Source organism: Bacillus sp. PK3-037 (assembly GCF_054161355.1).
The window spans coordinates 3,391,902-3,449,572 of sequence record NZ_CP096408.1; the positions used below are offsets into that span (position 1 = coordinate 3,391,902).

Sequence of the window (57,671 nt, forward strand, 5' to 3'; positions counted from 1 at the left end):
TCAGCTCGTCTTCAATCCGTTCAGAAGACATCCGCAGCACCTCCGAGGATTTGCGGTAAATCTGCTCATCATAGACATGAAAAGCGTACTGCACCCCGCTGTATACAAACAGAAAGGACACGGCCATGATCAATGACAGAAACACAAACAGCTTATCCTTAATCTTCATCCGCCTGTACCAGCCCGCGACTCTTCCTTTCATGCCGCCTTTTCTTTCTCCTGACGCTGATCTATTGACATAAATGCTGTAAAGGACAGCTTCGTTAACAGCAAGCTCAGCGCGCTGCCGCTGAAAAACAGCAAAAACGTCATATGAAACAGCACAAGAAACAACATTCCGACCGCACCCGCTGCCATCATCAGCGTCACCAATGGCCGGCTGAAGGCAATCAAAAAGCTGATGCTCAGCACCTGTCTGAGCTTTACATCAAAATGAGAAAAGACCGGAAACACATATAACAGCACAAACACGAAAATCAATCCGATGCTCATAAACACATTCACCAGCACAGGCTGATTCATCTGAGCGGCAATCCGTATATCCGCAAACAAAAACAAGCCGGCCGTCACAAGAATGAGCCCCAACAGCTGAGCTGCACCCCACTCCTTCTTAAACGTCCGGATAAACACAGAAAACACCGGGACATCCGTGTTCCCCTTCGCCCACTCTCTCGCCACTGAAAACATCGCGGCCGTAGCAGGCATCAACCCAAACACGACCAGCCCGGCAAGAGAAAACAAGATCCACAGCACATTTACATAAGCCAGTCTCATCACCCATGTACAAAAACGATTCAGCCCATTTGTCAGGCTATGTATCATCGACAACACCTTCCCACTAAAGAAAACGCTTTCATTATAAAGTAATATGTATTTCTCCACTCGAAAGAAAATTCCTGCCGCCCCGTAAAAAATTCGACATCATTTGAGACGGCACATGTCTTACCTTCTCCTGATTTGCCTTTTCAACAGCCGGAACACCGTCTCGATCAAGTACCCGGCAAACGCTCCGACTATCACATGAATCCCAAGCATGCCCAGCGCCATGCCATCCCAGCCGCCGATAAAAAAGATGCTGCACCAAATTGTGATCATACCGAGAGCAAGCAGCCCACCCAGTATCCATTCCGGCCATTTATTTTGCGGCATCCTCAACCGCAGAAAAATGGAGACACAAGCGGAAATACAAGCCGTCGCAATGGCCATCACATAAAAAAAGATCATCCGCCCTGTCCTCCCTTTTCAAAAAGGCAAAAAAGCCCCCTAAAAAGGACGCTTATTCTGACTTGTTCAGTTCTTTCTCAAACAAATGAAACCCCGAGGCATCTGAACCCTTGAATTCATATCCCATTCTCCGGTAGAAGGAATGCAAGGCGTCGTTATCAGCAACACAGTCAAGACGGATCCGCTTCTTCCCCGGATACTCAACACCTGTCTCCGTCCATGTGAGAATCTCGGCCCCAAGCCCATTCCCCGCAAACCGGCGGCTGACCGCCAGACGGTGCAAATAAATGGACTCTTCGTGCCCCTCGCCTCCCCAAAGCGTTCTGTCCCACTCGCTCGGCTCAGGCAGAAGCATCACTACACCGGCCAGCTCTTGATCTTTCTGGAACACAAACACATGTCCGCTTTCAATCGAACCAACAATATCATGTGAGTCATGCCCCTCCAGCAGCCCGCTCCATTGGTCAGAGCCCCGGTCCCGCAGCCATTCAGCCGTACGGACGAGCAGTCCCGTTATTTGCTCTGCATCCTCACGATCTGCCGGGCCGGCGTGAAAATCATTTGCGACAGTTTCTTTCGTAATCTTAAAAGATGTCATAAAGGCCCCCCGATCAAAACTAAACTTACATGCATACCTTCATTATAATGCAAGCAAACGACAAAAAAACAGAATATTTTGTCTGTATGTAAAAGGACGCATAAAGGGAGCCCCCGCTGCCTGTTAAAAGAGTTTCTTCTTATCCCGTTCTTCTTTTAAAATCTCAACCGCTTCCCTGAAGCGCATAGAATGCACAATTTCACGTTCACGCAAAAACCGCAGAGAATCGTTCAAATCAGGATCATCCGAAATATCAATCAGCCACTGATACGTCGCACGCGCTTTTTCTTCTGCTGCGATATCTTCATATAAATCCGCAATCGGATCGCCCTTCGCCTGAATATAGCTTGCCGTAAAAGGCACCCCCGCCGCATTGTGATAAAAAAGCGCGCCGTCATGATTCGCGTAATGATCGCCAAGCCCGGCTTCACGCAGCTGCTCCGGCGTCGCATCTTTCGTCAGCTTATACACCATCGTCGCAATCATTTCCAGATGGGCAAACTCCTCCGTGCCGATATCTGTTAAAAGGCCGATGACCTTATCAGGAATGGTATAACGCTGGTTCAAATACCGGAGAGCCGCGGCCAGCTCGCCGTCCGCTCCGCCATATTGCTCAATCAAATACTTCGCCAGCGTCGGATTGCACGTGCTGACCTTGACAGGATATTGCAGCTTCTTTTCATACACCCACATTCAGGCATTCCTCCTTATACTTGCCACGGCCAAGGCCCTTTTCCCCAATCCCAATCCTCGCCCGCGGGGCTGTTTCCGAACTGCAAAAGCGGTCCGTAAGATGATTCGAACTGTCTTTTTAAGTGCCTCGAATAACCGGAATATTGATTAAATTGCTTCAGTGCGTCTTCATCATCAGGATGTGTATCTAAATACAGACTCAGCTCAACAAGCACAAAATCCGCTGCTTGAATCTGCTCAAGCTGGCGGTAATATTCCGCATCAACCTTTTTTGTCATGTGTGTCTCCCCCTCGATAAGGATTTTCATAAAAATCATAGAGATCCTTCCAAAGGGTGCCTTTCCTTAAAGCCTCCATCGGCGAAAACTGCTCCATATGCTCAGGCTGAAAGGTCATATAGAGGTTAGGCGGCGTTCTGTAATATTTCTTCCCTATGGGCGGACAGGGATCAAAACGGCTGTGAAAGGGCGTGTATGATTTAACAGGTGTAAACGGCTGCATATCCTTCATTTTGGCTCCTCCTTTCTCAAAAACAATGACCTTAATAGGTATGAGGCAGGGGGCGTCGTTATGACAAAAATCTTAATAAGGAAGCTTGATTTGTTTTTCTATACCCGCGATCCGGAGAGGTCCCAAAAGCGTTAAACGTGTTAATTGATTCGCCATACATAAAGGACTGTACTTCATGCCGCTTTCCAGCCAGGAACAAATCACCCCGATATGGGCGGAGGTGATATAGCTGACCAGTATCTCTTTCGGATCTGAAGCTGTTTCTCAGATTCTTCAATGGATGAAAGCAATTCTTCGTAAATTCGTTTCTGAACGAATTCCGCCATCAGACTTCTGAATTGAGGAAGCCCTCTGTCACTCAGCATCACTTGAAAGTACTCGGCGTGTTCATGGATGTACTCAAAGAGCTTCACAAATAAAACAGGCGGATGATCCTCATCCATACTGACCGGTTCTACCGGCGTATCAGGCTTAACCTGCTGGATTAAATCATCGAGAACCTCCGTCAGATTCAAAATCGGCACCGAAAACGCGGCAAGCCTTTTTAAACTCAATAGATAAAAAGAAGACCTTCGGCAAAGCCGAAGGTCTTTCTAGACTGTTCAGTCCAAAATGAGATCAGCGCGTCCAGTACGAAGCGTGATCAGCCGCAAACTCATCCAACGAGCGGGGCTCTTTTCCCGTCACACGCTTCACTGTATCCGTCACCCGATGTTCGGCACCATGGCGGATCGCTTCATCTAATTCCGCCATAAAGCGGGCGTAATCCGCAGGTAAACCTGCTGTTTCCATCCTGTTTTGCAGTTCGGAAGAAGACATGCTGACATGCGTCACCGGACGTCCCGCCGCGGCTCCGATGATCTCCGCCGCTTCAGCGTAGCTCAGCGCCTCAGGTCCCGTCAGAATATGATGAGTATTATGAGGCACACTGTCAATCAAAGCACGCACTCCTGTTTCCGCAATATCATCAGCATCAATAAAACCAAGTTTTCCCTCACCCGCCGCCGTGATGATCTGCCCCTCAGTTTGAATGGACATGCGATGCTGGACATTGATGAAGTTTTGCATGAAGTATGACGGCCGCAGCACCGCCCATTCCGGAAACCCGCGTACTGCACGATGCAATGCCCCAAACACAGGACCATCCTCAGGAACAGCGGACGCGCTGAGCATCACCACACGTTCAGCACCGAGCCGCTTTGCTTCCTTTAAAAATGGAAGCACATAAGGAGACGGATCAAACACACCAACCGGTGCAACGAGGTAAATCCGTTTCACCCGCTCCAATGCAGGCGTAAAGCTGGACTCATCCTTCCAATCAAAATATACATACTCCGCATTGCTAATCTCGCCCTTTTTCCTGCTCGCGATGCGAACGCTGTAACCCTGCTCAATTAACCGTTTAGCAATCCGGCTCCCTGTTGTGCCGGTTCCTCCCGTTATCAGAATCTGATCGTGACTCATCATTTTTCATCCTCCTCTGTTTGTACAAATGTTTCTCCAAATGTCTCATTGACGATAAGCGGATTCCAATAATCCTTATAATGCAAAATGCTGCCGTCCTTCGTTTCAATCACACTGATATAGGTTTGCCGGTAAGGCAGCCCAGTCGCGATCGCATAGCCTTCACATTGAAACTCCGCAATGATCGTGTTTGTATCAGCCGAGCGATACACTGTCGGAGCAGTAAACGCAGAAATATGAATGTTATCAGGAAAATCCTTAATATAATCGTAAATGGCCGCCTTCCCTTCAATTCTTTCCGGAAATCCCTCTGGCGCATAGGGAAACTCCAACACAGCATGTTCATCCCACAGCTCTGTCCAGCGCTCCATATCCTTTTCAAGCATATATTGCATAAATTGATTCAGTGTGTCACATGCTTTTTCGTATTCCGTCATCATCATGGATCATCACCTCGTTTTATTTTAGACCATTCAGTCCGAAAATTGCATCAAAGGGCAAAGCACCCTTTATCAAAAAAAGTTAATCAAGTACAGATAAACTCACTTCAACATAATTCTGAAGCTGGTCAAAATCAGCAGAAACCTTAGCGATAAACGTCAGAGACAGCCGGCTCTGGTTAAAATAACGGGCGAGGGCCGATATATCAAGATGCTCCTTCAATTCTCCTTCAGCCTGTGCCCTTCTCAGCGCCTGATAAAAGGCCGTCTCAAGCTGTTTCGTCTGTCCTTCAAAGTACCGGGCAAGGTCCGAATCATGCGGGATTTGTTCAATAGCGCTGTTGATGATAAAGCACGCCTTTGAACGTTCAGGATCTTTCAGGACATTCACACCCTCCTGAAAAATATCACGAATGGCTTCCTTGACAGAGCCCGGTGCCTCAAGCCTTTTCACAACAGCCGCGTTTTTTCCCTCAAGATACGTTTTCACAGCGGACAAAAACAGATCCCGCTTCGTTCCATACGTATCGTACAAACTCTGGCGCGCAATGCCTAAATGAGAAAGCAGCTCTTGCAGCGACGTGCCTTCGTAGCCATACTCTCCAAAAACCTCTATCGCTCTGCGCAAAACAAGCGCGGTATCGAATTCTTTATTCCTACCCAAACGAATATCACCTCCTGCAAGAAGATATTACCTTTTCCAGACTGAACAGTCAAGAAAAACAAAAAAACACCCTTGATCAGCAAGAGTGTCCGTTCTCCACGCTTTTTATTTATGACCGTCTTTTCCCCAGTGCCCCATTTGGTGGTGATGGTGCCCGTAGTTACCATCATGATGATGCCCATAATTACTGTCCTGATGATGCCCATAATTACTGTCCTGATGATGTCCGTAATTTCCATCCTGATGGTGTCCGTAATTTCCATCAGGGTAGTGGTGGTGGTGTCCATCATTATCATGGTGCATTCCGTAGCTCGGATAGCCTCCGCTTGGGTAGCCGCCGAATCCTCCAGACATGCCATAACCCGGGTAGCCTGCGCCTCCATAACCTGGATGGCCCATCCCTGTATACATGCCATGGCCCGGATAGCCCGCGCCTCCATAACCTGGATGGCCCATCCCTGTATACATGCCATGGCCCGGATAGCCCGCGCCTCCGTACATGCCGAATCCCGGACCGCCTGCACCATAGCCTGAGTAAGCGCCAAAACCGGGTCCGCAGCAGAAGTGTCTTGTATCAGTCATATCCAATCTCTCCTTCACATAGGTTACAGTCCAGCGTATGAGAAGGTCTTACAGATCGTATAGACACCTGCCTATAAACGGATAAAACAATTTCCCGGACAATAAAAAAAGCAGACCATGACAGTCTGCTCCTTTTTTATTCACCAAGATCTACGTTATGATACACCTGCTGAACGTCTTCCAAGTCCTCTAACGCGTCAATCAGCTTTTCGAACTGTTCTTTCGCGTCCTCAGGAAGTGTCACTTCACTTTGCGCAAGCATGGTCAGCTCCGCTACCGTAAATTCCTCAACGCCCGCGTTTTTAAATGCCTCCTGCACTGCATGGAATTGATCCGGCTCCGCATAGACGATCACGCTGTCATCCTCTTCTAAAATATCGCGGACATCGACATCCGCTTCCATGAGAATTTCAAGCGCTTCATCAGCCGTTTTGCCTTCCACACCAATAACAGCCGTCGCGTCAAACATGTAAGCAACAGATCCGCTCACACCCATGTTTCCGCCATTTTTTCCGAACGCCGCACGCACTTCCGGCGCCGTACGGTTCACATTATTCGTCAGCGCATCAACGATAATCATTGATCCGTTCGGCCCGAAGCCCTCATAACGAAGCTCATCATAATTTTCTTCCGCTCCGCCCTTCGCCTTCTCGATCGCACGTTCAATGATATTTTTTGGCACGCTGTAAGTCTTCGCGCGCTCAAGCACAACCTTCAGCGCCTGATTAGATTCCGGATCAGGCTCGCCCTGCTTCGCCGCCACATAAATCTCTCGGCCAAACTTTGCGTAAACCCGACTCGTATTTGCGTCCTTAGACGCCTTCTTCTCTTTAATATTGTTCCACTTACGGCCCATGATGTTCCACTCTCTTTCATATATATCAATCTAAATACTGTTATTCACTTTAACCATTATACCTCAAATGCTTTGGTTGTTTCGAGTGTCTTGCGTTAGAAATAGAAGGAATGCGGTAGTTTAAAAGTACGAGACGACACGAACTTCCAATAAAGCAAGAAAAAAGCCCTAGCTAAGGGCTTTCTTATCCTGATCAGTCATGTCATTGTGAGGAGAATGATCGATATACGTCGTGTTTCGATCCGTTGATTCCTTAACACCGCCGGAGTTTGTCAAGAAAGGAAAAGACAGGCTGCCGCCAAAAATAAGTGTTACACCAAGACATACCATTACTTTGTTCTTAATATTCATATAGACACTCCCCTTTTTGAATATCTTCTTGTGCTTGCAGCACTTTTCGGTAAAGCACAGCAGCATCTTCAAAATGACAGCGGCTTTCAAATACAGATGCCGCACTTTGGGCACATGCTTCCACATAGGCGTGCAGCTTCTTTTCTTCAAAGCAGCTCAATACATCATGAATCCTGTCTTCATCCATAACATCTTTGTACACCGCCTGTAAGAACGTATACAATTCTTTATAGTATTTATGGTGAAGCATACTAGGATATTTTTTGATATGTTCTAAGCCTTCATCTATAAACTGAAACGCCTGCTGTTTTTGTCCAGCTTTACATAATGTCCAGCTTAACCCAAATAAGACTTTCGGCAGCAAGTCAGGGACCGTTTCTCTGCTTACTTTCGCCGCTTTTTGGAAGTGCTCAATTGCCAAATCATATCTTCGTGACCTGTCATAACTGTTGGCGATGTTCAATAAAGAGATGCCAATGAACCGGGCGTTTTGAATGTCCATTGCCAGTTCCAGCGCCTTTCTTAAATGCGGGAGCGCTTTATCATAGCATCTGAAGTCATCATAATTTCCCGCTACGATAAACAAGCTTTGTATTCTTCTCATGCTATATAACGGATGATCTTGATAAATGTCTAAGGCTTGCAGGATATGATGCATCGACACATGGGTTTGTTTCATATTGTAGTATGCTTCTGCCACTTTAAAATGAAATTCCGCTTTCTCGATTTCATCTGTTACAAACGGAAGCTCCTTCTCCGCCTCACGGTAATATCCAATCGCTTCAACATATTCTTTCTGATCAAATTCATACATGCCGCGGAAAAACAAAGAGTAGTATTTCAAAAGACCTGTGAGTTTTTTCTGAGGGGCTTCAATCGTTTCTAAAAGCTCTGTCACTGTAGGACGATTCCCGTAAGTTTGTCTCGGCTCCAAATAATCCAGCATCAGCTGGTGCCGAAAACACATCAGAGAATAATAGATCAGCAAATCCTGATCCTCTTCCATCTGCTGAATGTCCTGCTCCACCTCCGCTTTCAGAACCTCAGCATCCGGAACACTGAACTGGCGAATCATCTTGTACCATTCATTAATCTTAACACCAACACGCGAAGATGGTATGGCTTGCTTCACTCGCTTCCCTCCCTCTCTGTAAGATATGTCATATTCTATCAATCCCAAATTTTGAAAACAAGACAACAGGAAGAAATTGTTTTTTCATCCTGTCAATTTGTTTTCTTCAGCAAAAAAAGACCCCATGCAAGGGTCCCGTGTCATTCTTTTTTCATATACGTTTTCACTGATCATACACCACAACAAAATCCTGAACTTTCACTTGTTCCTCAGGCAAATCAAACTGATAAAGCATCTTCTTAGAATGGATATCAAACACACCCACGTACCCGCCAATGCCCTTTTTATGCTCTTCCTGGGCAACAACATACAGTTGATTCCCCTTAAACTTCCCCTCCGTATAAGGGAATTTCAAGTCGTATGTATGAAAAGAAAAATCCTTCCCATATTCCAGCAAGTGAGCTTTCCCCTCTTTGTCTTGATACGTAACGTAAAAACTGCCGCTCTCTTTGTCATAGTACACGGTATCAGCATATTCAAGATCATCAGGATACGGTTTATATGTTGTCTTCCATGTTCCTTTTTCAATCACAGTCAGTTCATGCTCCGAGCTCGCGACAATAAAATCGGCTGAATCTGCGAATGTATCCCCATACGAGGCTAAACTTAGAGTCTCAATGATTTCCTCTGTGTTTCTGTCAATCACGTAAATTGCCATGCCTTGAATGACATAAATATAATTCCCGTCACTCGACCCCATCGTGACAAGCGAAGGCAAGGTGAGGCTATATTCCTTTTTCGTTTTTCTGTCGTTTATGCAGATATCATTCCCCGTTATATCAACGTTATAGGCCTTAACAGAGACATCCTTCCCCTCATACCAGAAAGAAAATGGATTTGATAGCGGATGCTTTTTTATGACATCCTTCTCCAGCGTGTAATAAAAAGACTCGTGCTCCGCTAGTAATACAATGTCTGTGGATGCGACAGATTTTGTTTGAATGTAAGGCACATCCGCTACCTTGAACGTGCGCCTATTAAATCTTTCGCCTGTTGAGGTTGAGAGCAGCGTGCTTTCTTTTATGAGAGGATTGGAGTAAATAAAAAAGATACGGTCTTCTTCGGGATGAATGGCGGAAGCTTTGACAGGAATATTGCTTTTATTATGTAACTGAATATATAGAGCAAACAGGATGATGCATATCATTAACCCTAATAAACAAAATGTAATGCGTTTTTTCTTCATCAAAACGCTCCTTTAATAACTGTCTATCAATAATCATTTCGACTATGTTTACACAATCCCTCCATGAATAAAGACACATGCCAAATGACTCGTTTTTCCACTGAAACACGTTCTCACCCCCACCCTGATCCCGCACCGTGGTAAAATTTTGATATTGAGCGAACAAAAGAAGGGAAATGGTCATGAAAGTATTTGAAGCGAAAACACTGCTTTCGGAAGCGACAGACCGTGCAAAAGAGTACAAAGAACTAAGAACGCAAATGGTCAATTTGAGAAAAGCCTTAAAAAGCGTCGCTGATCTCAGTGACAGCGAATTTTCAGGAAAAGGCGCCAGCAACATCAAAGCCTTCTATCACGACCATGTCGGTGTCACCGACCAATGGATCGACTACATCGACATGAAAATCGCATTTTTCAACAGCATCGCCGGAGCCGTCGAAGACAAAGGCCTCTCAGACGCATACATCGAAGAATCCTTCCTGGAGCACGAGCTGGAAAATGCCCACCAAAAATCGAAATCCATCATGTCCGAACAGAAAAAAGCAATGAAAGACATCCTGAACGATATCGACAACATCCTCCCGCTCGACCTTTTTTCAACAGAAACCTTCAAAGACGAGCTGGCCGATGCCAACGACAAACGCAAAAAAACACTGGAAAAATTGGACACCTTGGACGAAGACCTGAAGACAGAATACGCCCTGTCAGAACCAAACGAACAATTCATCAAGTCCGACTTCCAAAAGCTCCAAGAAGCAACGGGCAAAGGCAAAAACGCCACACCTATCCACTACAACGCCAAGGCGTATCGTGAGAGTGACATACATAAGAAAAAAGGCGATATTGAAAAGCGGACGAATGCTTACTTGAAGATTAAGAAAGAGGAAGCGAAGGAACGCGAGATTGAAAAACTGAAAGAAAGACTGAAAAACTACGATTATGCGGATGCCGATGAATTTTACACAATGGCAAAAACGATCGGCTATGAAAATCTGACAGCAGAACAGCAAAGATACTTTACCCAAATTGAAAACACGCGTGAACTTGAAGCAGGCTTCAAAGGGGTTGCCGTCGGTCTTTACGATTCAGGAAAAGACGCGGTCACAGGCCTGTGGGATATGGTCACAGATCCAGGCGGAACCGTTGAAGCCATTACAGGAGCAGTGGCTCACCCGATCAAAACGTATGAAGCCATTTCAGCAGCAATCGAAGAATCATACCAAAAAGACATGGTGAATGGTGACACCTACTCACGAGCCAGATGGGTCTCATATGCGGTGGGCACTGTTGTCACATCAATTGTCGGCACAAAAGGTGTTGGCGCCGTCTCTAAAACAGGCACAGCTGCCAAAGTGACGACCAAAGTCAAAACAGCAGCAGGCAAATCAGCAACAGCCCAAAAAGCCATAACGGTCTCAAAACAAACCGTTGATCAGATTAAACAAAAGGTAAACACAGGCATTGAAGTATCAAAAAAACACGTCAAAACCAAGTTAAATCAAATCGGAGATTTCACACTTGCGGATATTCTCCCGTATCATCCCCGTCATGACTTACGCCGGCGGGAGTACCTTACAACGCAGTCAACGGGGTTACACTAAAAGAAGGACTGCAGAAATTCGCCAAAGTCATCCTGCCGAAACCATACGGAACCTCAGCAAGCGGAAGACGAACTCCAGCGCCACATGTACCGCCAGTAACCGTCAAATACGGCGAGCATTACGCAAAATGGAGCAGAAAGAAAGTGCTGAAGCCGAATGTTGTCTATAAAACAAAAGAAGGCTACACGTACACCACTGACAACTATGGTAGAATTACAAGTGTCAAAGCAGACTTGCAGCTGGGAGAAGCAAAACGTAACCAATATGCACAGTCTAAAGCAGGTAAACCAGACCGGCTGACAGATGACGACGGAGGCCATTTAATCGCCACCCAATTCAAAGGCTCAGGCCAGTTTGACAATATCGTGCCGATGAATTCTCAGATTAATAGGAGCGGCGGGAAATGGTATGAGATGGAGCAGGAGTGGGCAAAAGCCCTAAGCAAAAAACCACCTAAAAAAGTAGCAGTTCAAATAGAACCAGTCTATTCTGGGGATTCACTTAGACCATCATATTTCGATGTAACCTACAAAATTGGGAGCAGAAAAGAAATAAGCGTCTCTATTAAAAATCAGCCTGGGGGTTAGAAGAATGGAAACTAGGAAGATGCAAGATTTGTATCAACTTATTGGAGAAAAACTCAATGACATCATACCTGGTGAATGGACAAAGATATATCTTTATGCAGAAGTATTAGATGATTCCACAATGGTTCTTTTTCATTTCAGAACACCAGAAAATAATCAAATTATTTATTCACAAGATATACCTAGCCATTACAACGTAAGCAAGGATATTTTCAAGACGTTGTTAAGAGAACTAAGAGAACTTTTTGAAGAATTAAGAACTGAACACAGAAATAATAACGATGATGTTTGGACTAACCTTACACTAACATTGGATCGTAGCGGAGAATTCCAATTAGATTATAATTATGATGATATTTTAGCCTCAGAATTAGATGGATATGAAAGAATCGCAATATGGGAATATAAAAACCTTGGTATTTTGCCTGAAGATGAGGATGATAAAGAATTTGTAATTAGTTACCTCGGTCTATAATTAAAAAATGGCTCAGCCCTACTCTGCTGAGCTATTTTTTATAAACCAATCTAAAATAAAGATATTTTAGAGGTTTTCCATATGAATATATTGTTATAAATACAATTAATAAACTCTATAATGAGACTAACTTTTCTCAAGACAATTATCTATCATTATGCAAACAACCTATAACATTATCAGAAGAAATAAAGTCATTTGTAAAATCAATGGAGATACAATCTATTGGAGGGTAAACAATGGATAAACTGACAAAAGAAGAGTTGATCTTTCTTGTAAAGGAATTAATGAACCCAACATTAGATGATGAGAAAGTCAGTGAATATCTCGATTTATTAGAGAAAAATGTTCCTTATCCGGCACCAAGTGATTTAATTTTCTGGAGCAATGAAGATTACACAGCGGAACAAGTTGTAAAAATTGCTCTAAATTATAAAGATGAGTAGTCTATCAAACCATTAAACAGATATAGCAACTCTCAAATAGAATAGAGATTTAAAAGGAGCATCACCTTGACAGTAAGAAAAGAATTAATAAAACAAATAAATTTAACAATCACTGTAATAAAAACAATAAATCAAAAGAATCCACCTCCAATGGTGAAAAACATATTAAAAAGATATGAAGAGGCAAAAGAATTTATCCTTCAATCATCGGATGGAAAATTCGAAGAAGACCTCTCTAAAGTTAGAAATAAACTAGACACTCTGACGAGAGCATATCTAGAATCAGCTAACGACTACATGAATCCGATGCTCAAAGAAATGCATAAGACAGAAAAACTGCTAAAAGAGTATGACGAAACTACTCAGTCGTAATAACCGCAATCCTAACTTCACGAATTGAGTTTCCGCTAACCTTCACACAACCAAATATAACGCAAAACACCCAAACTCCCTTTTGCGGACAGCACCGAAAATTTTTTTTTGCGGTCGCTCAACCCCTTCCTATTAATACTCGCAACACATAATTCTACAATTGTGACAAACTCCAAAGCGGAACAAGTTATTGTTATGGCATCAAATTTTTTCATAGTCTACTATAAAATTATTATTAATACTAAAATCCTAATATACTAATTTAGTCATAAAGATGAACCATCATCACAATCTCATCTATTACAGCTTGTAAATCTTCAAGTGTGACAACGAACCACTCTTTAGGAACTAACATCTTTCCATTTGCCCCCAAAATAGAAACATCCAAATTATTATTTGCTAGCGCATGATGGATTGCCGTCTCAAATTTGCTAGCATTCATATTGAACACTTGATATGTGGTTACAATTTCTACTGGAGCATAAAGATAAGTTGATTGATTTTCTGCATTCCTGATTCTATTTTCTACTGAACCAGTTGTAAAACCGATCTTATATAAATTCTTAATGGAACTAATTTGCGGATCTGTACTCAAAGATTTTAGTACGTAAATAAAGCCAGTCGAAACATCATCTTCTCTAACATTATCCAACAATGTATCTTCATTGTCGGTCACACGTCTACCATGTTTATATAACTCCGCTGATAAGGAACGTAGTAACATATCTGATTCCGTTCCATTTTCAAATATACATCGAAGTCTAGCATTGGTTTTTCCCTTTGCTTTTTTACGTTCTCCCACATCTTCAACATAAAGAAGAACTCCTTTTAATATATAAAAACTATTTGACTGTATGTCTTGTTCATTTTTGAAAGTTAAAATTTTTCGTTTACCCTCTGTAATTTCCTTGTGGCACTTCTTGAATAGCTCTTCAAACTTTCCAAAATCTTTTATTTTTTTACGCTTTGCAACGTATTCAGGCATTGTCGTAACCTTTTGAAGTGAACTTGTATCAAAAATTGACCTAGTTATATCATTATTTAAATTATCACCTAATAATGCAGATGAGCCACTTTTTAGAATATCATCAATTGAAGAAATTTTAGGAATTGTTAGTTCCTTCGATCTTACTTCAAGTAATCCAATTTCATCATACTCTTTCAAATATTCCATACGATCAGGATCTTTCCGAATCCCAATTAATCGACTTGCTAAACTTCTTTCAGTTAAATCAGTAGGGACTTTTTGGGGTTCTCGCCCATTTTCTTTGACGAATTCAATAATCTCCAAAAACTTTTCAACTTCAGGATCATACTGGGCTTTTTGTGTTTTCTTAGGTGGTGTTGTGATTTGGTAAAACAGCTGACTTTCCATGATTTCATTAATAGAATGGTATCTATTACTTGCCATTTTCACGTTTCCTCCTAAGCTCTTGCATGTATAATACAGCTTCACCCATACGCCTTTCAAGTGGGTCTTCAGATTTTGAATCAGGTCTTCTACCAGTTGAACGATAAAATTCCTCAACCTTTGGCCATATGAATACTAGTTCATCTTCATCAAAATTAATACGTTTTGCATCAATAGTTTCCTGAATCAGTTTTAGCACTGGTGAGTTCAATTCTTTCGATAGAACCTCAAATGCTTTTTGGAACGGATTGATGGAATCAATCAGATTGATATCTAAATCCTCAATGTTTATAAACTTATCTGCCATTCTTATAAATTCTTTACTTCCTACAACTTCAGACTTAGCACCTTTCATAACTGTATCTAGAACAACGTGCTGTCTAACTTCCTCAATTTCCTCATCTGATAAATTTGGATATACTTTTTGAATAACTTTCGGAATCAACACTTTGTTCAATACTTTGGGATCTACTTCTCCACTAAATGTTTTTTGGACTTGTGAATCTTGCATGATTTTTGCTTTTAAATCATTAATATCATTTTCAATAATCTTTTTGACATTTTCTGTTGATGGTTCTTTCAATCCCTTAACGAATAATTCTCCTGTAGTAGAAGATTTTTCACTTTCATTTCTTCTACGTTTAAATTTAAAGTCAGGTGTAAGGACCTGCTCCATCAAAAGTGAGGCAGAAATAGCTTTAAGCATTGTATTCACTGTATAAGTCACTACTTCATCCTTTGCATCAGGCATTGCGATTAGGTTGGTAAATTGAGCATAGGTTTTATTGTAACTATCACGTGTACAGCGCCCAATTATTTGTACTATTTCTGTAAGTGAGCCACGATAACCAACTGTCAAAGTATGTTCACAAAACGGCCAGTCAAAGCCCTCTTTCGCCATACCAAGAGCAATAATTATATCTAAATCGTCTAGGGCTTCAATATTACGCAAATACGCAACGACATTTTCTCTTCCAACTTGGTCATCTACTAAATCTGCAATTTTCAATGTTTTACCGTCAGAATGTCGCTTAACATAAATAATTCCAGTATCATCATCTTGATATTCAACTTCACCAATCATATCAAGTATCTTACCAACTTCATCGTACTTATCCTTTGTCGATTCCCCTGAGTTTACATTTGGAATATGAACGATTGTTTTCTTATTTGTATCCAATACTTCATTAATAGCTGATGTGTACTGGCCTTGATAGAAGTGATATCCTATACCAAATCCCTTTAGATATTCATATCCATCAAGTTGTTCATAATAGGAATAAGTTACCTTGTCAAATAATTCCTCATCTTCTGGTAATAAAATTGGTACAGAATCTCCACGGAAATACGACCCAGTCATCGCTACAATATGTGCTGATGAATTATGAATAATACTTCTTAACAATTCACCTAATCGAGAATTGACATCTGCCGATACATGGTGAAATTCATCTATTGCAAGTAAACAATTATCAAATGCTTTATCATCAATTTTTTCAAACGCAAATCGCAAAGTAGAGTGCGTACATATTAACACCTGATCGTCCGATTCCATAAAACGAACAAAAGATTTAACCTTAGAGTTATCTCCGCCAACAGTTAAATTATTTCTAGGATCAACTTTCCAATTTTCAAAGAAACCATAACTTTTTAAATCCGTATTTTTAAATGAAGAACCTATAGAGCGTTCAGGTACAGCAACAATCACTTTCCTCAAACCTTGATTTATGAGCTTATCCAAACCAATAAACATTAAAGCTCTAGATTTCCCAGAAGCTGGCGGTGCTTTAACTAAGAGATATTGTGAGTTACGTTTTTCAAAAGCTCTTGCCTGCATTTCACGCATACCGTATTCATTTGTTTTCTTACTTTTACCAGTTTGGTTATAATTAATTTCAATTATATTTTCCATACACCTTACACCTACCGTTCTGTCATTTCTTGATACAATTTAAGCAATACTTCTAAGCGTTCTTCATCAGATTCAAATTGTTTTTGACGATACGCTCTTTCTACAATTCCATCCAACTTTTCATGTGCTACTTTTAATTCAATTGGCATTGTTGAAGGGTTATAAAGCTCTGCTAATGTACCACCCTGCTCTTCACGAAGATCAAGAATTTCAAGAATTGCTTCTTCAATTTCATTCTTCCTTCTTGTTGATAATTCAGGAATAGGGAAAGTGTTATAACATAAACCTGCAGAGTACCTATAGTCAGTTTTTAATCTTCCGGCTACAGCTTTTACCCAAGTCATATGCATCCGTGACATCAAAATGCCTAGAAGGTAAATTTCTGCATCGTAAATTACATAAATTAGATTTGACAAAATTGTATCTGCACCTGCTAATCCCATTGGAATATAAAATCTATTTTCAGAAGACACAGATGGAACAACAATGGAATAATTAGTTGTTTCATGAGTATCTCTAAACTTCCACGGAGTTAATGCAAGTTTATTCGTTCCTTTATCTGTTGATTTTTCCCTGTGATTTTTTGAAATTGAGATTCTTTCTTGTATTAGAGGATTAGACTTTATTTTTTCATATTTTGCTTCATTAAGCCATAAACAATACCGTAAACCACCATTAATAAACTCTACTGAACCTATAAACTTTTTAAAATAGGGAACTAATTCAGGATACTTATTGATTGCGTCTGTATATTCCGTAATGGTAAAGAGTAATCCTCCGCCATCATTAGGCATGTTCCCAAAATGCAGTTTGGGTAAGTCTGAAATTGGCTTCGTCCTAGAAGAAACAAGAATATTTTCACCATCAGTTAAATAGGGACTAATGTTAGAAACTAGCTTTTTCGTTTCATCAACAAATAAATACTTGTTTACTTTGGTATCTAACGGGCCAAAACCTACAATCACAACAATTACCGCAGCATTATTTTTAGCATTATTCGCCCATTTAAAAGATTTATAGGCAAAATTGATTTGAATTCCAAACTTAAATAACTCATTCCATAAGATAGAAACCTGTTCCCCTTGAGTAACTGAATTTGTTGATACAAAGGCAACTTTTGCATTTGTAGTTGAAGCGTATTTAGCACCAAAGTAAAACCAAGCAGAAATATAATCAAGCATTTTACCATTCTTGACTTTTCCAAAAATTGATAACATATCAGATTTATGTTCTTTGTTTTGTTTTTTTGAACCAAGATACGGTGGATTACCAAAAACATATACTTCTTCAGATCCTTGTGCGGGACAAACCTCAGTCCACTCAACCCTAATAGCATTTGCACAACGAATATCCCCTGCTGTATGAAGTGGTAACGTTGGGCGTACTGCATTATGAACTTCATTTTTTAATTCTTCATTCATTTGATGTTCAGCAATCCAAAGTGATAATTTTGCAACGTCATGTGCAAAATCTTCAATCTCTATTCCGTAAAATTGAGATAAAGTTACTGAAGGTACATAAAGATACTCTCCCAAGAGTTCTTGAAGTCGTTTTATAATATTGATTTCCATACGCCGTAATTCTTTGTAGGTAATAATCAAAAAGTTCCCTGAACCACATGCAGGATCAAAGAATTTAATTTTGCCGATTCGTGTTAGAAGATTTTCAAGTTTTGTATAATCATCGTATGCATCTAAAAAAGACTGATTAAGTTTATCTAGGAAAAGCGGTTTAATAACCTTCATTATATTGGGGACACTTGTGTAGTGCATACCTAAATAACTACGGCTTTCTTCAGAAGCAACAGCTTGAATCATTGAACCAAAGATATCAGGATTGATTTTAGCCCAGTTTAATAATTCACCGCACTCAATAATTAACTTTCTGGATTTGGCAGAAAATTCAAACTCTGTATGTGGTTCAGTAAACAACTGGCCATTTACATACGGAAACTCTTTTAAATAAGATGGAACATCGTCTCGTTCATTTTTATCTAACACGATAAATAAATCAGCAAATAATTTATTTAGATTTGAACCATCTTCTTCAGTCAAAGTCTTAATTAAATTCGTAAAACTATTTCGTTTGAAGATGTCAGTATCTTCTGCGAAAAAACAAAACAGTAAACGAATAAGAAATAAATCTAACCCTCTATTAGTCTCAATAATATTGTTTTCTTTACGAAGTACATCATATATCCGTGCAAAACGTTCGGCTGCTTTAATATCAGCGGGGTTTTCCTTTTCAAACTCTACTTTCTCAATACCTTTCCAAGCAAGGAAGAAATCGAAATACTGAGGAAGTTCTTCAAATTTAACATCAAGAGCCTCTAATGTTTTTGTATCTTTCGCTAATACTCCATCATAGTCAGTAACTAATAAATATCGTGGCTTAGCTGAAAGATATTCAACTTGTTGTTCTATATCAATAAGGGCGTCAAAGAGCTTTCCTTTCTTAGCCTCCTTAAACCACACCTTATTCTTTAAGTGTACTTCACCAACCCGTTTTGTAAGGTTTTGATTTCCTTTTTTCAAGCGCGTAATTGTAGCTCGTGGAACATCATATACACCGAGTAATTCATACAAGAAATCTGAATGATCTTCTCGATTCACTATTTCAGCAATTTTATCTTCTAAATCAATGAGCGCCATTTCGTTTCCCCCATTAAACTTTTGATTACTTTTATAAAAATTTCTCAAGATATTGAATAATTAATTCACAATATTTATCCATTTATAGCTTCAGCAGCTTTCTTCTTTTTAGCTCTTACAAGTGTAGAAACTGATATCCCAGTCATATCTTCAACTTGTTTATACGAATGATTTTCTAGTAATGTTAATGCATGATTGATTTGCTGCTTTGTGAACTTTTTGGGTCTTCCTTCTCGGAAATCCGGATTCTGCTTGGCCAACATTTTACCTTCTTGAGTTCGTTCTACAATCATATCTCTCTCAAATTCAGCAAACGCAGAGAAAATAGTAAATATTAGAATCTTTTCAGAATATATTGCTGGAAAAGGCTTTGATGCAATAGCAAGGGGATTGTATAACGAAGGGGTCACTAGTCCCTCGCAGCTTGCCCGCAAAAAGAACGCTACTGACAAATGGCACGGATCTTCAATAAGAAAAATTCTCGAAAATCCTCACTATACTGGGACACTACAACAATGTAGAGAATATAGACCGAGTGTTACCAGTAAAAGAAGAAGGTCAGTTAACCTAGAAAACCAAATAATTATTGAAAAAAGCCACGAACCAATCATACCTTTAGAAGACTTTCTTATTGTACAAGAGATTTTAATAACTAGAAAAAGAAGGAGACCTCAAGCTGAAGTACATCTCTTTACAAATACTGCGGTTTGCAAAGATTGCAGGAGGTCAATGCATTTTAAAAAGAATCGAAAAGGTTATGTTTGTGGAAGTTATAATAAACATGGTTTAAAAGCATGTAGTGATCATTACGTAAGTGAAATAGATTTAACTGATAAAGTAATAACCAACCTAAATAAGATATATTTGAAATTCAGTAAGGAAAATTATTTTAAAGAATTAAGTGAAAAAGCGTTAAAGTACAAAGAAAAAATCGAATCTAAGATAATCGAAATTAATGAAAAATTAAACGATAAAAAGAGAGATAAATCCAATTTAGTTATCTCTCTTGCTAATGGTGTTATATCTAAAGAAGATTACCAATTAGCCATAAATATCACCAATGAAGATATTTCAAATTTTGAAACTACCCTTCACCAACTATCTAAGGACCTAGAATTTCAAAAGATTGAAAAAGAAATAATTGATTTTAAAAAGAGCTTAGATAAATTCATGAAGGAAGGTACACTTACCCCCGAAATGCTTCATTTGTTAGTAGATGAAATAGAAGTACATGCAAATGGAACCATTGAAATCAATTATCGTTTTAGAGAACCAACAGTTCCATCAGCATAGATTTTTGACTATTTATTCTTTTAATTTTATCAACGCACAGCACTCCACATGATTCGTATGCGGAAACATATCCACAGGCTGCACTTCTCGCGTCACATACCCGCCATCCTCAAGCACCCGCAGGTCTCTCGCAAGCGTGCCAGGATTACACGACACATACACCACCCGCTTCGGTTTCATCTCCACAATCGTCCGCAGGAGTGCTTCGTCGCAGCCTTTTCTCGGCGGATCGACGACTAGCGTATCGGCCGTGATGCCCTCCTCATACCATTTCGGAATCACGGTCTCCGCTTCTCCAACCGCGAACTCTGCGTTTGTGATGCCGTTTAATTCAGCATTCCGTTTGGCGTCTTCAATTGCTTCTGGCACAATCTCTACGCCGTACACTTTTTTCGCCTGCTTCGCCAAAAACAATGAAATCGTGCCAATGCCACAGTAGGCGTCGATGACGGTTTCTTCGCCTTTCAGCTCCGCGTACTCAAGCGCTTTGTCGTAGAGCACTTTTGTCTGCTCCGGGTTGACCTGGTAGAACGATCTGGCGGAGATGGCGAATTTGACGTCTCCGATGAGGTCGTAGATGTATTCTTCGCCCCAGATGACGTTTGTTTCATTTCCGAAGATGACGTTTGTTTTGTTTGGGTTGATGTTTTGCACGATGGATTTGACGTGCGGGAATTGCGCTGCGATGTCTTCGATGATCTTCGCTTTGTGCGGGAAATCGTTTGTTCTTGTGATGAAGACGATCATCATTTCGCCCGTAACAACACCGTATCTGACCATGATGTGGCGGAGCCAGCCTTTGTGGCGTTCTTCGTTATAGGCTTTGACACCGTATTTGGCGCAAATGTCTTTGACGGCTTGAACGGCTTCGTCGTTTTTGGATTGCTGGATCAGGCAGGCGCTCATGTCGATGATGTCATGGCTTCTTTGCTGATAGAATCCGGCGACGAGTCCGCCTTCCCGTTCTCCTACCGGCACCTGCGCTTTGTTTCTGTAGTTCCACGGGTCTTCCATGCCGAGCGTCGGGTGCACGGTGACTCTTGAGAGGTCCAGCTTGCCGATCCGTTCTAAGACGTCTTTGACTTGTTTCTGTTTAAACATGAGCTGGCCTTCATAGGTCATGTGCTGAAGCTGGCAGCCGCCGCATTGTTTGTAGATCGGGCACGGGGCATCCGTTCTGTGCGGGCTTTCTTCCTTCAACTCAATCAAGCGGCCGAAAGCGAAGCCTTTTTTGACACGTGTCACTTTGATTTGCGCTTTTTCCTCAGGCAGGGCGTTTGGCACGAAGATCGGGAAGCCCTGCACCTTTGCGACGCCCGCTCCTTCGTGCGTTAAATCTTCAAATGTCACGTCGTAGTATTCGTTTTTTTCTACTGGGGGTTTCATTTTCATATATGTTCACCTCTTGTTTTAAGCGAAAGAAAAACTTGGCCTATTAAAGCCAAGTTTTTAGTCATCCAGCTGTTCCGCTTTCTCTTTCGGCATGACGACGTGAATGTGTCGGTACAGATTCACGAATTCGCCCGGCAGCATGCCGCCGTATTCGCCGTCTAGGTTCAGCTGCATCTTTTCTGATACATTGACTTTCACGCGGTTCGCTTTTGTATAAATAATGTGCTGATCGTTGATGTGTTCGCCGCGGAGCGCCATTGATGCGACTCTGATAAATTCAGCAAGGTTTGCTTTCTTTAATATCATCAAATCAAACATGCCGTCATTCAGGCTGGAATCCGGCGCGAGTTTTTCGAACCCGCCGACGGAATTTGTCAGCGTGACCAAAAACAGCATGATTTCACCTTGAAACAGTTTGCCGTCATATTCAATCTCGACTTCTGTCGGACGAAGTGAAGGCAGCATTTCCATTCCCTTTAAATAATAAGCAAGCTGGCCGAGCATCGTTTTGAGTTTGCTTGGGACGTCGTACGTCAGCTCCGTCAGGCGGCCTCCGCCGGCGATATTGATAAAATACTGGCCGTTGACCTGTCCGATGTCAATCGGGCGGGCAACACCGTTAATCACTGTATCAGCCGCTTTTAAAATATCCTCTCGCGGAATGCCAAGCGCTCTGGCGAAGTCATTTGTTGTGCCGACAGGAATGACGCCGAGTGTCGGACGATTGTCTAATGGGGCAAGCCCGTTGACGACCTCGTTGATCGTTCCGTCTCCGCCTGCCGCAATGATCAGGTCAAACTCACGCAATGCCGCTTCCTTGGCAGCGTGCGTTGCGTCTCCCGCACATGTTGTGGCATGGGTGGAGGTTTCATAGCCGGCTTGTTCAAATTTTTGCAGGACCTGGGCAAGATGCTTTTTAAAGACCTCCCGTCCCGAAGTCGGATTGTATATTATGCGTGCACGTTTCATTATCTCATCATCCTACTTAAGAGTATCCGATCCATTTTTACACTAACAACCTTTAATTATACTATGAGTTAAAAAAATCGCAACAAAATGTACATAATCTTACAGAAGGAAACACAGAAAAGCCCCAGCAGAGCTGAGGCTTTTTGTTTTTTTACTCTTCTTCCGTTCCCGGTTTTTTCTTGCGGAACTTCGCCAATACTTCGTATACGATTGGCACGATCAAGAGCGTCAGTAGCGTCGAACTGATTAAACCGCCGATAACCGTTACGCCGAGTCCTTTTGAAATGACCTGGCTTCCGCCTTCGAAGCCGAGTGCTAATGGAATCAAGGCGCCGATTGTCGCGATGGCTGTCATCAGGATCGGACGGAGTCGTGTGGAGCCGGCTTCTAAGAGCGCTTCTCTCGTAGACAGTCCTTCCGCTTCCTTATGAATCACGCGGTCAATTAAGACAATGGCGTTTGTAACAACGATACCGATCAGCATCAGCATACCGATCATCGCGTTCAGACTGATTGTCTCACCTGATACGTAAAGTCCGACCAGGGCACCGATGATTGTAAACGGCAGTGAGAATAGAATCGCAAATGGCGCTAATGCTCCGCCGAATGTAATCACAAGCACAAGGTAGACGATCGCAATCGCTGCAAGCATCGCTAATCCAAGCTTCGTAAAGGAATCCGCGATATCTGCGGAAACACCGCCTGTATCGATTGTTACGTTGTCAGGCAAGTCAAGCTTATCAATTTTCTTCTGTACATCAACTGATACAGCTGTCACGTTATCTGATGCAACCTCACCAGTGACATTAGCATACACTTTTCCGTCACGTTTAGATACCGTATCAGATGTTGTGCCTTCTTTTACCTTTGCCACATCACCAATTTTGACTTCTTTGCCAGTTGCTGATGTGATCTTTTTGTTCTCTAAATCTTTGACACTCTTATACTCGTCTTTTTCGGTTTTAATGTTCACATCAAGCTCTTTGCCGTCTTTTTTCACGGTTGTGAGCGGGTCCTGTGCTGTCTCTGACATTAAGGCCTTAGAAATTTGAGAAGCTGTTAAACCGAGTTTGCCCAGCTTTTCTTGGTCAGCGACAAATGTGTACTCATCATATGTGCTGGAAAGGCCTGAGTTTACGTTCTTCAGATCCTTTTCATCCTTCATGACCTTCTCAATGTCTTTGACAGTGTCTTTAATGTCATTTTCTGAATCGCCATACACATAGTATGTCAATTCATTGTTATTGCCTGAAGAGCTGAAGTCCTGTGACTTCCATTCTCCGCGGTCAGACTGCTTTTTGATTTCTTTCAGCACGTTGTCTTTTTCTTTATCAAAATTCGGCGTGTCGCTGTCATATTTGATGTAGAACAATGCGCCGTTTGAATCGCCTCCGGCAAGCGGGCTGCCAGAGCCTAATGAATACTGAACCGTATCGACATGCTTGCGGTCAAGCAGGATTTTTTCTGCTTTTTCAGCTTCATCTTCTGCTTCTTTTTTCGTTTCACCCGGTTCAGGGCTGTATGTGATCTGCATCGTTTTTTCTTCTTCTGACGGAAGGTAGCTGGCACCGATTAACGGTACAAGGAACAAGCTTCCGAGCAGCATCAGAACGGCGATGATAGACGTGATCCATTTGTGGCTCAGCGCCCAGTTCAATACTTTTTTATAGATATTTGCGAGTCTGCCAGGTTTGTGTTCTTTCGCTTTTACCGGCGCTCCCGTTAATGATTTTTTGAACAGGCTGTGCGCGAGCATTGGCACGAGCGTGATCGAAATCAGCAGGGACGCGGCAAGCGCAAATACAATCGTTAAGGCGAAAGGAATAAACAATTCGCCAATTTGTCCGCCTACCAATGCGAGCGGCAGGAATACCGCGATTGTCACAATAGTGGATGACAAGATCGGTTTAAACATTTCCTTCGTTGCTTCACGGACCAAGGCTTTTCCGCGCAGCGGTTCATCTTTCAGTCTCATGCGGCGGTAAATGTTTTCGATAACAACAATGGAGTCATCGACAACCCGTCCGATGGCAACGGTCATTGCACCGAGCGTCATGATATTTAATGTAATATCAAGCTGCTGCAGCACAAGCAGTGCGATCAGCAATGATAACGGAATGGAAACGATCGAAATTAATGTTGATTTAATATCTCTTAAGAATAAGAGAATAATCACAATCGCAAAGATAGCGCCGAAAATGGCTTTGCTTAACATTGTGTCAACTGATTCTGTAATCGGTTCTGCCATGTCAAGGGTTGCGCTGTATTCGAAGCCTTTATGGTCTTCTTTGTATTGCTTCAGCTCATCTTTGACACTGTCGGCAACCTCTACCGTGTTGGCATCGTTTGCTTTGATGATGTTGATGCCGATGCTGTCTTTTCCATTTGTGCGGGAAATTGATTCAGCCTTTTTGACATCTTTAATTGTTGCAATGTCAGATAGCTTGACCGTCGGCACGTCTGTGCTAACACCTTGCTGCGCCTGTGCTGCCGCCTGCGCGCTTTGAGCCGCTTGTGCGCTTTGTGCTGCTGCGGCGCTGCTGCCTGCACTAGAAGCAGATGCCGTTGGAATTCTCATATTCTTCAAATCTTTAATGGTTTCAATATCGCCGCTGACGACGACTGATTTCTCTTCTTTGCCGAATGTGTACAATCCAAGCGGAGTTGTCACATCTGAACCTTGAATCACTTGTTTGACTGTATCTTCATCAAGGTTGTATTCCTTCATTTTGTCTTCTTTGAAAGAGAATTCAACCTCTTCAACCTGCTGGCCTGACACTTGGACGGAAGCTACTCCTTCTGTTCCTTCAAGCTTCGGTACGAGGCCATCTTCCACTTTTTTCGTCAGCTCTTGAAGATTATCTTTATCGCTGGATACGCTGAGCGTCAGAATCGGGAAGGAATTCATGCTGTAGCGGGAAATTTCAGGATCTTTCGCGTCATCAGGCAGGCTGACGTTTTCTAATGCTTCAGCCGCTTCTGTTTTCGCTTTGTCCATATCTTTCTCATAATCATATTCAATCATAACCGACGATGCGTTTTCATAGGACGTGGACGTAACTACGCTCACGCCGTCCAAATTCTGCACCGCTTGTTCAACCGGTTTTGTTACTTCATCAGCGACTTGGCTAGGCGTCGCTCCCGGATATGTCGTGCTGATTGTCAGGTAAGGCATGTTTACATCAGGAATGGATTCTTGCTTCATATTCATACCCGCGTACAAGCCGGCTGCCGTTACAATAATCGTCATCAGCCATACGGCGAATTTGTTTTTCAGAACGAAATTAATAACGTGATTCATCATATCCTCCATTGTGTTTTTATTGACTGACTGGTCATTCTATATAATACTAAACGGTATAACGCAACATCGTCAACTCATATACCAGAAAATTTTTCTAAATTTTTCAAGGATTAAGGGGAAGCACGTCATGAATGAGAAAAAAGAGAGAATCATAAAAACAAGCATTCGTTTATTTGCGAAAAAAGGATACGCTTCGACGACCATCCAGGAAATCGCCAGTGAATGCGGCATCTCAAAAGGCGCTTTTTATCTGCATTTCAAATCAAAAGAAGCGCTGCTATTGTCTGCCTGTGAATATTACATCGGCATGTCTATGAAAAAAATGAAGCAAATAGAAGAGGATCTCGCCGGACAGCCGCCTAAAGATGTGCTAAAAAAACAAATCGGCGCCCAGTTTGAGGATTTTCGCGATCATAAGGATTTTATTGTTCTGTTGCTAACTGAAAATATCATTCCGGAAAACCAAGAAGTGAAGCAATACTTTTACAAAGTCACAGCCGAGACAGATAAACTGTATCGGAACGCTTTGCTTGCGACTTATGGCAAGGAAACTGAGAACTACCTTTCAGACCTCTCCATCATGGCAAGAGGCATTGTGCACTCCTATATGAATGTGATGGTATTTAATGAAGAAATCAAAATTGATGCAGACAACATATCTGAATTTATCATGGAGAGACTGGATGGTCTTGTACAGGGGCTAAGCCGTTCCAGCCTGAATCCGCTCATGCCAAAAGACATTTACAGCCTGGTGCCGGCGGATAAAGGCCAGATCCTTCAGGACATTCAAAAAGTGAAAGAAAACAGCGCATTGCCTGAGGACATCATCGTTTCTCTCGATGTGATCGAGGAAGAGCTGTCACAGGAAAAGCCTCGCAAGCCGATTATTAAAGGCCTGCTGTCAAATTTGACCGGAAGTGATTTCGAAGAAGTTGAAAAGCTTCGCGCTTTGATCTCTATCTTTATTTCTATTTGATCATAAAAAAGCAGCTCCCTCTGCAATGAGGAGAGCTGCTTTTTTATTAGCGTTTTTTGATTTCTTCAAGCAGGATTTTGTTAACCATCGGCGGGTTGGCTTGTCCTTTGGACGCTTTCATAATTTGTCCGACAAGGAAGCCGATCGCGCGGTCTTTCCCGTTTTTAAAGTCTTCAATCGACTGAGGATTGTTGTCAAGCGCCTCTGTGACAAGCTTCAGAAGCACGCCTTCATCAGAAATCTGCACAAGGCCTTTTTCTTTCACAATCTTCTCAGCGTCGCCGCCTTTTTCAATTAATTCCTTGAACACTTTCTTCGCGATTTTAGAAGAAATTGTTCCTTTTTCAATCAATTGAATCATGCCGGCAAGGCCTTCCGGTGTCAGCGCAACATCAGAAAGCTCTTTTTGCTCAGCGTTCAGATAAGCTGACACTTCACCCATGAGCCAGTTTGATGCTTGTTTTGCTTCAGCGCCTTTTTGAACTGTTTCTTCGAAGAAGTCCGCCATTTCTTTTGTCAGTGTCAGAACCATCGCGTCATATGCAGGCAAGCCAAGCTCATCGATATAACGCTTGCGGCGTTCATCCGGAAGCTCAGGAATGCTTGCTTTTACGCGCTGCTTCCATTCATCGTCAATGTAAAGCTCGACAAGGTCAGGCTCAGGGAAATAACGATAATCGTCAGAACCCTCTTTGACACGCATAAGAATGGTTTTCTTCGTTGCTTCATCGTAACGGCGAGTTTCCTGCTGGATCACACCGCCGGAGAGAAGAACCTGCTCCTGGCGTTTTTCTTCATGCTCAAGGCCTTTTTGAACAAACGCAAAGGAGTTCAAGTTTTTCAATTCCGTTTTTGTGCCGAATTCCTCTTGGCCGATCGGACGAAGAGAGATATTGGCGTCACAGCGAAGTGAACCTTCTTCCATTTTACAGTCAGACACGCCTGTATATTGGATGATGGACTTCAGCTTTTCAAGATACGCATATGCTTCTTCCGGCGTGCGGATATCCGGCTCAGATACGATCTCGACAAGCGGCGTTCCCTGGCGGTTGAAGTCAACAAGAGAATAGCCGTCGCCTGTATGCGTCAGTTTTCCGGCGTCTTCTTCAAGGTGAAGACGTGTGATGCCGATACGCTTCGTTTTTCCGCCGACTTCAATTTCGATCCAGCCGTTTTCGCCAATCGGCTTATCAAATTGAGAAATCTGATACGCTTTCGGGTTGTCCGGATAGAAATAGTTTTTGCGGTCAAACTTTGTATCCGTCGCGATTTCACAGTTCAGCGCCATAGCCGCTTTCATTGCGAATTCCACGGCTTCTTTGTTTAGTACAGGCAGAACACCCGGATACCCGAGGTCGATGACGCTTGTCTGTGTATTCGCCTCCGCTCCGAATGGCGTCGGAGAGCTTGAGAAAATTTTTGAATTTGTTTTTAATTCAACGTGGACTTCAAGTCCGATTACCGTTTCAAAGTTCAATTCATTTCACCCCTTACAGTTCAGGTTTTGCTTTATGATGGTCTGTCGCTTGTTCGAATGCATGAGCGACGCGGTATACAGTACTCTCGTCAAAGTGTTTTCCGATGATTTGCAGGCCGAGCGGAAGTCCGTCTGCAAATCCGCATGGCACGCTGATTCCCGGAACGCCGGCAAGGTTGACCGGAATCGTTAAGATATCGTTTGCGTACATTGTGAGCGGGTCTTTCGTGTTTTCACCGATTTTAAACGCAGGTGTCGGTGTAGTTGGTCCAACAATGACATCATATTTCTCAAATACGTCTTCGAAGTCTTTCTTAATCAAAGTACGCACTTTTTGCGCCTTTTTGTAGTACGCATCATAGTAACCTGAGCTTAAAGCGAATGTTCCAAGCATGATACGGCGTTTCACTTCATTTCCGAAGCCTTCAGCGCGCGTTTGCTTGTAAAGGTCGATCAGGTTTTCCGCATTGTCCGTGCGGTATCCGTAGCGGATGCCGTCAAAGCGTGCAAGGTTGGCAGACGCTTCAGAAGAAGACAGCAGGTAATACGTCGCAAGCGCGTATTTACTGTGCGGAAGAGATACTTCTTCCCATGTAGCGCCAAGGCCTTCTAGAACTTTGAGCGCTGCAAGAACAGATTCTCTCGCTTCTTTGCCGACGCCTTCGCCAAGATATTCTTTCGGAACCGCGATTTTCAATCCTTTGATATCGCCAGTTAATGAAGAAAGGAAATCCGGAACGTCTACATTTGCGCTTGTAGAGTCCATTTTATCAACGCCTGAAATGGTCTGCAGCAAGAATGCGTTGTCCTCAACCGTACGTGTAATCGGCCCAATTTGGTCTAATGAAGACGCAAATGCGACCAATCCGTAACGGGATACGCGTCCGTATGTAGGCTTTAATCCGACAACGCCGCAGAAAGAGGCCGGCTGGCGGATGGAGCCGCCTGTATCAGAGCCAAGAGAAAACGGAACTTCTCCCGCGGCAACTGCAGCCGCAGATCCGCCGCTTGAACCGCCGGGAACCGTATCTAAGTTCCAAGGGTTTTTCGTCAGCTTGTAAGCTGAGTTTTCTGTTGATGACCCCATGGCGAATTCGTCCATGTTCAGTTTTCCGATTGTGACCGCTTCAGCGTCTTGAAGGCGCTGAACGACAGTTGCGTCGTAGATCGGGTCAAAGTTTTCGAGAATTTTGCTGGAGCAAGTTGTGCGCAGCCCTTTTGTTACGATATTATCTTTTACGCCGATCGGCATACCGAAAAGAAGACCATGCTCAGAACGGCCGTCAACCGCCTCATCGAGTTCTTTCGCATACGCGCGCGCTTTTTCTTCATCTAATGCCAAAAAGGCTTGTACCTTATCATCTACCGCTTGAATGCGTTTATAAGATTCATCGACCAGGTCAGAAATCTTAATCTCTTTTTTATGTATGAGCTGTTTTAGTTCTGTGATTTTGTGATCAAATAATGACATTCTTGTGTCCCTCCTTTAGTCCAGAATTGATGGCACACGAATATAGCCGTCTTTGTGGTCAGGCGCATTTTTCATGACATCCTCAACTGGAAGACCTTTACCCGCTTCATCTTCTCTCATGACATTTTTCATTTTCAGCACGTGAGTTGTAGGCTCCACATGGTCTGTGTTGACCTCATTCAGCTCCTCGGCAAAGGAAATGATGCTGTCAAGCTGTTCAGTGAACATCTTTGCTTCTTCTTCAGTAATCGCAAGTCTCGCAAGATGCGCAACGTGCTTTACTTCTTCTATTGAAATTCGTGACATATGATCCACCTCCACATATTTCTCCGTTAAGTCATATAATACTGATCATATCAAAAACAAGCCCTCTAAAGCAACAAAACGCCTTGGGACGGGCCTGTGTTTTCGAGACAATACCCTATATATTTTATACTAAAATGAGGCGAAGGAGAAACGAAATATTTTTCTGAATATTTTTACTTTAATTATTTTTTGAAAGCGTTTTATTCTTTATTCCCTTCTAGGTTTGCAGCGGTATTTCCCGCTGACCGTCTATGTTTCATCGCTTGAATGAGTGGGAATACTTTGTTAGGTTAAGTTACCAAGTGCACCTGCAAAAGAATGTCTTTTGTGTCGCACTTGCGCCAGGCTGCTTAACTGGCACCATCAATTTGAGAGGTGATGCAAAATTATTAGAATTGAAGAGAGGGTAAAACGTGAGTATTGAAATTATTATTTCTTTAGGAATTTACTTTATTGCCATGCTGTTAATCGGCTGGTATGCATTTAAGAAAACCACTGATATCAACGATTACATGCTTGGAGGAAGAGGTCTCGGGCCGTTTGTTACTGCTTTGTCTGCCGGAGCGGCGGATATGAGTGGATGGATGCTGATGGGTGTTCCCGGCGCGATGTTCGCGACAGGGCTGTCAACCTTATGGCTTGCTTTAGGTCTTACAATCGGGGCGTACTCAAACTACTTGCTGCTGGCTCCAAGGCTGCGTGCTTATACGGAAGCGGCGGATGACGCGATTACGATTCCTGATTTTTTTGACAAACGATTCCAGCATTCTTCATCACTGCTGAAAATCGTATCTGCTTTGGTTATCATGATCTTTTTCACATTGTATACCTCTTCCGGTATGGTATCTGGCGGACGGCTGTTTGAATCTGCTTTTGGCGCGGATTACAAATTAGGCTTGCTTCTGACTACCGCTGTTGTCGTATTATACACACTGTTTGGCGGTTTCCTTGCTGTCAGTCTGACTGACTTCGTGCAGGGTGCGATCATGTTTGCAGCACTAGTGCTTGTGCCGATCGTTGCTTTTACCCACGTGGGCGGCGTTGCTCCGACTTTCCATGAAATCGGCGCTGTTAACCCACATTTATTGGATATCTTTAAAGGCGCGAGCGTCATTAGCATTATTTCCTATTTAGCCTGGGGCTTGGGCTACTACGGCCAGCCTCATATTATCGTCCGATTTATGGCCATTAAAAACATTAAAGATTTAAAGCCTGCGCGCCGAATCGGCATGAGCTGGATGATCATTTCGGTTCTCGGTTCTGTCTTGACAGGTTTGGTCGGTGTTGCTTATGCCCATAAATTTGGAGTTGCTGTAAAAGATCCAGAGATGATATTCATTATCTTCTCTAAAATCTTGTTTCACCCTTTAATTACAGGATTCTTATTGTCAGCAATTTTAGCTGCAATCATGAGTTCTATCTCCTCGCAGCTCTTAGTAACAGCAAGTGCTGTGACAGAGGATTTATACCGGACGTTTTTCAGACGAAAAGCTTCCGATAAAGAATTGGTCATGATCGGGCGTCTGTCCGTGTTAGTGATCGCCGTTATTGCGGTTCTTTTATCATTGAATCCGAGCAGCACCATTCTTGATTTGGTCGGATACGCTTGGGCCGGCTTCGGTTCAGCTTTCGGGCCTGCGATTCTGCTCAGCCTGTATTGGAAGCGGATGAACGAATGGGGCGCGCTCGCTGCGATGGTTGTCGGGGCTGCGACCGTGTTGATCTGGATTACAACCGGCCTGGCAAAATCAACCGGCGTGTACGAAATCATCCCTGGGTTTATCCTCAGTATGATTGCCGGCATCATCGTCAGCATGATTACAAAGCGTCCAGCAAAAGCCTCTTACCGATTATTTGGTGTTATGGAAAAGCTGTTAAAACGCAAAAAGTAAACAATAAGCCATCAAGCACCGCTTGGTGGCTTTTGTGCTCTTGTTTTGCGATAAATACTGTGAGAAAATCATATTTATTTAAAAACACCTTAGAGAAGGGGGAATTTGCTGTTGAGCTGGTATATTGATCCTGATATTTTATTAAAACTGGGCATTGCCACGTTGATTGGTATGGTCATCGGGCTTGAGCGCGAATTAAAAAATAAGCCGCTCGGATTAAAAACCTGTATCGTTATCGCCGTCAGCTCATGCATGCTGACGATCGTCAGTATTAATGCGGCATATCATTTCCCTAAATACTACCGCATCATGATGGACCCGCTGCGTCTGCCGGCGCAAATCATCTCCGGCGTCGGGTTTATCGGCGCAGGTGTCATTTTGCGGAAAAGCAACGACGTCATTTCCGGCTTAACCACATCGGCTATGATTTGGGGTGCGGCAGGGCTCGGGCTTGCTACCGGAGCGGGATTTTACAAAGAAGCTTTTGCCAGCCTTCTGTTCATCCTGATCAGCGTTGAATTTCTTCCTTGGGCGGTCAGAAAAATCGGTCCTGACCGTCTGCAGGAAAAAGACATCCGCATCAGAATGTCACTTTCCGATAAAGACAAAATGACAGAGATCTTAAAAGAAATGAAAAGAAGAAACATTAAGACACACTCCGTCCGAATCGATGACCTTCATGAAAAAGAATTTCCGATCATGGAAGTCAAGGTCCGTGTTCATAAAAACAGATATACGACCGATGTCTACTATGATATAAAAGACATTGAAGGTGTCGTCGGCGTGAAGTGCGATACATTATAAAAAGCCAATGGGGCATTATATCCCATTGGCTTTTTTCGTTCTAGACGAGCTTAGAAAAATCAAATTCTGTGATCGGCGTGCGGTTTTCTATATCCCTTCTGAAACCGGCCAGCATTTCTTTTTCTTCTGCGCCTATTGAATTAAGATCAAACATTTGATGCAGCAGTCCGTATATCAGCATGTGACGCAGGCGGAGAAAATCAGGTATTCTTTTCAGCCACGAAGCATCAAGATCATTTTCCTCTCTGTATCCGTTCATAAAGTGCGTCATAAATTCCTCTGTAAACACAGCTTTATTTTCATATGGAACGACCGGATACCATAACACATTATAGAGGAGAATGCTGATATCATTGACAAACCAATTGTAGCCGATGTCATCAAAATCAAATGTTGTGATTTTCCCTTGGTCCCAGTTAAAATTGCCATGGTGGAGGTCTGCATGAACCAAGCCGTAGCTGTCCCTGCTTTTTGGTAATTGGCGCAGTTCATTCATTAGCTCATCCGCCTGCTGAAACACCTGAGTCTGGTCTTCCGGCACGTATTTTCTAAGCATCAGCTGCTCTTCTTCATCCCACTCCTGTCTTTTAAAAGCAGGATTGTTGAGCTTGTAGCTTTTTGTCAAGCTGTGCATTTTCCCTGTGTATCTGCCAAGCTCAAAAAATAGGGTTTCATTCCAGTCGGATTCGTCCACTTTGTGCCCCGGCGCTTTTTCATATACTCTGAGTAAAAACGCTCCGCCATTTCCATCTGGCACTTCCTCAACATCTTTTCCATTTAGGGACGGGATCGGTTTGGCTACTGAAAGTCCCCCTTCAGCAAGGTGATGGAGCCACTCCATTTCCCCCATAATGTAATTAGGCGACCTGCGAATCGTGTGTGTAATCTTTAAAATATAAGATTCGTTGTCTTTGGCAAACTCATACACATAGTTTTCCGCATCTGCTAAGAATTGCACCTGCTCTCTTGTAAATCCATATATAACGGCAGCTTCTGCCAGAACTTTTTCTTCATCGAATATGGCTTTAATATCTTTATGCATGCTGATTCTCCCTCTTCATATATTTAGATAACTCTCTTATCGTGTGTTTTTTTGTAAAATTCAAATCATTAACATACCATCCCTTCTTTTCCATCCTTACTTCCACTTTGACAGCGAGAAGTGAATTTCCTCCTCAATCAAAGAAATTGCTGTCAATTCCTACATGATCGAAGTGGAGAAATGCCCGCAAGTATTTTTTGCTGTTCTGTTTCCGGCCCGCTTTCTTCTGCTTCGGCTCCTATATGTTCCTTCACTAATAAAGCTCGCAAATGCTCCGGCCGGTTTGTATCTAAGGTCACTAAATATGGAGAATGCAGGGATTGCTCAGTATGCAGCACTTCCAAATGAGCATTTGTGTTTTCAATGAAAGCTTGCGGCAATACATCACTTGCAGCCGTAATTTTCCGTTACATCCGGCGCAGGCTGCCGAGAAGATACTCATTCGATATGCCCGCTTCGATCCTCTAGATCATACACAGAGATGTGATAAACCCGATCCACTTCTTCTTCAAAACGATGCGCAGCCAAAAACTCAGAAAAGGCCCGATTTCTGCCTGAATCCTTAAACTCCAAGGATAGCGTCGCAAGCTGCTTTTCCCGTGCATATGAAGCCAGCCCTGACAGTACTTTATGTTCAATACCTTTGCCTAATGCGCCGCAGCTGAGCAAAAATGTATCGATCTTAAATGAGTCTTCCATATTAAAAATTCTCTCTTGTGGAAGAAAGAGGAAACATTGAAAGTGACCGTCCAAAATCCCAAGAGTATTTGCTTAAAAACCATTTAAACACACAAAATATTTATAATATATTGTCTATATTTGTTCTTTTTTTAGTTTTAATGATAGAAGAGCTGAAACAGTAAAAATGATAAAATTCAAGAAAAAGACATATTGCACACCAAGCCAATCAGTTAGACTGCTCATAATCAAGATTGAAGCACCGTATACAAATGTGCTGATTGTATGCTGAGCAGACAGGATTTTCGGCAGCAGTATTTCGTTTATGTTCTCCTGCACATAAGTTCTGATCGCAATCCCCCTGAGTTGAAATGAGGGTCCCAGAATAAAGACAAGAAGCAGGGATGCCAGCGCAAACTTGTTTAGCGCAAGACATAATGTAGAAGCGCCGATAGCAAGTGATGTCCATAAAATCATTGAGAACAGCTTTCCGTTGATGCTTTTCGAAAATTTCCATACGATTAAACCGCCTGTAATGGTACCTGCGAAATAGCTGGCATTAATAAATCCCCACCATGTTTCGTTTTTATGAAGCACTTCATCGACATATACAAGAATGATAGCCCCCGTCCAAATGCTTCTGCCGAACATGGATAAAAGCTCAAGAACAGTCAGCATTCTGATAACAGGCATTTGATAAATCGCTTTCCAGCCAGCTGAAATTTTATCAATAAAAGATTCGTTTTTTTCCTGTTCGTCATCTCCTTTACCCGCATCCTTAACAAAAAATAAAGACACTGTTGAAGTGCCATAAAGCACAAAAGTCAGCATTAATAGCAATTGGGGCCCGAGCCATTTGATCAAAATACCGCCGAGCAGCCAACCGAGCAAGAGCACGATCTGATCAGAGGTCAGCACAAGACTGTTTGCTTTCAATAGCATGGGTTTTGGAACAAACCGGGGAATCATAGAATTTCTGACCGGGATGGTTCCTCCATCTAACAGCGACATGAAAAATACGATCAAGAAAAAGATTACAATAGATTTAAAATCTATAATAAATATGAGGAGCAGCAAAGATAAAAGTATGGTTTGCGTCAGCTGTAAAAAGATCAAAATCTGCTTGAGCCTGTATTTATTGATAAAAATAGGTATAAATACTGCGCTTAATGATTGGCCGACAAATTGCATCATGGCCACAAGCGATGCCAAAAAAGCCGAGTCTGTGACTTGATAGGTAAACAGGGTCAGCACCAGCACATATAGAGAATCTCCTAAATTGGCAATCGACTGCCCCGCCCATATGAAATAAAAGGATTTATTTTTCATATTTTCAATCCTTTTCTATTTTTAGAACATCATAACATAAACGCGCACCCTATCCAACGATCCCCACATTCAATATAAACGCAAATAACCCCAGCGCCGCTGCGGCGCAAGGGGTTAACTTATTTTAGTCATAAATGTGAACAGTCGGCTCTTTATCGCCAGCATTGCGGAGAATGACCGCTTCCTGTCCGTCTGAGGATGTAATATCCACTTCGAGATCTAGTGAGCTCTTTGAATAGTAGTCCATGACTTCACCCGTTAAGAACTGGGTAAACGCGACGACTTCACTCTTTCCGTAGAATTGCATCGGAATTTCAATTTTCATTTTCTTCATTTCATCGTTTTCATACAGGGCCGTTCCGACAACACCTGTGTAGTTCGGGAAGTAGTTGTCAATTGAGTTTTTGAACCGTTTAAAGACTTCAGTATCATCAGGATATTTCTCTGCAGTGCTCGTATCGGCCGGATAGAAGACGTATTTTTCATTTACATCGTCCCAGTTTGAGATATCAGAGGAGCCTGCTTTGACTTCTGTTTTGGCGATAAAATTGCCGGGAACGATTGATGTTTTGGACGCCTGTTTGTAAAGCGCAATCGTAATCGGCACATTCTTCAGGTTGTCTTTTTTGCGAAGGCGGTTAATGACCTCCTGCGCGATTTTTTCTCCCTGTTTACGAAGTGTGCTGTTGTCAATCTCCACCTCTTTTTGAGGGTCGCCTGTTTTTTCACGGTAGTAATACACTGAATTTAACGCCAAGCCGATCATAACGCCGCCAAGCTGGATGGAATTCTTGTCTTTTCTGACTAAGTAATCATGTTCCAGCATAGAAGCTAAATAAACCGGACTGCTTTCGTTTTTCTCTTCAGTTGAACCGGAGCTAGGGAGGGCTGGGTTCAGACCCTCGTTTTTAAAGTTTTTATCTTCTTTTTGGGCTTTTTTCAGATCAGAGCCTGTTTTTTTCCGAGCCAGCCAGCTTAATACTGTATCTTCATCTAAGTATTGTCCTTCTTGGAACAGATAATCGTCTGTCGAGAAAGAGTCCTGGGCAAGGCGCATCAGTCCCGTTTCAAACTCATCAATATCAAGTCTTGTATTCAGCTGTTCCGTTGTCAGGCCGCGTGCTTTCCCCGCCTTAAACGGAAGCACCATTTTGTAATAGGAGTCAGAGATATTGTATTTCGGGATAATCGCTTTTTCTGACGATTTCGCCGTTTTTTGCGTAATCTCTTCTTCCTTCTTCCCCCCAAAACCTGACGAACAGGCGGACAGCATTAACACTGCCGCCGTTGCCGCCATTACCAACGTCTTTTTCAATAGAAAACACTCCTCTTATTTCTTTAGCTCTCCCATTAACTGTTCTTCATTCCACACTTCAATGTTCAGCTCTTGCGCTTTTGTCAGCTTGCTTCCCGCTGCTTCTCCGGCGATGACCAAGTCTGTGTTTTTGCTGACGCTGCCAGTCAGCTTGCCGCCGAGCGCTTCGATTTGCGCTTTGGCATCGTTTCGTGACAGTTGTTCCAGCTTTCCTGTCAGAACAATTGTTTTACCCGCAAAGTAAGAATCGCTGTCCTCTACTTTAACTTTTTTCGGGCCTTTGTAGAGTGTGTTTACGCCCAGCTCCTGAAGTTCATCAAGGAGTTCAAGCATTTCTTCTTTATGGAAATAGGTGATGACTGCGTCAGCCATTTTTTCACCGATTTCATCTATTGCGAGAAGCTCCTCTATGGTGGCTTTTTTCAGATTATCCAGGCTTTCAAAGTGCATGGCGAGCGTCTTTGCAGCCTTCGAGCCGATAAAGCGGATGCCGAGGCCGAATAACAGGCGCTCTAATGAATTTTCCTTTGATTTCTGTATAGAGCTGATCAGGTTTTCAGTTGATTTTTCGCCCATGCGTTCGAGCTGAATCACCTGTTCCTTCGTCAGCTTATACAGATCTGCCACATTTCGGACGAGATTCTCCTGAAACAGCTGTGTGATGACTCGTTCGCCAAGCCCGTCAATGTTCATGGCATTGCGGGAGACAAAATGAATCAGCCCTTCTCTGATTTGTGCAGGGCATTCAGGATTGATGCAGCGAAGCGCCACTTCTCCTTCAATGCGGACGAGTTCACTGCCGCATTCAGGGCATTCTGTCGGCATGCTGAATTCCTTTTCTTCCCCTGTACGCTGTTCAACGAGAACGTTCACGACTTCAGGAATGATATCTCCCGCTTTTTTGACGACTACCTTATCCAAAATCCGGATATCCTTCTCTCTAATTAAATCTTCGTTATGAAGGGATGCTCTTGAGACCGTTGTACCAGCTACTTTTACCGGCTCAAGAATCGCGGTAGGCGTAATCACACCCGTTCTTCCGACATTTAATTCGATATCGAGAAGCTTTGTCACGACTTCTTCTGCAGGAAACTTATACGCGATGGCCCAGCGCGGGCTTTTCGCCGTAAAACCAAGCTCCTCCTGCTGATCAAGGGAATCCACTTTGATGACGATGCCGTCAATTTCATACGGGAGATCGTCGCGTTTCGCCTGAAGCTCATCGATCAGCGCAATGACTTCTTCTATGCTGCCGCATTTTTTCCGTTCCTGGTTCGTTTTAAAGCCGATGTCGTCGAGAAAATCAAGTCCTTGGCTTTGTGTCTCCACACCCATTTCGTCAAGCTCCGCTATACTGTAGACGAAGATATCGAGGTTTCGTTTCGCCGCAATTTTCGGATCAAGCTGTCTAAGTGATCCTGCCGCAGCATTTCGCGGATTAGCGAACGGTTCTTCTTCATTTTTAATTCGTTCTTCATTGAGCGCTTCAAACGAACGCTTCGGCATATACGCCTCGCCGCGCACTTCAATCGAAAGGCTGCGTTTCATTTTGAGCGGAATAGTGCGGATCGTCTTCAGATTTTCCGTAATATCCTCTCCCGTTGTCCCGTCGCCTCTTGTCGCGCCTCTGACAAAATAGCCGTCTTCATAACGGAGAGAAACAGCAAGACCGTCTATCTTCAGCTCCACATTATACGCCACATCATCACCCACGGCCTGGCGCACACGGCGGTCAAAGTCGCGGAGATCGTCAGCATTAAACGCGTTGCCCAGACTGAGCATCGGTGTGCCGTGAGTGACTTTTTGAAACGCTTCAAGCACAGCGCCGCCGACACGCTGCGTAGGAGAATCAGGCGTTCTGAGGTCTGGATGGTCCTCCTCAATCGCAATCAGCTCCTGCATCAATCTGTCGTATTCGGCATCCGGGACGCTCGGTTCATCTAAGGTGTAATATTCATAGCTATACTTGTTGATGGTACGGCGCAGTTCTTCTGCCCGCTGCTTCGCTGTTTCTTTGTCCATCTGCTTCTTCCTTTCCTCTTCAATTACTGCTTTTCTATTGGCGCGAATGCCGCTAATAAGCGTTTCACACCGATCGGGCTCGGGAAGGCAATATCGAGTTCGGTCCCTTCTCCTTCGCCTTTCACGCTGACAACGGTTCCTGTGCCCCATTTTTTATGCCCGGCTTTATCTCCGACAGCCCAGTTTAGGGTATCGCCGCCTGTTTTGCTTGCGTAGGACACCGGACGGGAAACAGGGCCGCGTCTCGGCTGCATTTTTCTCGCAGACGGCGCTCTCGTTTCTTTTTTCTCATTTAGGTTTTCCAATAAATCATCTGGAATTTCACCGATAAAGCGTGATTCCGGGTTCATGTTTGTTCTGCCAAACAACGTGCGCATTTTTGCGTTGGTCAGATAAAGCTCCTGCTCCGCTCTTGTAATGCCCACGTAAGCGAGACGGCGTTCTTCTTCCATCTCTGCTTCTTCCATCAGTGAACGGCTGTGCGGGAAGACGCCTTCCTCAAGTCCCATAAGGAAAACAACCGGGAATTCCAGTCCTTTTGCGGCGTGCAGCGTCATCAGCGTGATCGCATCCGTGCCGCCGGATTCTTCCTCTTTCTGGTCGAGCTGGTCGATATCAGCGATCAGTGCCAAATCTGTCAGGAACGCAACGAGTGTTTTGTCTTCGCTTTTCTGTTCAAAGTTTTTCGTTACAGACAGGAACTCGTCGATGTTTTCTAAACGGCTTTGAGCTTCAATTGATTTTTCAGCCTTCAGCATTTCTCTGTATTCGGTTTTATCGAGAATTTCTTCGGTCAGCTCGGTAATTGATAAATAGTCCTGCATGTTTGTCAGGTTCTCAATCATCTGTCTGAAGCTGTCGAGCGCGTTGGCTGCCTTGGCGCTGACGCCAATGAAATCAACCTGCTGAATCGCTTGGAATAGTGACAAGCCGTTCATCGCTGCATATGAAGCGATTTTTTCAAGCGATGTGGCGCCGACCCCGCGTTTCGGCACATTGACAATACGCGTGAAGCTGATGTCATCATCCGGATTGGATACGAGACGCAGATACGCAAGGATGTCTTTGATTTCTTTTCTGTCATAGAACTTTGTGCCGCCGACAATGTTATAGTTCAGGCCCGCTTTGAGAAGCGTTTCCTCAATCACACGGGACTGGGCGTTTGTCCGGTACAAGATGGCGATATCCGACAGCTTCCGTTTGCCGGAGTGATGAAGCTCATAAATTTTCCCGGCAACAAATTGTCCTTCTCCGAATTCATTGTCTCCGCGGTAATAGGAAATTTTAATTCCTTCATCGTTTTCCGTCCATAGATTTTTCGGCTTTCGGTTTGTGTTGTTTTGGATCACTTCGTTGGCCGCGCGCAAAATCCGTTTTGTTGAACGGTAGTTTTGTTCAAGCAAAATGACGCTGGCATTCGGATAATCCTTTTCAAAGGAAAGAATGTTGGCAATGTCCGCCCCGCGCCATCTGTAGATGGACTGGTCGGAGTCACCGACAACACAAAGGTTTTGGAAACGCTCCGCCAGCTGCTTCACGAGCATGTATTGCGCTCTGTTCGTATCCTGATACTCATCGACGTGGATGTATTGGAATTTGCGCTGATAAAACTCAAGCACTTCCGGAATACGGTCAAATAGTTTAATGGTCGTCATAATTAAGTCGTCGAAATCAAGCGACTGGTTTTTCAGCAGTTTTTTCTGATAATCAGTGTATACATCGCTGACGACCTGATCATAGTAGCCGCCGGCAACCTTAGAAAATTCCTCAGGTTCGGTTAATTCATTTTTCGCACTGCTGATCGTGCCGAGGATGCTCCTCGGATCAAATTTTTTCGGATCGAGGTTGCGTTCCTTCAAAATTCCCTTGATGACTGAAAGCTGGTCAGCCGTATCAAGGATTGAGAAATTGCGGTTGATCCCGATGCGGTCGATATCTCGGCGCAAAATCCGCACACACATGCTGTGGAACGTGGAAATCCAGATATCATCCGCTCCGGGCCCGAGAATGCTCTCCACACGTTCTTTCATTTCTCTGGCCGCTTTATTTGTAAATGTGATCGCCAGAATGTTCCACGGCGCCACATGCTTTTCCGCCATTAAGTAAGCGATTCTGTGCGTCAGGACACGCGTCTTTCCGCTCCCCGCTCCCGCCATCAGCAGCAAAGGCCCGTCCGTTGTTTTGACAGCTTCCTGCTGAACGGGGTTTAATCCGCTTAATAGTTGATTGCTAATGTAATTCAAAATTCGTCACCCGCCTATACAAACATATGTTCTATCATAAACCAAATCCGTACATTTCGCTACTCGCCTTTGACAGCTGCTACTGTCTTCAGCGCTTCATCAAAATCCTCATACACAGCGTTGCCCACCACAATGACATCCGCGTGCTCGGCATACTGTTTCGCCGTCTCCGCATCTTTGATGCCGCCTCCGTAAAACAAGGTGGACGTTTCCAATACAGCCTTCGTTTTCTTCACGGCTTCTATGTCCCCAAGAGCGCCGCTGTATTCCAGATAAAAAATCGGAAGCCGCAGCAGCTCAGACACGCGCGCATAGGCGATGATATCGTCATGATTCAGATTGGTGTCCGCCTCCGTTAAAGCCGCGGCTTTGCAATCAGGATTTACGATACAGTAGCCTTCCGCCACGATTTCTTCCATCGACATCAGTTCTCCATATTCCTTCATGGCTTTCTGATGCATGCCGACAATCCAATCCGGATTTTTGCTGTTTAATACACTCGGAATAAAATATAAGTCAAAGCCAGGGACAATCGCTTCAATCGCTGACACCTCAAGGACACACGGCACCAAAAACCGTCTCACCTGAGACAGCATCCGCAGGACATTATCCTCCGTTACACCGTCGCTTCCTCCGATAATAACCGCATCAGTCCCTGACTCACAAAGAATCTCCAGCTGTTCATCAGGCAAATCTTTATTTGGATCGAGTTTAAAGACATGCTTCCACTCTGTTACATCGTACACGTCATCCGTTCCTCCATTCGTTTCTTACCATTTAAACATTATAACAAATTCACATAGCGCGGAAAAACGGAAAAAGCCGTCATTCTCGTTATTCACTGAAAAAGGTGTTTTGATTCTATTTCTGCAGAAAAAAAGCGGCTGTTCCGCTCTCTTTTTATAGAAAAACACAGTACTATTTTCTATTGTTTGGAAACTCCCCAACAGTGGAAATAGTTACATAAAAAGGGAGGCTAACAGATGGAATACATCATTATTGCACTTATTGCATTTATCATCGGGATCATCGTTATCCCCATCGCATTGTTTGTCTGGATCTACATAAAGGACGAAAAACAGCAGGAGCATTCGATCCTCCGCAATTATCCTGTCATCGGAAGGTTTTGCTATATTTTTGAAAAAATCGGACCGGAGCTGAGGCAGTATTTATTCAGCAATGACAATGAGGAACAGCCATTTTCACGAAAAGAATATGAGCAAACAGTCATATCAGGAAAATACAAAAGCAGAATGATGGGGTTCGGATCGGTAAGAGATTTTGATCAACCGGGCTATTATATCCGAAACGCCCTTTTCCCAAAGCAAAAAGAAGAATTGCGTGTGGGCCAGTCTCCGAAAATCGAAACCCACATCTATAAAATCGATTCGGACAATCTGTTCAGACGCAGCGAACATGCCGAACGTATCAAGGCTGATCCTTATTTTCTCCATCCTGATGATGTTCAAGTCATCGGCGGGAGTACATGCGAAAAGCCTTTTTATGCGAAGGGATTAGTCGGTCAATCCGCCATGAGCTACGGTTCACTTGGAGAGCGCGCCATTACGGCGCTGTCAAAAGGCCTGCACCAGGCGGGCGGCACTTGGATGAATACCGGTGAAGGCGGATTGTCTGAGTATCACTTAAAGGGAGGGGCTGATATCATCTGCCAAATCGGCCCCGGTCTATTTGGCGTACGCAATAGAAAAGGGGAATTTTCGTGGGAGGAATTTAAAAAGAAAAGCCGGCTAGATCAAATTAAAGCGTTTGAGCTGAAGCTCGCACAAGGAGCCAAAACCCGCGGCGGACATGTGGATGGCGCTAAAGTATCAGAAGAGGTGGCAGACATCCGGAATGTCGAACCCGGAAAGTCTATCGACAGCCCAAACCGCTTTCATGAATTTTCAAGCGCGCCTGAAATGCTGGATTTTATTGAAAAGCTGCGGGACGTCGGTCAAAAACCGGTCGGCATTAAAATTGTTGCAGGCCAGCCTGATGACTTGCATGAGCTTTTTTCTTATATGCAGAAAAGCGGAAAACATCCTGATTTTATTACGGTAGACGGTAGTGAAGGCGGTACCGGCGCTTCCTTCTATGAGCTTGCCGACACAGTCGGCCTCCCGATTATGACGGCGCTCCCTATCGTTGATACGCTGCTCAGACAATACGGCTTGCGTGACCGTATGAAACTTTTTGCTTCCGGAAAGCTGCTGACCCCTGACAAAATCGCGGTCGCTTTAGCTCTGGGCGCTGATTTTGTCAACATTGCACGCGGCATGATGTTTTCAGTCGGATGCATCCGCGCCCTCGTATGCCACACCAACACATGCCCGGCAGGCGTTGCGACAACAGATCCGAAGCTGCAAAAAGCGTTAAGCGTTGAGGAAAAACAGCACCGTGTCTGCAACTACGTCATTTCGCTGCGTGAGGGGCTGTTTAATCTGGCCGCAGCAGCCGGGATCGATTCGCCGGTTCACTTTTCCAAGGAGCATGTTGTCTACCGAAAAGAGGATGGCAGCACAGTTGATATCGACAATCTGATTAAGGTTTCATAAAAAAACCGCCCCTTGCCAGACGGCAGGGCGGTTTATTCTTTGGAAGAAGACTCTGTTTCAGTCTCCTTCACACGGTCAAGCGCCATTTCATATGCGTCATTTCCATAATTTAAGCATCGTTTCACTCGGGAAATGGTCGCTGTAGAAGCGCCTGTTTCTGTTTCAATTTTATGATACGTGTTTCCTTCGCGAAGCATACGCGCCACTTCAAGGCGCTGAGCCAGCGATTGAATTTCGTTAATTGTGCAAAGATCATCGAAGAACCGGTAACATTCCTCCAGGTCTTTCAGCGATAAGATCGAGTTAAATAACTGGTCCAGTTCTTTGCCGCGTAATTTATCGATTTGCATCGTTACACACCTTCTCCTTTACTAATGGAAGCCGCATCGAGATCAGGCACGATATTTATCCATGTCTTTCCTGGCACAAACGGCAGCCATTTGCCGTCTTTCACCGGCACAATTCTTCCGTTTACATTTTTCCAGTCTGCTTCAATGACGTTTCCGTGCTGAAACAGCAGACCTTTACCCCCTGATTCTATGTCGATGTCACGCCTTCCATCTTGGTCAATAGTATGATGGCTGGCTTCAACAATGAAAATATTTTGCATTGCAACCGGCTTTCCGGTCTCCCGGTCTGTCGTCATGACACCATCAGAGCTTCTCGTATAAGCTTCAGTTTTTTTATCATAGTTGTATTCGACAAGATTTGTAACGTTTTTTGTTCCATAATCTACCCGAACATTATAAAATTCATTTACAGGTTTTGCATCTGATGTTTGAAACAGCATTGGATCTGTTTCCTGCTTCAGCTCATATCCCTTTTGTTCCGCCGCCTTTTTTATGTACTGATAAGACGTGAAAGAATTGTGGGGCGGTTCGCTGAAATCAGCTCTCCAAAATAAGCTTCCGTCAAAATCCAATCCGTTCATATAATCGGCAGCTCCGGATTCCAGCTGCTCCTTGGCGCCGGGACTCCAGCCGTGATGGACAAATATGCTGTCAAAACCGTTGTTGAGAGTGACGAAATATTCCCGCGCGCTCCGCACAGGTCCGACAGTTTCAGGCATCTGGCTTTGAAAAATGGCCAGAAACCTTGTAATTTGACCTTCGGCAAGCGCTTCTATGACAATGTCGGCTTTAGACAGTCCTGATTGCGGCCGCGCCTTCGGGTGATTGTTCACCATGACAGCAACAGGCCTGCGTTCAGTCACCTTCTGCTCAGTCTCCAGTCCCGTCAAAGGAGCTTTCAGCTTCTTTGTATGATCAGGGACAGCGTCCTTCTGCTGGCAGGATACTAGCAGGAAAAACGCGAAACACAGTACGCAAACTGTCATCCATTTTTTCATATGTCGGCTCCCCGCTCTTTTATATTTTAACGCATTATCGATGGAAAGAGTACAGTTTTTTTCATCACGTCGAAGATTCCCCTTGGCGTAATGCGTATATACGGGAGGTGCGTGCTTTGCAAAAAGAGCAGCGTATAAACCGGATCACTATACTCATAGCCTCTTTCAGTCAAAAGATCTCTCAGCTTCTGTTCCTGTTCCAGCACGATGTCATACGATTCCGAAGAAGCGCATCCGCACAGTGAAAGCGGAATTTCGTGAAGGATTTTTCCGTTTTCCGCAAGCACAATTCCCCCGCCGATTTCTTTCATGCGGGAGAAAGCAAGCAGCATATCCGCTTTGTTTTTTCCGATCGCGACAATATCCCCCGTCGTCGTAAAGGAGCTCACAAACCCCTGCACACTAGACGCAAATCCTTTTATCATCGTATTAACGCGCCATTTCCCATGTCTGTCAAGCATCGTTAAATAACTTTCATCATGGTCAAATGAAAGCTGTTCGACCGAGTTGTCGATCTCAATCATATACGGCTCCATAATCACCGCATTCCGCATTTTTACGCCCATCGGCATGGAAAACTGCAAATCATCCATCGTCATATCATATGAAAGCTCAAGCGGGACAAGACCGCCTTTGTTCCAGTTCGTATGTGGAAACGCATTCATATCACGGCCGTCTTCACGCAGAATTTTGCCTTTTGACAGAACGGTTACCGGATTCGGCTGCAACGGGTCCTCAAGGATATTCAGTGATGCAAGTCTTCCCGGCCCGACAACGCCTAAATAATCATCCATTTGGTAATACTTTGCGATGTTAAAGGATGCCATATTGTACGCATCGATTGCCGGGACCCCTTCTTCCAGCGCAATTCGGATGAGCTCGTTTGTCATGCCGCCTTTATAGAAATTAGGCGTAGCGCCGTCTGTTGTGTAAAAAAAGTGGTCGTAGTAGCGGAAGCCCTTTTCATGAAGCTCCTGCAATATGTTTCTTAAATCAGGGCGAATAGACGAATTGCGAAGTGATACATAATAGCCCAGTTCCAGCCTTCTCATCACTTCATCACCTGTCATGGCTTCATGATCACAATCCGCTCCGAACAGCTTCATTTTTGTAAGCGTTTTATCTGAAGCTCCGGGAAAATGCCCTTCTATGCGTTTCCGCTGTTTTTTTGTGGCCTGCATGCAGTGAAGCATTAAATCATCGCCATCTACAAGACGCGGCCAGCCGGTCATTTCTCCGCCTTGAATGACATCCGGGTGTTCAATCCACTGCTTTCTGACGTCAAACGGAAGAACGTGATCCTCGTTCAGCACCTCGGTCTGCAGGTCATACCGTGACCACCAAAAATACTGAACCGGAAGCTTTTTGAGTTCGTTCAAAATAGTAAGCGCTTTCTTTTTTCCGCTTTGCAAAAGCAAAAATAAGTTATCATTTACGAATGTCGTTGTACCGTACTGAGACACATATTCCGCCAGCGTTTGGGGATTATATATTTGAAAAGGATGTGCGTGCGGTTCAATATAGCCAGGCACAATGTATTTTCCTTCACAATCAATCGTATGAATTTCTTCGGTTCTATCCGGAAGTTCATGACCGACATAAACAATACGGTCCTGATAAATCCAAATGTTTTTTTTCAGCCATTGTTTTACATATGGATTTAAGACGAGAGCATTCCGTAAAAGGAGCGTTGGAAGCAGCTTAGAGTCTACAACATCAACCTGTGCCCTGATGTCTTTGTTTTTCCAGTTAAAGGTGCGTTCGGACATTCACATACTCTCCTTTACATGTATTAGACTCATGTTATCACATCCTTATCCATCACGCACGGTAAAAACGTTACAAATTTTTGAAGGTTGGATTAAAAAACTTTTTTAAGTAAAAGGAGCAGATTTCATGAAACCAAACATCAGTCTCATCAATGCTGCTTCCGTATCGCCTGCGGACTGACAATTATGTCAGCTGCCAGTGCCAAGTATACGAAAAAACCTTGGTGCAGAATGCATCTGTTCTGCATCTTTATGGGCGCCATGAAGGCAGGCTCAGGCATACTGCGTTTCTGTCCTGTGACCTATCTGTTTCAAAACAGCACTGGTGAGAACCATGGACAGGATCATCAAGAATCGTAAGCAAAAAAGCTTGATCATGAAACGTGATCAAGCTTTTTCTCAGTATATCTCTTTGTCTTCATATAGAAAAAACCAATAGCCGCAAACGCAGCCGGATACAAGAGAGCCCAGCCGCTAAATAAGTAGATCACTGTACAAAGAAGAAGCGCCCCCAAAGCCATCCACCAGCCTGAATCCTTCCAGTTCAGCAGCTTCAGCGCTGCCGCCATTGTGCATATGTAAGATGCGATGAATGCTGAGCTTGGTCCTTTCAGGAGCGTTGTCAGATCAATTTGAAATATGCCGTTTGCCATAAGAACGAAACCAAACACGAAAGCCAGCGCTGTTAATACACGGACAGGTGTTTGTTTTGTATGACTGAGCTTCCCGAAATACCCGGGAATATGACCTTCTCTCGCCAACGCATAGACCATTCTTGAAAACCCTGCAATGTTGGCATGAATGGTGGCGAATGTAATAAAAAGAGCTAAACAAGTCGTTACATATACCCCAATATCCCCTGTACCTTTTGATATGAGCATCGTCAGAGATGCGATTTCTCCTTTTTCTCCGTATGCATGAGTGCCCACAGTGACAAACGATAGCATGATATAAAGCACCGCCACACAAGCTGCCGCTAAGAATAAACTGATTGGAACATCCTTTTCCGGATGTGTAAACTCTTCAGCTAATGGGGTAATCATTTCCCAGCCTACAAAAGAAAAAAAGATGATGACAGAAACAGAACCCGCGGCAAACCAGCCATGCGGCAGAAAAGGCTTAAATTCAGCTGCTTTAACGTGAGGCAGTGAAACACCAACAGAAATGACGAGCAGCAGCAGAATGACACAGATGACGAGTATGCTGATGTTTGCTGATAATTGAATGCCCCTGATATGAAGCCAAATGGAGATTGCCAGCATACTTGCTGCAATGAAAGCAATCTGCCAATCCGAAGCCTGTGTGACGTAGCTGACATAATGTGCGCCAGTCAAAGCGATCACTGGCACACCGATCGGAACCGATCCCAGCATAATCCAGCCCAACATGGCTCCGGCTTTGGGCCGAAAAGCAAGCTGTACATAAGCCGTGATCCCTCCCGCGCTTGGCGCCATTCTGACAAGGCGCGCCAGTGTGCCGACGAGCAGAAAGGATAAGAAAGACATAAATCCCCAAACCAATACAGAAGCGGGACCGGCGGCATCAGCAGTGACAGACGGAAGGATTAAGATCCCGCAGCCTAATACCGCCCCGATGGTTAATGCCGCTCCTTGAACCCAAGTAATCGAACGCTGTAATTCCGGCAAAATGATTGCCTCCTTTCATGTTGATGGCTTTATTATAGAAAAAAACAAACGGCACCCATATGCTACAATTAAGCTAAATCAACAACATTTCCTCATAATAAAAGGAATTCTCACCAATTCACTTAAACATATAAAGGAGCAATATCAATGGACGATACAGACCTACAGATTCTATCGCATTTGCAGCAAAATGCCAGATTAACGATGGTTGAATTAGGAAAGCTTGTCGGACTCAGCTCTCCGAGTGCGGCGGAACGTGTCAGAAAGCTTGAGGACAAAGGGGTCATTACCGGGTACAGCGCTGATATCTGTTATGAAAAGCTAAACAAACATGTCACTGCTTTTATCCTGATGGAGCCGAAAAGCTGCAAGCACTACGCCGCCTTTGCCGCAGCTCACCCCGATGTGGCAGAGAACCACCGGATTACAGGTATGTACAGCTATGTGACAAAAGTGGTGACGGAATCTGTGCATAGTCTAGAAGATTTTATAGACGCTTCAATGGCCCACGGAAAACCGACCACGCTTGTTGTGCTTTCTTCTTCCGCTTTCCGGCATGCTTTTGTATAACAAAAAACCCGCAGCACAATCTGCGGGTTTTTCTTCACTTTATTTTTGGGCAGCCTTCAGAGCTCGTGCTCCGATATCTTTTCTGAAAAACAGGCCGGGTTTGATGATCTCATCAACCGCTTTGTAGACTCTGTCTCGTGCCGCTTCAAACGTTTCATCAAAAGCGGTCACATTGGCGACACGGCCGCCGTTTGTGACGAACTCTTCACCTTCTGCTTTCGTTCCGGCATGGAAGACGACAACTTGATCAGCATTTGCTGTCAGGCTGCCAATCGGCGTGCCTTTTGCATAGCTTTCAGGATAACCTTCTGAAGCAAGCACGACACTGACTGCCGCCGTATTCTTCCATCTTAAGTCAACTTCCTTATCATCTAAAAGATCAAGAAGCACTTGTACCAGATCAGATTCCATACGAGGAAGCACAACCTGCGTTTCCGGGTCACCGAAGCGGGCATTAAATTCAATGACCTTCGACCCATTCGCAGTGAGCATCAGCCCCGCGTACAAAACGCCAGTGAAGGAGCGACCTTCTTGAACCATTGCTTTTGCGGCTGGCTTGACGATCGTTTCTACAGCATGACGCACGGTGTCTTCCGAAATTTGCGGAACAGGAGAGTAAGCGCCCATTCCTCCTGTATTCGGCCCTTTGTCTCCATCAAACGCGCGTTTATGATCCTGGGCAATGACCATCGGATATACCTTTTCTCCTTTGACAAATGCCATGAGAGAAAACTCTTCGCCGGAAAGAAATTCTTCAATCACGACAGATGCGCTCGCATCACCGAATTTTTCATCTTCAAGAAAATCATGCAGACACGCGATGGCTTCTTCTTCCGTCATTGCAACGGTTACGCCTTTTCCAGCCGCAAGTCCATCCGCTTTTATGACAATCGGAGCGCCTTTTTCCTGCACATATGCCTTTGCCTCTTCAAAGGATGTAAACGTCTCGTATTCTGCGGTCGGAATATCGTATTTCTTCATTAAATCCTTAGCGAACTGTTTGCTTCCTTCGATGATCGCAGCGGCTTTTGACGGGCCGAACACACGCAGACCGGCTTTTTCGAACTCGTCAACAAGACCTTCAATTAAAGGAACCTCAGGCCCGACAATGGTCAGTCCGACCTGATTTTCTTTTGCAAATGAGACAAGCCCGGCGTGGTCGCTTTCCTCAATGTTTACAAGCTGTGCGGAAGCTGTCATGCCGTCATTTCCCGGAGCGGCAAATACCGTATCAACGAGGCTGCTTTGCGCCACCTTCCATGCCAGCGTATGCTCTCTTCCGCCTTTACCGATAATGAATACATTCACGTCGTTTTCATCCCCTTAATGTTTGAAGTGTCTGATGCCGGTGAATACCATGGCAATACCGTACTCATCCGCTTTTTTGATAGAATCCTCATCACGGATCGATCCGCCTGGCTGAATGATAACCGTAACGCCCGCTTTTGCCGCTTCTTCGACAGTATCCGGCATTGGGAAATATGCATCCGAACCGAGCGCGCTGCCTTTCGCTTTTTCTCCTGCCTGATCGATTGCGATTTTGGCTGATCCGACGCGGTTCATTTGTCCGGCTCCTACACCTACTGTCATGTTATCTTTTGCGAGAACGATCGCATTGGATTTCACATGTTTCACAACTTTCCAAGCAAGCTTCAAATCTTCCCACTCTTGCTCGTTCGGCTCTCTTTTTGTCGGAATGCTGATCTCAGCATCAGCAAAGCCGTGCATATCTAAATCTTGAATCAGCAAACCGCCTTGTACAGATGTCAGCTGTTTTTCTTTTTGAACGGCAGCTTTCACATCAAGTGTCAGCAGACGGAGATTTTTCTTCGCTGTCAGGATATCAAGCGCTTCTTGGCTGAATGAAGGCGCAATAATGATTTCTAAGAAAATATGATGAAGCGCTTCGGCTGTTGCCTTGTCCACTTCACGATTCAACGCGATAATGCCGCCGAAGATCGATGTTTTATCTGCTTCGAACGCTCTGTCAAACGCTTCTGCGATCGTTTTGCCAGTTCCCACGCCGCACGGATTCATATGCTTCACAGCAACCGCAGCAGGCTCAGTGAATTCACGAACAATTTGAACAGCTGCGTCCGCATCTTTAATGTTGTTGTAAGAAAGTTCTTTGCCGTGCAGCTGTTCTGCTTGCGCAATAGATCCTTTGACAGGAAGCGCGCTTTGGTAGAATGTTGCTTCTTGATGAGGATTTTCCCCATAGCGAAGCGATTGTTTTTTCTCAAACGTAACGGTGAATTGCTCTGGTTCTTTTTCACCGACAACATTTGTCAGATAGTCAGCGATCAGCGCGTCATATGCCGCAGTGTGGCGGAATACTTTTGCCGCCAGCTCGCGTTTTTTCTGAAGCGAAACATCGCCTTCTTCTTTGATTTGATTCAGAACAGGGCTGTAATCCGCTGGGTCAACGATAACCGTCACATCCTGATGGTTTTTCGATGCCGCACGCAGCATGCCAGGTCCGCCGATATCAATGTTTTCAATCGCCTCTTCGTACGTCACATTCTCTTTAGAAATCGTTTCTTTAAATGGATAGAGGTTAACGACAACGAGGTCAATTGGCGCAATGCCGTGTTCATTGATCTGCGCCATATGCTCTTCGTTGCCGCGAACTGCGAGAAGACCGCCGTGAATATTCGGATGAAGCGTTTTTAAGCGCCCGTCCATAATTTCCGGAAAACCTGTCACTTCAGAAATTCCGATGACATCAACACCGTTTTCTTGAAGAAGCTTTTTTGTGCCGCCGGTTGAAATCACTTCAACGCCAAGCTCTGTCAGTTCTTTTACGAAAGGAACAAGATTTGTTTTATCTGAAACACTGATTAGTGCGCGTTTAATGGTCATGCCTTTTCACCTCTGTAATTTAATCCTAATAGCTCTTTAATCACACTCGGATACCATTTGTGCTCAAGCTTGTGAATGTGATGTTCGATGGTTTCTAATGTATCATCTTCGCTAATTTCAATTGCCTTTTGAGCGATGATCGGGCCTGTATCCATTCCTTCATCGACATAATGAACGGTAATCCCGGCAACCTTCACACCCGCTCGGTATGCCTGTTCGACTGCGTCTATTCCAGGGAAAGCGGGAAGAAGGGAAGGATGGATGTTAATGATTTTTCCTCCGTATGCCTGAAGCAGCGTATCACCGATCAGTCTCATATAGCCGGCAAGAACAATCAATTCAACGTCATGAAGGCGAAGCTGTTCAATAATGGCCCGTTCAAATGCGGCCTTGTTTTCATAAGACTTCGGCTCAAATGCAAAGGATGGAATCTGAAATCTTTCCGCCCGCTCGATGACTTTCGCCTGCGGCTTATCGCAAACGAGGAGCGAAACGGCTGCATCCCAGTTCTCCTCTTTCAAACGCGCGACGATAGCTTCAAAGTTTGAACCGTTTCCGGATGCAAATACCGCAAACTTTTTCATGAAAGTGCAGCACCGCCGAATGTAACGCCTTCACCATGTTTCACTCGCCCGATCAAATAGGCTTTTTCGCCTTGGCTTTCAAGCGTTCCGATGACTTCGGTGAGATGTTCTTCTTTTACTGCGAGAACAAATCCGATGCCCATATTAAAGACGTTAAACATGTCTTCTTCTTTCAGCTTGCCATGCTCCTGCAAGAAAGAGAAGATCGGCGGGATCGGCCAAGAGCCGTGATCGATTTCCGCACTTAAGCCCTCAGGAAGCATACGCGGAAGATTTTCGATAAATCCGCCGCCTGTCACGTGCGCCATACCATCAATGAGTCCGCTTTTCACCGCCGCAAGCACAGGCTTCACGTAAATTCTTGTCGGCTCAAGCAGTTCTTCGCCGAGCGGGCGTTCAAACGGCGCATACGTTTTGCAGAGATCAAGCTCTGCATCGTCCAGAAGCACCTTTCTCACAAGGGAAAACCCGTTGCTGTGAAGGCCGCTGGAGCTCAGGCCGATTAAGAGGTGGCCTTCCTTGATGTTTTCGCCTGTCACGATCTCATCCTTTTCCGCCACACCAACTGAGAAACCTGCAATATCGTATTCATCAGCTGTATATAATCCAGGCATTTCAGCGGTTTCTCCGCCGACCAAGGCTGAACCTGATTGCTCACAGCCATCCGCAACCCCTTGTACGATCTGCTCGATTTTCACAGGGTCCGCTTTGCCGACCGCTAAATAGTCGAGAAAAAAGAGCGGCTCCGCACCTTGCGCAAGCACGTCATTGACACACATGGCAACAGCGTCTACACCAATCGTGTCATGTTTATCCATGGAAAAAGCCAGCTTTAATTTTGTGCCGACACCGTCTGTTCCCGAAATTAAAACAGGTTTCTGATAAGAAAGCTCCGACAGATCAAACATGCCGCCAAAGCCGCCAAGGCTGCCCATAACGCCAAGCCTTTTCGTGCGCTCCACATGTTTTTTCATCCGTTTTACAGCTTCATATCCGGCTTCGATGTCAACTCCTGCGTTTTTATATGCTTCAGACATCCTATTCACTCCTTTAAGGCGCTATTCAAAATATCTCTCCGAACAAGGGCAGAAAGAGAAAGGCAGCCAAACTGCGCTGCCTTTATGTCATTTTCAAGTTTTATTTGGTTAACACCGCTTCTTTTACATGAGGAAGCACAGTGTCCTGATAAATTTCAGTCGGATATTTCCCTGTAAAGCAAGCGAGACACTGTCCGCAATTAGAGTCATCGTATGTTCTGCCAATGCCCTTCAGCAGCCCTTCCACACTCAAAAATGAGAGGGTGTCGGCTCCGATTTCCTGACGGATTTCTTCAACCGAGTGGGAAGACGCGATCAGCTCTTCATGTGTGGACGTATCAATGCCGTAAAAGCACGGATGAGCGATCGGCGGCGAACTGATTTTCACATGCACTTCTGTCGCACCCGCTTCTCTGAGCATTGTTACGATCCGGCGGCTTGTTGTTCCGCGCACGATGGAGTCATCCACCATAACGACGCGTTTCCCTTCTACAACACCGCGCACCGCAGACAGCTTCATTCTGACGCCCTGCTCACGAAGAGCCTGAGACGGCTGAATAAACGTTCTGCCCACATAACGGTTTTTGATTAATCCAAGCTCGTACGGGATGCCTGTTGCTTCCGCGTAGCCGATAGCCGCGGAAATACTGGAATCCGGAACGCCTGTCACGACATCAGCTTCAACCGCTGATTCCTGAGCGAGCATTTTTCCAAGGCTTTTACGCGCACTATGCACGTTAATGCCGTCAATATTGCTGTCAGGTCTTGAGAAATAAATGTACTCCATGCTGCAAATGGAACGGTTGATATTCATGGAGAAGCGCTCTGATTTCATGCCATCATCATTGATAATCAGCATTTCACCCGGCTCCACCTCGCGAAGGTACGTCGCACCGACGACATCAAATGCGCATGTTTCTGAAGCGACGACATAAGCGTCTCCCATCATGCCGATTGACAGCGGTCTAAGCCCGTTCGGGTCAAGCGCGACGATCATTTCTGTTTCAGTCATGATCAGGAACGCGTAGGCGCCTTTCAGCATAGAAAGCGAGTTTTTAATCTGATCCTTCAGCGTGAAGTGGCCGCTTCTTTTGATCAGGTGAGCCAAAACCTCTGTATCCGAAGAAGTCTGGAAGATGCTCCCTTGATTTTCAAGCTGCTGCTTCAGCTGAGTGGCATTCACCAAGTTTCCGTTATGGGCAAGCGCCAGGCTGCCGTTGTTTTGAGAGCGGAAGAGGAGCGGCTGAACATTTTCATATCCGCCGCCGCCAGCCGTTGCGTACCGAACGTGTCCGATTGCGCCTTTCCCCTTTACTTTGCTGAGCTCACCGTTTTGAAATACTTCAGTGATCAGTCCTTGGCCTTTATGCGCCGTCAGCTTTTCACCGTCAGTCGCCACAATGCCCGCGCCCTCCTGTCCTCTGTGCTGGAGGCTGTGAAGGCCGTAATACGTGATTTGCGGGGCTTCTTCATGCCCCCAAATTCCAAAAACGCCGCATTCTTCATTTAAGCCTTTGATTTCAGCAAGCATGGGATAGCTCCTTTCCACGCGCGTTCAAGCTCTTTTGTCTGCGCGTGAATCAATTGTTGTCCGTCTTGGTTTTGAACGCTCAGAAGTCCGTCAGCTGTTACCTCACCGATATGAACCGCATCTTGTACAGCTGCTTCAAACGCTGCTTGATGTTCTTTTTTCACAGAAACGACGAAGCGGGATTGAGATTCAGAGAATAATAACGCTGCTTCCCCTTCAACAGTCACGTTAGCGCCAAGGTTTTCCGTCGTCATGACACTTTCAGCAATCGCTACGCCTAAGCCGCCTTCAGATACATCGTGCGCTGATTGAACAAAGCCTTGTTTAATCGCGGCAAGCAGTGCCTTTTGGCGTGCCTGTTCTACATCTAGATCAATTTGCGGCGCTTTGCCGTAAATGCGGCCTTCTGTCATTTTTTGCAGCTCGCTTCCGGCAAACTCAGGTTTTGTTTCGCCGATGACGTACACGAGGTCGCCCGCTTGTTTGAAATACTGTGTTGTGATGTGTGCTGTATCTTCAATTAAACCGACCATGCCGATAACTGGTGTCGGATAGATCGCCGTGCCGTTTGATTCGTTATAAAGCGATACGTTACCGCCGATAACCGGTGTGCTGAGAACATTGCACGCTTCGCTTATGCCGTCTGCCGCTTTTTCGATCTGCCAGAAGATTTCCGGTTTCTCCGGGTTTCCAAAGTTCAGGTTGTCTGTAACCGCAAGCGGTTCTGCACCTGAGCAAACGATGTTGCGCGCCGCTTCAGCGACAGCGATTTTTCCGCCGACCTCTGGATCAAGGTAGAGATAACGGGCGTTACAGTCAGTCGTCATTGCCAGCGCCTTTTTCGTTCCGCGGATTCTGAGAACACCTGCGTCAGACCCAGGAGCCACAACCGTATTCGTCCGCACCATGTAGTCATACTGATCGTAAACCCATTCTTTGCTTGCGATCGTTGGCTGCTGCAGGAGCGCCTTCAGTGTTTCATTCGCATCGTCAATTTGAGGAGCCGGGACATCCGTCTCTAAAAATTCACGGTAGTAAGCAGGCTCTTGAGAAGGCTTGTGGTAAACCGGCGCCTCTTCTGCCAAGGCATCAACAGGGAGTTCGCATACAACCTCACCTTTATGTGTCAGGCGCAGCAGTTTATCATCTGTTACACGTCCGACAGAAACCGCTTCAAGATCATACTTGTCAAAAATATCGATGATTTCCTGCTCACGTCCGCGCTCGATAACAAGCAGCATCCGTTCCTGTGATTCAGAAAGCATCATTTCATAAGCGGTCATGCCTGTTTCACGCTGCGGAATCAAGTCAAGGTTCATCTCAATACCAGAACCGGCTTTACTTGCCATTTCCGCACTTGAACTTGTTAAACCGGCAGCTCCCATATCCTGAATGCCGACTAAGGCGTCGCATTGGATGACTTCCAGACATGCTTCAAGCAAAAGCTTCTCCATAAACGGATCGCCGACTTGGACAGCAGAACGCTTTTCTTCAGACGAGTCTGACATTTCTTCAGAAGCAAACGTAGCGCCGTGGATGCCGTCACGCCCTGTTTTCGCTCCTACGTACATTACTGTGTTTCCGACACCCTTTGCCTGGCCTTTTTTGATGTCTTCATGGTTGATTAAACCGACGCACATTGCGTTGACGAGCGGATTTCCTTCATAACTGCTGTCAAACTGCACTTCTCCGCCGACTGTCGGGATGCCGATACAGTTGCCGTATCCGGCGATACCCGCTACTACTTCTTCAAACAAGTACTTCACGCGGGGTGAAGTCAGTTCACCAAATCGAAGAGAGTTCAATACAGCGATTGGACGTGCACCCATTGAGAATACATCACGGATAATTCCGCCTACGCCAGTCGCAGCGCCTTGGTAAGGCTCGAGAGCTGATGGGTGGTTATGTGATTCAATTTTGAACACAACCGCTTGGTTATCACCGATATCAACGATTCCGGCGCCTTCTCCTGGCCCCTGCAGCACACGCTCACCGCTTGTCGGGAATTTACGCAGAATCGGCTTTGAGTTTTTATAGCTGCAATGCTCAGACCACATGACAGAAAAAATTCCGATTTCTGTGTAGTTCGGCAATCTTCCAA

Annotated in this window: 51 protein-coding genes and 4 pseudogenes (2 of these 55 cut by a window edge); 11 read left to right on the plus strand and 44 right to left on the minus strand. The window is 44.4% G+C overall.

The window, feature by feature from the left end; all coding sequences use genetic code 11:
- The 17 genes from M1D69_RS17460 to M1D69_RS17540 form a co-directional block, all read right to left on the minus strand.
- A protein-coding gene (locus tag M1D69_RS17460) for a cache domain-containing sensor histidine kinase (protein WP_458105364.1) crosses the window boundary here: on the minus strand, window positions 1-202 show its 5' end (the start). Its footprint begins 1,532 nt before the window's first position; only the first 202 of its 1,734 coding nucleotides appear in the window; it begins with the start codon at window positions 200-202; the stop codon falls past the left edge of the window.
- Window positions 199-828 (minus strand): YesL family protein, encoded by a 630-nt coding sequence (locus M1D69_RS17465; RefSeq protein ID WP_227534121.1) that lies wholly within the window; start codon window positions 826-828, stop codon window positions 199-201. Before M1D69_RS17465 ends, M1D69_RS17460 begins: the two co-directional genes overlap by 4 nt.
- Before the next feature lie 114 nt (window positions 829-942).
- The gene (locus M1D69_RS17470; RefSeq protein ID WP_458105363.1) at window positions 943-1,224 is read right to left on the minus strand and encodes a YesK-like family protein; all 282 of its coding nucleotides are present in this window, start codon (window positions 1,222-1,224) and stop codon (window positions 943-945) included.
- A 52-nt stretch (window positions 1,225-1,276) separates the two neighbouring features.
- The gene (locus M1D69_RS17475; protein WP_458105362.1) at window positions 1,277-1,822 is read right to left on the minus strand and encodes a GNAT family N-acetyltransferase; all 546 of its coding nucleotides are present in this window, start codon (window positions 1,820-1,822) and stop codon (window positions 1,277-1,279) included.
- Between the two features lie 123 nt (window positions 1,823-1,945).
- Window positions 1,946-2,515 carry a spore coat protein CotJC gene (gene cotJC, locus M1D69_RS17480; protein WP_024120490.1) on the minus strand — a complete coding sequence of 190 codons (570 nt, stop codon included), beginning with the start codon at window positions 2,513-2,515 and terminating at the stop codon, window positions 1,946-1,948.
- Window positions 2,516-2,529: 14 nt separating this feature from the next.
- Window positions 2,530-2,793: a spore coat protein CotJB gene (gene cotJB / locus M1D69_RS17485; RefSeq protein WP_044163490.1), complete on the minus strand. Its 264-nt coding sequence runs from the start codon at window positions 2,791-2,793 to the stop codon at window positions 2,530-2,532.
- Entirely contained in the window at window positions 2,777-3,025 is a 249-nt protein-coding gene (gene cotJA / locus M1D69_RS17490) for a spore coat-associated protein CotJA (RefSeq protein ID WP_024120488.1), read from the minus strand. Before cotJA ends, cotJB begins: the two co-directional genes overlap by 17 nt.
- Before the next feature lie 72 nt (window positions 3,026-3,097).
- The gene (locus M1D69_RS17495; RefSeq protein ID WP_458105361.1) at window positions 3,098-3,229 is read right to left on the minus strand and encodes a TetR-like C-terminal domain-containing protein; all 132 of its coding nucleotides are present in this window, start codon (window positions 3,227-3,229) and stop codon (window positions 3,098-3,100) included.
- On the minus strand, window positions 3,226-3,579 hold the full coding sequence (locus M1D69_RS17500) for a TetR-like C-terminal domain-containing protein (protein WP_458105360.1): 354 nt from the start codon (window positions 3,577-3,579) through the stop codon (window positions 3,226-3,228). The genes M1D69_RS17495 and M1D69_RS17500 overlap by 4 nt, the downstream gene beginning before the upstream one ends.
- Before the next feature lie 64 nt (window positions 3,580-3,643).
- Window positions 3,644-4,492: an NmrA family NAD(P)-binding protein gene (locus M1D69_RS17505; RefSeq protein WP_458105359.1), complete on the minus strand. Its 849-nt coding sequence runs from the start codon at window positions 4,490-4,492 to the stop codon at window positions 3,644-3,646.
- Window positions 4,489-4,932: a nuclear transport factor 2 family protein gene (locus tag M1D69_RS17510; RefSeq protein WP_458105358.1), complete on the minus strand. Its 444-nt coding sequence runs from the start codon at window positions 4,930-4,932 to the stop codon at window positions 4,489-4,491. Before M1D69_RS17510 ends, M1D69_RS17505 begins: the two co-directional genes overlap by 4 nt.
- Before the next feature lie 79 nt (window positions 4,933-5,011).
- The gene (locus tag M1D69_RS17515; RefSeq protein WP_458105357.1) at window positions 5,012-5,593 is read right to left on the minus strand and encodes a TetR/AcrR family transcriptional regulator; all 582 of its coding nucleotides are present in this window, start codon (window positions 5,591-5,593) and stop codon (window positions 5,012-5,014) included.
- Between the two features lie 105 nt (window positions 5,594-5,698).
- Entirely contained in the window at window positions 5,699-6,175 is a 477-nt protein-coding gene (locus M1D69_RS17520; protein WP_458105356.1) for a spore coat protein, read from the minus strand.
- Window positions 6,176-6,311: 136 nt separating this feature from the next.
- Entirely contained in the window at window positions 6,312-7,031 is a 720-nt protein-coding gene (locus tag M1D69_RS17525; protein WP_010333282.1) for a YebC/PmpR family DNA-binding transcriptional regulator, read from the minus strand.
- A gap of 168 nt (window positions 7,032-7,199) precedes the next feature.
- A complete protein-coding gene (locus M1D69_RS17530; protein WP_458105355.1) occupies window positions 7,200-7,382 on the minus strand; it encodes a phosphatase RapH inhibitor in 183 nt (60 codons plus the stop codon).
- Complete coding sequence (locus M1D69_RS17535) at window positions 7,372-8,514, minus strand: response regulator aspartate phosphatase (protein WP_458105354.1); 1,143 nt, start codon at window positions 8,512-8,514, stop codon at window positions 7,372-7,374. The genes M1D69_RS17530 and M1D69_RS17535 overlap by 11 nt, the downstream gene beginning before the upstream one ends.
- Before the next feature lie 163 nt (window positions 8,515-8,677).
- Window positions 8,678-9,700 carry a hypothetical protein gene (locus tag M1D69_RS17540; protein WP_458105353.1) on the minus strand — a complete coding sequence of 341 codons (1,023 nt, stop codon included), beginning with the start codon at window positions 9,698-9,700 and terminating at the stop codon, window positions 8,678-8,680.
- Between the two features lie 182 nt (window positions 9,701-9,882).
- Between M1D69_RS17540 and yeeF the strand changes: the two are divergent.
- From yeeF to M1D69_RS17560, 4 genes and pseudogenes are all read left to right on the plus strand, one after another.
- A pseudogene (gene yeeF, locus M1D69_RS17545) lies at window positions 9,883-11,888 on the plus strand (LXG family T7SS effector deoxyribonuclease toxin YeeF).
- 19 nt (window positions 11,889-11,907) lie between these two features.
- Complete coding sequence (locus tag M1D69_RS17550; RefSeq protein WP_010886434.1) at window positions 11,908-12,363, plus strand: TIGR01741 family protein; 456 nt, start codon at window positions 11,908-11,910, stop codon at window positions 12,361-12,363.
- A gap of 239 nt (window positions 12,364-12,602) precedes the next feature.
- Entirely contained in the window at window positions 12,603-12,809 is a 207-nt protein-coding gene (locus M1D69_RS17555) for a bacteriocin immunity protein (RefSeq protein ID WP_003233877.1), read from the plus strand.
- Between the two features lie 66 nt (window positions 12,810-12,875).
- Window positions 12,876-13,181 (plus strand): hypothetical protein, encoded by a 306-nt coding sequence (locus M1D69_RS17560; protein WP_458105352.1) that lies wholly within the window; start codon window positions 12,876-12,878, stop codon window positions 13,179-13,181.
- Between the two features lie 262 nt (window positions 13,182-13,443).
- Here the strand turns inward: M1D69_RS17560 and M1D69_RS17565 are convergent, their stop codons facing one another.
- The 4 genes and pseudogenes from M1D69_RS17565 to M1D69_RS17580 form a co-directional block, all read right to left on the minus strand.
- Window positions 13,444-14,592: a GIY-YIG nuclease family protein gene (locus M1D69_RS17565; RefSeq protein ID WP_003244035.1), complete on the minus strand. Its 1,149-nt coding sequence runs from the start codon at window positions 14,590-14,592 to the stop codon at window positions 13,444-13,446.
- The gene (locus M1D69_RS17570) at window positions 14,582-16,504 is read right to left on the minus strand and encodes a DEAD/DEAH box helicase (protein WP_019712797.1); all 1,923 of its coding nucleotides are present in this window, start codon (window positions 16,502-16,504) and stop codon (window positions 14,582-14,584) included. The genes M1D69_RS17565 and M1D69_RS17570 overlap by 11 nt, the downstream gene beginning before the upstream one ends.
- 11 nt (window positions 16,505-16,515) lie before the next feature.
- The gene (locus M1D69_RS17575; protein WP_458105351.1) at window positions 16,516-19,155 is read right to left on the minus strand and encodes a class I SAM-dependent DNA methyltransferase; all 2,640 of its coding nucleotides are present in this window, start codon (window positions 19,153-19,155) and stop codon (window positions 16,516-16,518) included.
- Window positions 19,156-19,229: 74 nt separating this feature from the next.
- Window positions 19,230-19,493, minus strand: a pseudogene (locus M1D69_RS17580) (recombinase family protein); the annotation flags it as partial.
- Window positions 19,494-19,545: 52 nt separating this feature from the next.
- On the opposite strand from M1D69_RS17580, the gene M1D69_RS17585 reads away from it, so the two are divergent.
- Window positions 19,546-20,448, plus strand: coding sequence for a recombinase family protein (locus tag M1D69_RS17585; protein ID WP_003233891.1), 903 nt, complete (start codon window positions 19,546-19,548; stop codon window positions 20,446-20,448).
- Between the two features lie 12 nt (window positions 20,449-20,460).
- Here M1D69_RS17585 and rlmD read toward each other — a convergent pair whose 3' ends face one another.
- The 3 genes from rlmD to srfP all read right to left on the minus strand — a co-directional run bounded on the left by rlmD (window position 20,461) and on the right by srfP (window position 26,110).
- Window positions 20,461-21,840, minus strand: coding sequence for a 23S rRNA (uracil(1939)-C(5))-methyltransferase RlmD (gene rlmD, locus M1D69_RS17590; RefSeq protein WP_458105350.1), 1,380 nt, complete (start codon window positions 21,838-21,840; stop codon window positions 20,461-20,463).
- Between the two features lie 57 nt (window positions 21,841-21,897).
- The gene (locus M1D69_RS17595; protein ID WP_010333270.1) at window positions 21,898-22,809 is read right to left on the minus strand and encodes a diacylglycerol kinase; all 912 of its coding nucleotides are present in this window, start codon (window positions 22,807-22,809) and stop codon (window positions 21,898-21,900) included.
- A gap of 151 nt (window positions 22,810-22,960) precedes the next feature.
- Window positions 22,961-26,110 carry a surfactin resistance protein SrfP gene (gene srfP / locus M1D69_RS17600; RefSeq protein WP_458106122.1) on the minus strand — a complete coding sequence of 1,050 codons (3,150 nt, stop codon included), beginning with the start codon at window positions 26,108-26,110 and terminating at the stop codon, window positions 22,961-22,963.
- A 130-nt stretch (window positions 26,111-26,240) separates the two neighbouring features.
- Here srfP and M1D69_RS17605 point away from each other — a divergent pair.
- Window positions 26,241-27,105, plus strand: a pseudogene (locus tag M1D69_RS17605) (TetR/AcrR family transcriptional regulator); the annotation flags it as partial.
- A gap of 30 nt (window positions 27,106-27,135) precedes the next feature.
- Here M1D69_RS17605 and gatB read toward each other — a convergent pair.
- The 3 genes from gatB to gatC are packed head-to-tail and all read right to left on the minus strand — an operon-like array spanning window position 27,136 to window position 30,343.
- A complete protein-coding gene (gene gatB / locus M1D69_RS17610) occupies window positions 27,136-28,566 on the minus strand; it encodes an Asp-tRNA(Asn)/Glu-tRNA(Gln) amidotransferase subunit GatB (RefSeq protein ID WP_010333268.1) in 1,431 nt (476 codons plus the stop codon).
- Window positions 28,567-28,579: 13 nt separating this feature from the next.
- On the minus strand, window positions 28,580-30,037 hold the full coding sequence (gatA, locus tag M1D69_RS17615) for an Asp-tRNA(Asn)/Glu-tRNA(Gln) amidotransferase subunit GatA (protein WP_458105349.1): 1,458 nt from the start codon (window positions 30,035-30,037) through the stop codon (window positions 28,580-28,582).
- A 15-nt stretch (window positions 30,038-30,052) separates the two neighbouring features.
- Window positions 30,053-30,343 carry an Asp-tRNA(Asn)/Glu-tRNA(Gln) amidotransferase subunit GatC gene (gene gatC / locus M1D69_RS17620; RefSeq protein ID WP_024120463.1) on the minus strand — a complete coding sequence of 97 codons (291 nt, stop codon included), beginning with the start codon at window positions 30,341-30,343 and terminating at the stop codon, window positions 30,053-30,055.
- A 413-nt stretch (window positions 30,344-30,756) separates the two neighbouring features.
- Between gatC and opuE the strand changes: the two genes are divergently transcribed.
- Together opuE and M1D69_RS17630 are read left to right on the plus strand one after the other, a co-directional pair.
- Entirely contained in the window at window positions 30,757-32,235 is a 1,479-nt protein-coding gene (gene opuE, locus M1D69_RS17625; protein ID WP_458105348.1) for a proline transporter OpuE, read from the plus strand.
- A 105-nt stretch (window positions 32,236-32,340) separates the two neighbouring features.
- A complete protein-coding gene (locus M1D69_RS17630) occupies window positions 32,341-33,039 on the plus strand; it encodes an MgtC/SapB family protein (protein ID WP_081638247.1) in 699 nt (232 codons plus the stop codon).
- 40 nt (window positions 33,040-33,079) lie between these two features.
- Here the strand turns inward: M1D69_RS17630 and M1D69_RS17635 are convergent, their stop codons facing one another.
- The 7 genes from M1D69_RS17635 to pcrB all read right to left on the minus strand — a co-directional run bounded on the left by M1D69_RS17635 (window position 33,080) and on the right by pcrB (window position 42,414).
- The gene (locus M1D69_RS17635; RefSeq protein ID WP_458105347.1) at window positions 33,080-34,081 is read right to left on the minus strand and encodes a phosphotransferase enzyme family protein; all 1,002 of its coding nucleotides are present in this window, start codon (window positions 34,079-34,081) and stop codon (window positions 33,080-33,082) included.
- 438 nt (window positions 34,082-34,519) lie between these two features.
- Window positions 34,520-34,780, minus strand: coding sequence for a hypothetical protein (locus M1D69_RS17640; protein ID WP_458105346.1), 261 nt, complete (start codon window positions 34,778-34,780; stop codon window positions 34,520-34,522).
- A gap of 114 nt (window positions 34,781-34,894) precedes the next feature.
- Window positions 34,895-36,088 (minus strand): MFS transporter, encoded by a 1,194-nt coding sequence (locus M1D69_RS17645; RefSeq protein ID WP_458105345.1) that lies wholly within the window; start codon window positions 36,086-36,088, stop codon window positions 34,895-34,897.
- Between the two features lie 124 nt (window positions 36,089-36,212).
- Window positions 36,213-37,403, minus strand: coding sequence for a CamS family sex pheromone protein (locus tag M1D69_RS17650; protein WP_458105344.1), 1,191 nt, complete (start codon window positions 37,401-37,403; stop codon window positions 36,213-36,215).
- Between the two features lie 15 nt (window positions 37,404-37,418).
- Window positions 37,419-39,425: an NAD-dependent DNA ligase LigA gene (ligA, locus tag M1D69_RS17655; RefSeq protein ID WP_458105343.1), complete on the minus strand. Its 2,007-nt coding sequence runs from the start codon at window positions 39,423-39,425 to the stop codon at window positions 37,419-37,421.
- Between the two features lie 23 nt (window positions 39,426-39,448).
- Window positions 39,449-41,668, minus strand: a complete 2,220-nt coding sequence (gene pcrA, locus M1D69_RS17660) for a DNA helicase PcrA (protein WP_326196880.1) — start codon at window positions 41,666-41,668, stop codon at window positions 39,449-39,451.
- Window positions 41,669-41,727: 59 nt separating this feature from the next.
- Entirely contained in the window at window positions 41,728-42,414 is a 687-nt protein-coding gene (gene pcrB / locus M1D69_RS17665) for a heptaprenylglyceryl phosphate synthase (protein WP_458105342.1), read from the minus strand.
- Window positions 42,415-42,651: 237 nt separating this feature from the next.
- Here pcrB and M1D69_RS17670 point away from each other — a divergent pair, with 237 nt between their 5' ends.
- Window positions 42,652-44,223: an FMN-binding glutamate synthase family protein gene (locus tag M1D69_RS17670; RefSeq protein WP_458105341.1), complete on the plus strand. Its 1,572-nt coding sequence runs from the start codon at window positions 42,652-42,654 to the stop codon at window positions 44,221-44,223.
- Between the two features lie 32 nt (window positions 44,224-44,255).
- On the opposite strand, the gene M1D69_RS17675 is transcribed toward M1D69_RS17670, so the two are convergent.
- Genes M1D69_RS17675 through M1D69_RS17685 form a run of 3 tightly spaced genes read right to left on the minus strand, consistent with a single transcriptional unit; the run spans window position 44,256 to window position 47,340 of the window.
- Complete coding sequence (locus M1D69_RS17675) at window positions 44,256-44,573, minus strand: YerC/YecD family TrpR-related protein (RefSeq protein WP_458105340.1); 318 nt, start codon at window positions 44,571-44,573, stop codon at window positions 44,256-44,258.
- Window positions 44,574-44,575: 2 nt separating this feature from the next.
- Window positions 44,576-45,571 carry a DUF3048 domain-containing protein gene (locus tag M1D69_RS17680; protein WP_458105339.1) on the minus strand — a complete coding sequence of 332 codons (996 nt, stop codon included), beginning with the start codon at window positions 45,569-45,571 and terminating at the stop codon, window positions 44,576-44,578.
- Between the two features lie 26 nt (window positions 45,572-45,597).
- On the minus strand, window positions 45,598-47,340 hold the full coding sequence (locus tag M1D69_RS17685) for an adenine deaminase C-terminal domain-containing protein (RefSeq protein WP_458105338.1): 1,743 nt from the start codon (window positions 47,338-47,340) through the stop codon (window positions 45,598-45,600).
- 127 nt (window positions 47,341-47,467) lie between these two features.
- Between M1D69_RS17685 and M1D69_RS17690 the strand changes: the two are divergent.
- Window positions 47,468-47,700, plus strand: a pseudogene (locus M1D69_RS17690) (YgaP family membrane protein).
- Between the two features lie 14 nt (window positions 47,701-47,714).
- Here M1D69_RS17690 and M1D69_RS17695 read toward each other — a convergent pair.
- A complete protein-coding gene (locus tag M1D69_RS17695) occupies window positions 47,715-48,989 on the minus strand; it encodes an APC family permease (RefSeq protein WP_458106121.1) in 1,275 nt (424 codons plus the stop codon).
- Between the two features lie 144 nt (window positions 48,990-49,133).
- Between M1D69_RS17695 and M1D69_RS17700 the strand changes: the two genes are divergently transcribed.
- Window positions 49,134-49,556 (plus strand): Lrp/AsnC family transcriptional regulator, encoded by a 423-nt coding sequence (locus M1D69_RS17700; protein ID WP_024120450.1) that lies wholly within the window; start codon window positions 49,134-49,136, stop codon window positions 49,554-49,556.
- Between the two features lie 39 nt (window positions 49,557-49,595).
- On the opposite strand, the gene purD is transcribed toward M1D69_RS17700, so the two are convergent.
- The 6 genes from purD to purL form a co-directional block, all read right to left on the minus strand.
- On the minus strand, window positions 49,596-50,864 hold the full coding sequence (gene purD, locus M1D69_RS17705; protein WP_458105337.1) for a phosphoribosylamine--glycine ligase: 1,269 nt from the start codon (window positions 50,862-50,864) through the stop codon (window positions 49,596-49,598).
- 15 nt (window positions 50,865-50,879) lie between these two features.
- Window positions 50,880-52,418 (minus strand): bifunctional phosphoribosylaminoimidazolecarboxamide formyltransferase/IMP cyclohydrolase, encoded by a 1,539-nt coding sequence (purH, locus tag M1D69_RS17710; protein WP_458105336.1) that lies wholly within the window; start codon window positions 52,416-52,418, stop codon window positions 50,880-50,882.
- Window positions 52,415-53,002 (minus strand): phosphoribosylglycinamide formyltransferase, encoded by a 588-nt coding sequence (purN, locus tag M1D69_RS17715; protein ID WP_458105335.1) that lies wholly within the window; start codon window positions 53,000-53,002, stop codon window positions 52,415-52,417. The genes purH and purN overlap by 4 nt, the downstream gene beginning before the upstream one ends.
- Window positions 52,999-54,039, minus strand: coding sequence for a phosphoribosylformylglycinamidine cyclo-ligase (gene purM / locus M1D69_RS17720; protein ID WP_458105334.1), 1,041 nt, complete (start codon window positions 54,037-54,039; stop codon window positions 52,999-53,001). Before purM ends, purN begins: the two co-directional genes overlap by 4 nt.
- A 100-nt stretch (window positions 54,040-54,139) precedes the next feature.
- Complete coding sequence (gene purF, locus M1D69_RS17725; RefSeq protein WP_458105333.1) at window positions 54,140-55,570, minus strand: amidophosphoribosyltransferase; 1,431 nt, start codon at window positions 55,568-55,570, stop codon at window positions 54,140-54,142.
- Window positions 55,546-57,671: the 3' portion of a phosphoribosylformylglycinamidine synthase subunit PurL gene (gene purL, locus M1D69_RS17730; protein WP_458105332.1), read on the minus strand. It continues 103 nt past the right edge of the window; 2,126 of the gene's 2,229 nt are visible here — the last part of the coding sequence; its start codon lies beyond the right edge, outside the window; its stop codon occupies window positions 55,546-55,548. Before purL ends, purF begins: the two co-directional genes overlap by 25 nt.

Coding starts and splice junctions, on each gene's coding strand:
- M1D69_RS17470 (WP_458105363.1), bottom strand. CDS start 1,224: ATGATCTTTTTTTATGTGATGGCCATTGCGACGGCTTGTATTTCCGCT.
- M1D69_RS17475 (WP_458105362.1), bottom strand. CDS start 1,822: ATGACATCTTTTAAGATTACGAAAGAAACTGTCGCAAATGATTTTCAC.
- cotJC (WP_024120490.1), bottom strand. CDS start 2,515: ATGTGGGTGTATGAAAAGAAGCTGCAATATCCTGTCAAGGTCAGCACG.
- cotJB (WP_044163490.1), bottom strand. CDS start 2,793: ATGACAAAAAAGGTTGATGCGGAATATTACCGCCAGCTTGAGCAGATT.
- cotJA (WP_024120488.1), bottom strand. CDS start 3,025: ATGAAGGATATGCAGCCGTTTACACCTGTTAAATCATACACGCCCTTT.
- M1D69_RS17505 (WP_458105359.1), bottom strand. CDS start 4,492: ATGATGAGTCACGATCAGATTCTGATAACGGGAGGAACCGGCACAACA.
- M1D69_RS17510 (WP_458105358.1), bottom strand. CDS start 4,932: ATGATGATGACGGAATACGAAAAAGCATGTGACACACTGAATCAATTT.
- M1D69_RS17520 (WP_458105356.1), bottom strand. CDS start 6,175: ATGACTGATACAAGACACTTCTGCTGCGGACCCGGTTTTGGCGCTTAC.
- M1D69_RS17525 (WP_010333282.1), bottom strand. CDS start 7,031: ATGGGCCGTAAGTGGAACAATATTAAAGAGAAGAAGGCGTCTAAGGAC.
- M1D69_RS17530 (WP_458105355.1), bottom strand. CDS start 7,382: ATGAATATTAAGAACAAAGTAATGGTATGTCTTGGTGTAACACTTATT.
- M1D69_RS17540 (WP_458105353.1), bottom strand. CDS start 9,700: ATGAAGAAAAAACGCATTACATTTTGTTTATTAGGGTTAATGATATGC.
- M1D69_RS17550 (WP_010886434.1), top strand. CDS start 11,908: ATGCAAGATTTGTATCAACTTATTGGAGAAAAACTCAATGACATCATA.
- M1D69_RS17555 (WP_003233877.1), top strand. CDS start 12,603: ATGGATAAACTGACAAAAGAAGAGTTGATCTTTCTTGTAAAGGAATTA.
- M1D69_RS17565 (WP_003244035.1), bottom strand. CDS start 14,592: ATGGCAAGTAATAGATACCATTCTATTAATGAAATCATGGAAAGTCAG.
- M1D69_RS17570 (WP_019712797.1), bottom strand. CDS start 16,504: ATGGAAAATATAATTGAAATTAATTATAACCAAACTGGTAAAAGTAAG.
- M1D69_RS17575 (WP_458105351.1), bottom strand. CDS start 19,155: ATGGCGCTCATTGATTTAGAAGATAAAATTGCTGAAATAGTGAATCGA.
- rlmD (WP_458105350.1), bottom strand. CDS start 21,840: ATGAAAATGAAACCCCCAGTAGAAAAAAACGAATACTACGACGTGACA.
- M1D69_RS17595 (WP_010333270.1), bottom strand. CDS start 22,809: ATGAAACGTGCACGCATAATATACAATCCGACTTCGGGACGGGAGGTC.
- srfP (WP_458106122.1), bottom strand. CDS start 26,110: ATGAATCACGTTATTAATTTCGTTCTGAAAAACAAATTCGCCGTATGG.
- gatA (WP_458105349.1), bottom strand. CDS start 30,037: ATGTCATTATTTGATCACAAAATCACAGAACTAAAACAGCTCATACAT.
- gatC (WP_024120463.1), bottom strand. CDS start 30,343: ATGTCACGAATTTCAATAGAAGAAGTAAAGCACGTTGCGCATCTTGCG.
- M1D69_RS17635 (WP_458105347.1), bottom strand. CDS start 34,081: ATGCATAAAGATATTAAAGCCATATTCGATGAAGAAAAAGTTCTGGCA.
- M1D69_RS17640 (WP_458105346.1), bottom strand. CDS start 34,780: ATGGAAGACTCATTTAAGATCGATACATTTTTGCTCAGCTGCGGCGCA.
- M1D69_RS17645 (WP_458105345.1), bottom strand. CDS start 36,088: ATGAAAAATAAATCCTTTTATTTCATATGGGCGGGGCAGTCGATTGCC.
- ligA (WP_458105343.1), bottom strand. CDS start 39,425: ATGGACAAAGAAACAGCGAAGCAGCGGGCAGAAGAACTGCGCCGTACC.
- M1D69_RS17670 (WP_458105341.1), top strand. CDS start 42,652: ATGGAATACATCATTATTGCACTTATTGCATTTATCATCGGGATCATC.
- M1D69_RS17675 (WP_458105340.1), bottom strand. CDS start 44,573: ATGCAAATCGATAAATTACGCGGCAAAGAACTGGACCAGTTATTTAAC.
- M1D69_RS17680 (WP_458105339.1), bottom strand. CDS start 45,571: ATGAAAAAATGGATGACAGTTTGCGTACTGTGTTTCGCGTTTTTCCTG.
- M1D69_RS17685 (WP_458105338.1), bottom strand. CDS start 47,340: ATGTCCGAACGCACCTTTAACTGGAAAAACAAAGACATCAGGGCACAG.
- M1D69_RS17700 (WP_024120450.1), top strand. CDS start 49,134: ATGGACGATACAGACCTACAGATTCTATCGCATTTGCAGCAAAATGCC.
- purH (WP_458105336.1), bottom strand. CDS start 52,418: ATGACCATTAAACGCGCACTAATCAGTGTTTCAGATAAAACAAATCTT.
- purN (WP_458105335.1), bottom strand. CDS start 53,002: ATGAAAAAGTTTGCGGTATTTGCATCCGGAAACGGTTCAAACTTTGAA.
- purM (WP_458105334.1), bottom strand. CDS start 54,039: ATGTCTGAAGCATATAAAAACGCAGGAGTTGACATCGAAGCCGGATAT.
- purF (WP_458105333.1), bottom strand. CDS start 55,570: ATGCTTGCTGAAATCAAAGGCTTAAATGAAGAATGCGGCGTTTTTGGA.